The 57,080-nt window shown below is 68.1% G+C and carries 53 protein-coding genes (2 of these 53 only partly in view); 21 read left to right on the forward strand and 32 right to left on the reverse strand.

The annotated features are described in order from the left end of the window. Window positions 1-334, reverse strand: the 5' portion of a protein-coding gene (locus tag ACWEOI_RS05540; protein ID WP_433669497.1) for a hypothetical protein. Its footprint begins 179 nt before the window's first position; the window shows 334 of its 513 coding nt (coding positions 1-334); it begins with the start codon at window positions 332-334; its stop codon lies off the left edge, out of view. A 90-nt stretch (window positions 335-424) separates the two neighbouring features. Between ACWEOI_RS05540 and ACWEOI_RS05545 the strand changes: the two genes are divergently transcribed. From ACWEOI_RS05545 to ACWEOI_RS05555, 3 genes are all read left to right on the forward strand, one after another. Further along, complete coding sequence (locus ACWEOI_RS05545; RefSeq protein WP_379271834.1) at window positions 425-1,276, forward strand: Scr1 family TA system antitoxin-like transcriptional regulator; 852 nt, start codon at window positions 425-427, stop codon at window positions 1,274-1,276. 31 nt (window positions 1,277-1,307) lie between these two features. After that, a complete protein-coding gene (locus ACWEOI_RS05550; RefSeq protein WP_452359018.1) occupies window positions 1,308-1,688 on the forward strand; it encodes a DUF397 domain-containing protein in 381 nt (126 codons plus the stop codon). 87 nt (window positions 1,689-1,775) lie between these two features. Continuing rightward, window positions 1,776-3,758 (forward strand): M13 family metallopeptidase, encoded by a 1,983-nt coding sequence (locus tag ACWEOI_RS05555; protein WP_452359019.1) that lies wholly within the window; start codon window positions 1,776-1,778, stop codon window positions 3,756-3,758. Between the two features lie 66 nt (window positions 3,759-3,824). On the opposite strand, the gene ACWEOI_RS05560 is transcribed toward ACWEOI_RS05555, so the two are convergent. The 6 genes from ACWEOI_RS05560 to ACWEOI_RS05585 form a co-directional block, all read right to left on the reverse strand. Next, window positions 3,825-4,904: an ABC transporter ATP-binding protein gene (locus ACWEOI_RS05560; protein WP_452359020.1), complete on the reverse strand. Its 1,080-nt coding sequence runs from the start codon at window positions 4,902-4,904 to the stop codon at window positions 3,825-3,827. A 119-nt stretch (window positions 4,905-5,023) separates the two neighbouring features. Then, window positions 5,024-6,352, reverse strand: coding sequence for an ABC transporter substrate-binding protein (locus ACWEOI_RS05565; protein WP_452359021.1), 1,329 nt, complete (start codon window positions 6,350-6,352; stop codon window positions 5,024-5,026). Between the two features lie 19 nt (window positions 6,353-6,371). Then, window positions 6,372-7,163, reverse strand: a complete 792-nt coding sequence (locus tag ACWEOI_RS05570; RefSeq protein WP_433673529.1) for an ABC transporter permease subunit — start codon at window positions 7,161-7,163, stop codon at window positions 6,372-6,374. Between the two features lie 68 nt (window positions 7,164-7,231). After that, the gene (locus ACWEOI_RS05575) at window positions 7,232-8,161 is read right to left on the reverse strand and encodes an ABC transporter permease subunit (RefSeq protein ID WP_433669488.1); all 930 of its coding nucleotides are present in this window, start codon (window positions 8,159-8,161) and stop codon (window positions 7,232-7,234) included. A 252-nt stretch (window positions 8,162-8,413) separates the two neighbouring features. Beyond that, complete coding sequence (locus ACWEOI_RS05580; RefSeq protein WP_452359022.1) at window positions 8,414-9,319, reverse strand: Ig-like domain-containing protein; 906 nt, start codon at window positions 9,317-9,319, stop codon at window positions 8,414-8,416. Window positions 9,320-9,614: 295 nt separating this feature from the next. Continuing rightward, on the reverse strand, window positions 9,615-10,913 hold the full coding sequence (locus ACWEOI_RS05585) for a cytochrome P450 (protein ID WP_452359023.1): 1,299 nt from the start codon (window positions 10,911-10,913) through the stop codon (window positions 9,615-9,617). A gap of 125 nt (window positions 10,914-11,038) precedes the next feature. Between ACWEOI_RS05585 and lppU the strand changes: the two genes are divergently transcribed. Continuing rightward, window positions 11,039-11,665: an LppU family putative lipoprotein gene (lppU, locus tag ACWEOI_RS05590; RefSeq protein WP_433594799.1), complete on the forward strand. Its 627-nt coding sequence runs from the start codon at window positions 11,039-11,041 to the stop codon at window positions 11,663-11,665. Window positions 11,666-11,768: 103 nt separating this feature from the next. Here lppU and ACWEOI_RS05595 read toward each other — a convergent pair whose 3' ends face one another. Beyond that, complete coding sequence (locus tag ACWEOI_RS05595; RefSeq protein WP_433669482.1) at window positions 11,769-12,431, reverse strand: serine protease; 663 nt, start codon at window positions 12,429-12,431, stop codon at window positions 11,769-11,771. Window positions 12,432-12,930: 499 nt separating this feature from the next. On the opposite strand from ACWEOI_RS05595, the gene ACWEOI_RS05600 reads away from it, so the two are divergent. Genes ACWEOI_RS05600 through ACWEOI_RS05640 form a run of 9 tightly spaced genes read left to right on the forward strand, consistent with a single transcriptional unit; the run spans window position 12,931 to window position 22,436 of the window. Then, window positions 12,931-13,749, forward strand: a complete 819-nt coding sequence (locus ACWEOI_RS05600; protein WP_357088587.1) for an MlaE family ABC transporter permease — start codon at window positions 12,931-12,933, stop codon at window positions 13,747-13,749. Between the two features lie 3 nt (window positions 13,750-13,752). Then, window positions 13,753-14,616, forward strand: coding sequence for an ABC transporter permease (locus ACWEOI_RS05605; RefSeq protein WP_433669480.1), 864 nt, complete (start codon window positions 13,753-13,755; stop codon window positions 14,614-14,616). Window positions 14,617-14,628: 12 nt separating this feature from the next. Continuing rightward, on the forward strand, window positions 14,629-16,086 hold the full coding sequence (locus ACWEOI_RS05610) for an MCE family protein (RefSeq protein WP_433669478.1): 1,458 nt from the start codon (window positions 14,629-14,631) through the stop codon (window positions 16,084-16,086). Next, window positions 16,083-17,126, forward strand: a complete 1,044-nt coding sequence (locus tag ACWEOI_RS05615; protein WP_433669477.1) for an MCE family protein — start codon at window positions 16,083-16,085, stop codon at window positions 17,124-17,126. The genes ACWEOI_RS05610 and ACWEOI_RS05615 overlap by 4 nt, the downstream gene beginning before the upstream one ends. After that, window positions 17,126-18,121 (forward strand): MCE family protein, encoded by a 996-nt coding sequence (locus ACWEOI_RS05620; RefSeq protein ID WP_452359199.1) that lies wholly within the window; start codon window positions 17,126-17,128, stop codon window positions 18,119-18,121. The genes ACWEOI_RS05615 and ACWEOI_RS05620 overlap by 1 nt, the downstream gene beginning before the upstream one ends. Beyond that, entirely contained in the window at window positions 18,118-19,209 is a 1,092-nt protein-coding gene (locus ACWEOI_RS05625) for an MCE family protein (protein ID WP_452359024.1), read from the forward strand. The genes ACWEOI_RS05620 and ACWEOI_RS05625 overlap by 4 nt, the downstream gene beginning before the upstream one ends. Beyond that, window positions 19,206-20,327, forward strand: coding sequence for an MCE family protein (locus ACWEOI_RS05630; RefSeq protein WP_452359025.1), 1,122 nt, complete (start codon window positions 19,206-19,208; stop codon window positions 20,325-20,327). Before ACWEOI_RS05625 ends, ACWEOI_RS05630 begins: the two co-directional genes overlap by 4 nt. Next, window positions 20,324-21,496: an MlaD family protein gene (locus tag ACWEOI_RS05635; RefSeq protein ID WP_452359026.1), complete on the forward strand. Its 1,173-nt coding sequence runs from the start codon at window positions 20,324-20,326 to the stop codon at window positions 21,494-21,496. Before ACWEOI_RS05630 ends, ACWEOI_RS05635 begins: the two co-directional genes overlap by 4 nt. 52 nt (window positions 21,497-21,548) lie before the next feature. After that, on the forward strand, window positions 21,549-22,436 hold the full coding sequence (locus tag ACWEOI_RS05640) for a hypothetical protein (protein WP_433669471.1): 888 nt from the start codon (window positions 21,549-21,551) through the stop codon (window positions 22,434-22,436). A 123-nt stretch (window positions 22,437-22,559) separates the two neighbouring features. Here the strand turns inward: ACWEOI_RS05640 and ACWEOI_RS05645 are convergent, their stop codons facing one another. From ACWEOI_RS05645 to ACWEOI_RS05670, 6 genes are all read right to left on the reverse strand, one after another. Next, a complete protein-coding gene (locus ACWEOI_RS05645; protein ID WP_433669470.1) occupies window positions 22,560-23,210 on the reverse strand; it encodes an RNase H family protein in 651 nt (216 codons plus the stop codon). A 10-nt stretch (window positions 23,211-23,220) separates the two neighbouring features. Further along, window positions 23,221-23,721 carry an SRPBCC family protein gene (locus ACWEOI_RS05650; RefSeq protein ID WP_433669469.1) on the reverse strand — a complete coding sequence of 167 codons (501 nt, stop codon included), beginning with the start codon at window positions 23,719-23,721 and terminating at the stop codon, window positions 23,221-23,223. Window positions 23,722-23,772: 51 nt separating this feature from the next. Further along, the gene (gene lhgO, locus ACWEOI_RS05655) at window positions 23,773-24,966 is read right to left on the reverse strand and encodes an L-2-hydroxyglutarate oxidase (protein ID WP_452359027.1); all 1,194 of its coding nucleotides are present in this window, start codon (window positions 24,964-24,966) and stop codon (window positions 23,773-23,775) included. Window positions 24,967-24,976: 10 nt separating this feature from the next. Beyond that, window positions 24,977-25,678 (reverse strand): hypothetical protein, encoded by a 702-nt coding sequence (locus tag ACWEOI_RS05660; protein WP_452359028.1) that lies wholly within the window; start codon window positions 25,676-25,678, stop codon window positions 24,977-24,979. A 381-nt stretch (window positions 25,679-26,059) separates the two neighbouring features. Further along, window positions 26,060-26,851 (reverse strand): TIGR03084 family metal-binding protein, encoded by a 792-nt coding sequence (locus ACWEOI_RS05665; protein WP_452359029.1) that lies wholly within the window; start codon window positions 26,849-26,851, stop codon window positions 26,060-26,062. A gap of 88 nt (window positions 26,852-26,939) precedes the next feature. Further along, on the reverse strand, window positions 26,940-28,295 hold the full coding sequence (locus ACWEOI_RS05670; protein WP_433669462.1) for a hypothetical protein: 1,356 nt from the start codon (window positions 28,293-28,295) through the stop codon (window positions 26,940-26,942). A gap of 227 nt (window positions 28,296-28,522) precedes the next feature. Between ACWEOI_RS05670 and ACWEOI_RS05675 the strand changes: the two genes are divergently transcribed. After that, window positions 28,523-29,599, forward strand: coding sequence for a metallophosphoesterase (locus tag ACWEOI_RS05675; protein ID WP_452359030.1), 1,077 nt, complete (start codon window positions 28,523-28,525; stop codon window positions 29,597-29,599). A 22-nt stretch (window positions 29,600-29,621) separates the two neighbouring features. Here ACWEOI_RS05675 and ACWEOI_RS05680 read toward each other — a convergent pair whose 3' ends face one another. From ACWEOI_RS05680 to ACWEOI_RS05720, 9 genes are all read right to left on the reverse strand, one after another. Continuing rightward, window positions 29,622-30,629 (reverse strand): zinc-binding dehydrogenase, encoded by a 1,008-nt coding sequence (locus tag ACWEOI_RS05680; protein ID WP_433669458.1) that lies wholly within the window; start codon window positions 30,627-30,629, stop codon window positions 29,622-29,624. 4 nt (window positions 30,630-30,633) lie between these two features. After that, window positions 30,634-31,206, reverse strand: a complete 573-nt coding sequence (locus ACWEOI_RS05685) for a WHG domain-containing protein (RefSeq protein ID WP_433669456.1) — start codon at window positions 31,204-31,206, stop codon at window positions 30,634-30,636. Continuing rightward, window positions 31,199-32,050 carry an alpha/beta fold hydrolase gene (locus ACWEOI_RS05690; protein WP_433669454.1) on the reverse strand — a complete coding sequence of 284 codons (852 nt, stop codon included), beginning with the start codon at window positions 32,048-32,050 and terminating at the stop codon, window positions 31,199-31,201. Before ACWEOI_RS05690 ends, ACWEOI_RS05685 begins: the two co-directional genes overlap by 8 nt. Window positions 32,051-32,117: 67 nt before the next feature. After that, window positions 32,118-33,836 carry a fatty acid--CoA ligase FadD11 gene (gene fadD11, locus ACWEOI_RS05695; protein ID WP_452359031.1) on the reverse strand — a complete coding sequence of 573 codons (1,719 nt, stop codon included), beginning with the start codon at window positions 33,834-33,836 and terminating at the stop codon, window positions 32,118-32,120. Then, the gene (locus ACWEOI_RS05700; RefSeq protein WP_452359032.1) at window positions 33,833-34,666 is read right to left on the reverse strand and encodes a short-chain dehydrogenase/reductase; all 834 of its coding nucleotides are present in this window, start codon (window positions 34,664-34,666) and stop codon (window positions 33,833-33,835) included. The genes fadD11 and ACWEOI_RS05700 overlap by 4 nt, the downstream gene beginning before the upstream one ends. Continuing rightward, the gene (locus ACWEOI_RS05705) at window positions 34,666-36,129 is read right to left on the reverse strand and encodes a flavin-containing monooxygenase (RefSeq protein WP_452359033.1); all 1,464 of its coding nucleotides are present in this window, start codon (window positions 36,127-36,129) and stop codon (window positions 34,666-34,668) included. Before ACWEOI_RS05705 ends, ACWEOI_RS05700 begins: the two co-directional genes overlap by 1 nt. Beyond that, window positions 36,126-36,635, reverse strand: coding sequence for an SRPBCC family protein (locus ACWEOI_RS05710; protein WP_452359034.1), 510 nt, complete (start codon window positions 36,633-36,635; stop codon window positions 36,126-36,128). Before ACWEOI_RS05710 ends, ACWEOI_RS05705 begins: the two co-directional genes overlap by 4 nt. Window positions 36,636-36,658: 23 nt before the next feature. Next, window positions 36,659-37,681: a PDR/VanB family oxidoreductase gene (locus ACWEOI_RS05715; RefSeq protein ID WP_452359035.1), complete on the reverse strand. Its 1,023-nt coding sequence runs from the start codon at window positions 37,679-37,681 to the stop codon at window positions 36,659-36,661. Continuing rightward, window positions 37,678-38,559, reverse strand: a complete 882-nt coding sequence (locus ACWEOI_RS05720; protein WP_404204928.1) for a metal-dependent hydrolase — start codon at window positions 38,557-38,559, stop codon at window positions 37,678-37,680. Before ACWEOI_RS05720 ends, ACWEOI_RS05715 begins: the two co-directional genes overlap by 4 nt. 98 nt (window positions 38,560-38,657) lie before the next feature. On the opposite strand from ACWEOI_RS05720, the gene ACWEOI_RS05725 reads away from it, so the two are divergent. From ACWEOI_RS05725 to ACWEOI_RS05740, 4 genes are all read left to right on the forward strand, one after another. After that, window positions 38,658-39,269 carry a TetR family transcriptional regulator gene (locus ACWEOI_RS05725; protein WP_433669442.1) on the forward strand — a complete coding sequence of 204 codons (612 nt, stop codon included), beginning with the start codon at window positions 38,658-38,660 and terminating at the stop codon, window positions 39,267-39,269. A gap of 159 nt (window positions 39,270-39,428) precedes the next feature. Further along, complete coding sequence (lon, locus tag ACWEOI_RS05730; protein ID WP_433673527.1) at window positions 39,429-41,810, forward strand: endopeptidase La; 2,382 nt, start codon at window positions 39,429-39,431, stop codon at window positions 41,808-41,810. A 128-nt stretch (window positions 41,811-41,938) separates the two neighbouring features. Then, window positions 41,939-42,745, forward strand: a complete 807-nt coding sequence (locus ACWEOI_RS05735) for a heavy metal-binding domain-containing protein (protein ID WP_433669440.1) — start codon at window positions 41,939-41,941, stop codon at window positions 42,743-42,745. Further along, window positions 42,742-43,110 carry a DUF5073 family protein gene (locus ACWEOI_RS05740; RefSeq protein WP_404204702.1) on the forward strand — a complete coding sequence of 123 codons (369 nt, stop codon included), beginning with the start codon at window positions 42,742-42,744 and terminating at the stop codon, window positions 43,108-43,110. Before ACWEOI_RS05735 ends, ACWEOI_RS05740 begins: the two co-directional genes overlap by 4 nt. A gap of 55 nt (window positions 43,111-43,165) precedes the next feature. Here the strand turns inward: ACWEOI_RS05740 and ACWEOI_RS05745 are convergent, their stop codons facing one another. From ACWEOI_RS05745 to ACWEOI_RS05770, 6 genes are all read right to left on the reverse strand, one after another. Continuing rightward, a complete protein-coding gene (locus ACWEOI_RS05745; RefSeq protein WP_452359036.1) occupies window positions 43,166-44,158 on the reverse strand; it encodes an oxidoreductase in 993 nt (330 codons plus the stop codon). A 69-nt stretch (window positions 44,159-44,227) separates the two neighbouring features. Then, entirely contained in the window at window positions 44,228-45,013 is a 786-nt protein-coding gene (locus tag ACWEOI_RS05750) for an enoyl-CoA hydratase/isomerase family protein (protein WP_357088656.1), read from the reverse strand. 30 nt (window positions 45,014-45,043) lie between these two features. After that, entirely contained in the window at window positions 45,044-46,120 is a 1,077-nt protein-coding gene (locus ACWEOI_RS05755; RefSeq protein ID WP_452359037.1) for a DNA polymerase IV, read from the reverse strand. Window positions 46,121-46,250: 130 nt separating this feature from the next. Further along, window positions 46,251-46,721 (reverse strand): hypothetical protein, encoded by a 471-nt coding sequence (locus tag ACWEOI_RS05760; RefSeq protein WP_357088661.1) that lies wholly within the window; start codon window positions 46,719-46,721, stop codon window positions 46,251-46,253. Between the two features lie 190 nt (window positions 46,722-46,911). After that, entirely contained in the window at window positions 46,912-47,859 is a 948-nt protein-coding gene (locus ACWEOI_RS05765; RefSeq protein ID WP_452359038.1) for a class I SAM-dependent methyltransferase, read from the reverse strand. Window positions 47,860-47,954: 95 nt separating this feature from the next. Then, complete coding sequence (locus ACWEOI_RS05770) at window positions 47,955-49,835, reverse strand: ABC transporter transmembrane domain-containing protein (protein WP_433669430.1); 1,881 nt, start codon at window positions 49,833-49,835, stop codon at window positions 47,955-47,957. 132 nt (window positions 49,836-49,967) lie between these two features. Here ACWEOI_RS05770 and ACWEOI_RS05775 point away from each other — a divergent pair, with 132 nt between their 5' ends. Both ACWEOI_RS05775 and ACWEOI_RS05780 read left to right on the forward strand, forming a co-directional pair. Continuing rightward, window positions 49,968-52,745: an FAD-binding and (Fe-S)-binding domain-containing protein gene (locus ACWEOI_RS05775; protein ID WP_452359039.1), complete on the forward strand. Its 2,778-nt coding sequence runs from the start codon at window positions 49,968-49,970 to the stop codon at window positions 52,743-52,745. Window positions 52,746-52,804: 59 nt separating this feature from the next. Further along, the gene (locus ACWEOI_RS05780) at window positions 52,805-53,728 is read left to right on the forward strand and encodes a DNA-3-methyladenine glycosylase family protein (RefSeq protein ID WP_433673526.1); all 924 of its coding nucleotides are present in this window, start codon (window positions 52,805-52,807) and stop codon (window positions 53,726-53,728) included. On the opposite strand, the gene ACWEOI_RS05785 is transcribed toward ACWEOI_RS05780, so the two are convergent. The 3 genes from ACWEOI_RS05785 to ACWEOI_RS05795 are packed head-to-tail and all read right to left on the reverse strand — an operon-like array spanning window position 53,729 to window position 56,722. After that, on the reverse strand, window positions 53,729-55,003 hold the full coding sequence (locus tag ACWEOI_RS05785; RefSeq protein ID WP_452359040.1) for an ABC transporter substrate-binding protein: 1,275 nt from the start codon (window positions 55,001-55,003) through the stop codon (window positions 53,729-53,731). It lies immediately after the preceding gene. 11 nt (window positions 55,004-55,014) lie between these two features. After that, a complete protein-coding gene (locus ACWEOI_RS05790) occupies window positions 55,015-55,845 on the reverse strand; it encodes a carbohydrate ABC transporter permease (RefSeq protein WP_452359041.1) in 831 nt (276 codons plus the stop codon). Beyond that, window positions 55,835-56,722 carry a carbohydrate ABC transporter permease gene (locus ACWEOI_RS05795; RefSeq protein ID WP_452359042.1) on the reverse strand — a complete coding sequence of 296 codons (888 nt, stop codon included), beginning with the start codon at window positions 56,720-56,722 and terminating at the stop codon, window positions 55,835-55,837. Before ACWEOI_RS05795 ends, ACWEOI_RS05790 begins: the two co-directional genes overlap by 11 nt. Before the next feature lie 212 nt (window positions 56,723-56,934). On the opposite strand from ACWEOI_RS05795, the gene ACWEOI_RS05800 reads away from it, so the two are divergent. After that, window positions 56,935-57,080, forward strand: partial view of an SCO2524 family protein gene (locus ACWEOI_RS05800; protein WP_433669423.1) — the beginning only. It continues 1,735 nt past the right edge of the window; 146 of the gene's 1,881 nt are visible here — the first part of the coding sequence; its start codon is at window positions 56,935-56,937; its stop codon lies off the right edge, out of view.

The following is a 57,080-nucleotide window of genomic DNA, read 5'->3' on the forward strand; positions in this document are numbered from 1 at the left end:
CGGGCTGCGCAACGGATGCGCAATCGCGGAAAAGATCCGAGAACAGCGTGATGTCGAGATATGAGTCGTCGCTGGGTCCGGTGAGGAAGGTCCAGCGGCCGGAGCGCGGATGGGCGATGACCGGACCGCGCCGCTCGCGCGCGGTGAGCTGGTCGCGGACCCTGCGGCCCAGCTCGGCGGGCATGGTCACGGCGCCGACGGCCCCGACCTCCAACATGATTCGGCCCAGCGTCGAATCCACCACGCCGTACAGCCCGTGGTCCTTGCGGTAGCGTCTGCACCGGGCCAGCGCTTCCTGGGTGGCGGTGTACGACGACGGGTCCAGCGCGCTCATGGCGAACCTCCTGCTACCGACAGTAAGCCCGCGCAATCACTATGACAATAGTCACACGCCAGCGAGTTTCGCGGCGTAGCATCGGTCGCCATGGCACCCGTCTCGCCTACCGTCGCCCGGTGGGAGCTGGTCCTGCGGCTGCGTGAATTACGCGAGCAGTGCGGCTTCGATTCGGCGACGTTCGCCAAGCGCGTCGGCTTCACCCCGGCCAATTGGTCGCATGTGGAGAAGGGCCGCCGCGTCCTCACCGCGACCACCATCGGCCCGGTGCTGGAGCTGCTGGAGGTGGAGGGCGAGGAGCGCGACGAACTGCTGGAGCTGCTGCTGCTCAGCAAGGAGCGCGGCTGGTGGGCCAAGTCCTCGGCGCTGATCGGGCCTGAGCTGCAACGGTATTACGGCATGGAGCTGGGCGCGGAGAGCATCCTCAGCTACGACAGCCTGGTCGTGCCGGGCCTGCTGCAGACCGAGGAATACGCGCGGGCGCTGATCAGCGCCGACGTCATGATCCGTCCGGTGCAGGTGGAACAGCTGGTGGCGGTGCGGCTGAAGCGGCAGGAACGGCTGCGCGGCGACGACCGGGTGGAGCTCACCGCGGTGATCGGCGAGGCCACCTTGTTGCAGCAGATCGGCGGCCCGAAAGTATTGCGCGGCCAACTCGAACATCTGGCGACACTGCTCGACGAACTGGATTCCATTTCGGTGCGGGTGATTCCATTCACCGCGACACGCGGCGCGATGCTGGGTGGTTCGAGTTTCCATCTGCTGGATTTCGCTTCCGAAAGTCTTCCCACCTTCACCTGGGTGGAGAGCGCGGTTTTCGGTGGGGCCGTGGAGGATCCGGATCAGATTCGCGATCTGCGGTTCGCATTTGTGCGCGCACTCGACCAATCACTCGGTCGCGCAGAATCTTTGGAGCTCATCAAACGCTATTCGCAAGGGTAGGAGACGCATGCGTAACGGTAAAATGCTGCACATGCTTACCACCGCGAAGTATCAGCCGGAATCCAGCGGCTGGTTCACGTCGACTCGTACCAATAACGGAAATCAGTGCGTGGAGGTTCGATTCGACGGTGATGCGGTGCTCATCCGCGACAGCAAGTACCGGCGCAATCCGGAACATCGCCCTGACGACGAGCCCATCATCACCGTCACCGCGGCCGAATGGATGACATTCCTGGCCGTCGTGCTGGGCCGCCATATCCACCGCACCGCGCTCATGGCGGAGACCGGTGCGGACGGCCACACCTCACTCCGGCACGGACCGATCACCCTGGTGTACACCCCCGGCGAATGGCGCGCTTTCGTCGACGGCGCCCGGGACGGGGAATTCGACCGGGTGCCGGTCGGCGCCTGAATCGGTGCGTTCACCCATCGTGAACGCAATGGGTGCGAAGTTCACACACCCCGGCCGGATGCCCTCGCAGTGGGCATACTGGGGATCGTGACTTCGCAGCTGACGCCTCCCTCCGGTATCGACCTGTCCTTCCGTGACGCGGACGTTCGGGTGCAGGACGACCTGTTCGCGCACGTCAACGGCAAATGGCTGGACACCTATGAAATACCGGCCGACCGGGCGGTCGACGGTGCCTTCCGCACGCTCTACGACCAGGCCGAACTGGATGTGCAGAGGATCATCCAAGACGCCTCGGCCGCCGAGGCCGCGCCCGGATCCGAAGAACGCAAGATCGGCGATCTGTACAACAGCTTCATGGCCGCCGAGGTCATCGAGGCCGCGGGGCTGACCCCGATCACCGAGGAGCTGGCCGCCGTCGCCGCGGTCGCCGACCGCGCGGAGTTCGCCGCCCTCATCGGCCGCCTGCAGCGCACCGGCGTCGGCGGCGCGCTGGCCTTCTACGTCGACACCGACGACAAGAACTCCACCCGCTACCTGGTGCACGCCACCCAGTCCGGCATCGGCCTGCCCGACGAGTCGTACTACCACAAGGACGAATACGCGGAGATCCGCGCGAAGTACGTCGCCCACATGCGCCGCATGTTCGAGCTGGCGGGCCTGGACTACGACGCGCAGCGGGTCTTCGACCTGGAAGCCAAGCTGGCCGCGGGCCATTGGGACGTGGTGCGCCGTCGCGACGCCGAATTGAGCTACAACCTGGTGACTTTCGCGGACCTGGCCGCAGAGAACCCGGAATTCGACTGGACCGCCTGGACTTCCGCGCTGGCCGCCGGCCTGGACCGCTCGGGCGCGGAGCTGTTCGCGGAACTGGTGGTGCGCCAGCCCGATTACGTTCGCACCTTCGCCCAGACCTGGGCGTCGGAGTCGCTGGAGGACTGGAAGGGCTGGGCCGCCTGGCGAGTCGTGAAGGCCCGCGCCCCGTATCTCACCGAGGCCCTGGTCGAGGAGAGCTTCGACTTCTACGGCCGCACCCTGACCGGCGCGCAGGAGAACCGGGAGCGCTGGAAGCGCGGCGTCTCCCTGGTGCAGGACCTGCTCGGCGAGGCGGTCGGCAAACTCTATGTGGCCCGGCACTTCCCGCCCGCGGCCAAGGCCCGCATGGTCGAGCTGGTGGAGAACCTGCAGGAGGCCTACCGCCGCAATATCTCCCAGCTGGAGTGGATGGGCCCGGACACCCGGAAGGCCGCGCTGGCCAAGCTGGAGAAGTTCACCCCCAAGATCGGCTACCCGGAGGAGTGGCGCGACTACGCCGCCGTCACCGTGGATCCCGCCGACGTGGTGGGCAACTACCGCAGCGGGTACGCCGCCGAGCACGACCGGGATCTGAACAAGCTGGGCGGCCCGGTGGACCGCGGTGAGTGGTTCATGACCCCGCAGACGGTGAACGCGTACTACAACCCGGGCATGAACGAGATCGTCTTCCCGGCAGCGATCCTGCAGCCCCCGTTCTTCGATATGAACGCCGACGACGCCGCCAACTACGGCGGGATCGGCGCGGTCATCGGCCACGAGATCGGCCACGGCTTCGACGATCAGGGTTCGAAGTACGACGGCGACGGCAACATGATCGACTGGTGGACCGAGTCGGACCGCACCGAGTTCGGCAAGCGCACCAAGGCGCTGATCGCCCAGTACAGCACCTTCTCGCCCAAGGACCTGTCCGACGACCACACGGTCAACGGCGAGTTCACCATCGGTGAGAACATCGGCGATCTGGGTGGTCTCTCGATCGCGCTGGAGGCGTACAAGATCGCCATCGAAGGTCAGGACTCCCCCGTCCTCGACCAGCTGACCGGCTTGCAGCGCGTGTTCTTCGGCTGGGCGCAGGTGTGGCGCACCAAGGCTCGCTCGGAGGAGGCGATTCGCCGTCTCGCGGTCGATCCGCACTCCCCGCCGGAGTTCCGTTGCAATGGCGTCGTCCGCAACCTCGACAGCTTCCACGAAGCCTTCGAGGTCACTCCCGGCGATGCTCTCTACCTGGATCCCGCGGAGCGCGTGAAGATCTGGTGATCACTCACGGCTGAAGACCTCGAGCCCCGTCCCGACGGGTGGGGCTCGAGGCCGGGGAGCGGTGGATCAGCGTAGGCGCTCTTCGGTTTCGGCGTCGAAGAAGAACAGTTCGTCCTGCTTGGGCGTCAGGTAGAGCCGGTCGCCGAGCGCGACCTGGAAGCGCCGGTCGACGCGCGCCACCACCCGGCCCGAACGGCTGGACCATTCGTCGGCCACGCCGTGCGAGTAGACGAACGACTCCGAGCCCAGCTCCTCGAGCAGCTCCACCTCGACCGCGAGCGCATCGCTCGCGTCGGTGGTGACCTCCCACGATTCCGGCCGGATGCCGATGATGACGCTCGCGCCGTCGACGCTGTGCGGCAGCGGGATTCGCAGCTCGTTCAGCACGGCCGCGCCCTCGCGCACGGGCGCGGTGAGCAGATTCATGCCGGGCGATCCGATGAATCCGGCGACGAAGGTGTTGACCGGGTTGTCGTAGAGCTCCCGTGGCGCGGCGACCTGCTGCAGCTTCCCGTCCTTCATCACCGCCACCCGGTGTCCCATGGTCATGGCCTCGACCTGGTCGTGGGTGACGTAGACGGTGGTGGTGCCGAGCCGCTTCTGCAGTGCGGCGATCTGCGAGCGGGTCGAGACCCGCAGTTTCGCATCGAGATTCGACAGCGGTTCGTCCATGCAGAACACCTGCGGCCGCCGCACGATGGCCCGGCCCATGGCGACGCGCTGCCGCTGGCCGCCGGACAGCCGCGCGGGTTTGCGGTCCAGCAGGTCCTCGAGCTCCAGCATGGCCGCGGCCTCCTTGACCCGAACCAGGGTGTCGGCCTTGCTCATTCCGGCATTGCGCAGCGCGAATCCCATATTGTCCGCCACGGTCATGTTCGGGTAGAGCGCGTAGCTCTGGAACACCATGGCCACGTCGCGCGAGCGCGGCGGCAGGCCGGTGACGTCCAGGCCGCCGATGCGCAGCCGCCCGGCGGTCACCGCTTCGAGACCCGCCAGCATGCGCAGACTGGTGGACTTGCCGCAGCCCGAAGGCCCGACCAGCACCAGGAATTCGCCGTCGGCGATCTCCAGGTTCAGGTCGTCGACCGCGGGGCCGGGCGCACCCGGATAGGTGAGGGAAACACCCTCGAACTGCACAGTCGCCATGTCGGGCGGGTCTCCTTGTTCAATACTCACGCTGCCGGGGGGCCTACGTGGTTACGCGGGCAAGCACGGGGAGGCGGAGCGACGCCTCCGGCCCCTGACGGCAGCGTGAGGGCTAGTTCTTACTTGGGCAGCTTGGGTGTGATCTGCCGGTCGATGATGGTCTGCAGCTGGTTGCCGATGTCGCCGAAAGCGCCTGCGACATCCCGGTTCTGCAGGCCGATCTGCTCGAGCCCGGTGCCGATGATCTGGTCGCCGCCGGGCACGAACACGCGCGCGTAGTTCTGCGGCTTGGTCAGCGGCAGCTGCTCGATGGCGGTCTTGAAGTTCGGGTTCTTGGACAGGAAGTCCGCCATGCTCGGATCCTGCTGCGCCGACTTGCGTACCGGAATGTAGCCGGTGGCCTGCGAGAAGTAGGAGGTGTTGGCCGCGTTGGTGATGAAGTCGATGAACTTCAGCGCGTTCTCCTTGCGGGCGTCGCTGATGCGCGACGGAATCGCCAGGCCCGCACCACCGGTGGTGGCGCCCGCCCCGTTCGGGTGCGGCAGGAAGCCGGTGCCGAATTCGGTCTTGCCCGCGGAGTTGGTCTTGATGCTCTTGAGGTCACCGGTGGAGCCGATGGCGGAGGCGATGATGCCGTTGCCGAAGTCGACCGCGTAGGTGGGCCGGATGCTGGCGTACTTCTTGGTGTTGATGGAGTCGCGCAGGTACTGGCCGGCCTTGACGGTGGCCGGGTCGGTGAACTTGAGCTTCCACTCGTCGGAGTACGCGCCACCGAAGGTCCAGCACGGGCCCTGGAAGGTCCAGGCCAGGTAGTTCTTCGCGTCGCCCCAGCCGTGCGCCCACTTGTCGCCGCCGAGCACGCCCTGGATCTTGGGGCCCCACTCGTCGAATTCGTCCCAGCTGTTCGGGGTGCGGTCGGGCAGCCCGGCCTTCGCCCAGACGTCCTTGTTGTAGTAGAAGATCTGCGTCGAGCGCGAGTACGGCAGCGCCCAGGTCTTGCCGTTGAACTTGTAGTCGCCGATGAAGGTGTCCACGTAATCGGACACGTTCACCCCGGCGCTGGCGAAGTGGCTGTCCAGCGGCTCGATGGTGCCGTTGAGCGCGTAGTTGAACCACCACACGTCGGACAGGATGACCACGTCGGGCAGTTCGCCGCCGGAGAGCGCGGCATTGAACTTGGTCGCGACCTCCTCGTAGTTCTTGCCGGCGTCGACCAGGTTGACCTTCAGGTCCGGGTACTTGGCCTGGAACCGGTTGATCAGCTCGGTTTCCTGGTCCTTGGAGGTGCCCGGGTGGTTGGACCAGAAGGTGATGGTCTTCGAGTCGCCGCCCTGGGTGCCGCCGCCACCGGAACCGGCGCACGCGGTCAGGGCCGCGGCGCCGGCGGCCGCACCGGCCAGGCCGAGGAAGCCGCGACGCGAGAGCGCGGGAAATCGTGATTCGGACACAGGGATCTCCTTCTGGGACTTAACCCTTGACCGCACCGGAGGTGAGGCCCTTGATCATCTGGCGCTGGAGCACCAGGAAGACGACGAGGATGGGAAGCATGGTCAGGATGACCCCGGCCATGACCGGTCCCCAGTTGGTGACGCTGGGGTTCTCGGTGTTCTGGAGCAGGGTCAGGCCGACCGGCAGGGTGGCGACCCGCGCGTCGTCGGCCATCAGGAACGGCCACAGGTATTCGTTCCACTCGTTCACCAGGGTGACCACCGCGAACGCCACCATGGTGGGCCCGGACATGGGCAGCACCACCCGGGTGAGCAGCCGCCACCAGCCCGCGCCGTCCATCCGCGCCGCCTCGATCACCTCGGAGGGCAGCGACAGGAAGTGGTTGCGCATGAGGAAGGTGCCGAAGGCGACGCCGCAGAGCGGAACGATGATGCCCTGGAAGGTGTTCCGCCAGCCCAGCTGCGCGATGAGCGCGTAGTTGGAGATGATGGTGATCTGGTTGGGCACCATGAGCGCCGCGATGATCACCAGGAACACGATGTTCTTGCCGGGGAAGCGCAGGAACACCAGTCCGTAGGCGCTGAGCACGCCGAGCACGAACTTCACCGCGGACACGATGCTGGTCACGATGATGGAGTTACGCAGGAACTGCCAGAACGGCAGCGTGGTGGTGGCGTCGTGATAGTTGGAGGCCAGCCACTGTTTCGGCCAGTAGCTGACCGGCTGGGAGTAGACCTCCGCGTGCGCCATGAACGAGCGCGTGAGGATGTAGTACAGCGGGACGCCGATGATGATCAGCACGCACACCATGGCGGCGTAGCCGAACACCTTGGCCCACAACTCCCGATCGTTGAACGCGCGCAGTAGGTTCAGCCGCTTCACTTCTCGTCCCCTCGGTCCATGACGCGCACCTGGATCAATGTCACGATCAGCAGCACCAGGAACATGATGGTGGCCACGGCCGCGCCGTAGCCCGCCCGCTGGTTCACCCAGGATTCGCGATAGACCTGGTAGATCATGGTGGTGGTGCCGGTGCCGATGGGCCCGCCGCGCGTCATCACATTGATGAGGTCGAAGACCTGCAGCGAGTTGAGCAGCACCGTGATCGACAGGAAGTAGGTGGTGGGCCGCAGCTGCGGCAGCAACACCCGGGTGAAAGTGGTCCAGCGGCTCGCGCCGTCGATCTCGGCGGCCTCCATCAGGTCGGCCCGAACGCCTTGCAGCGCCGCCAGATAGATGACGAAGCTGTAGCCCAGGTTCTTCCAGATGTAGGTGACCGTGATCATGAACAGCGCCCAGTGCGGGTCCTGCGCGAAGTCGGGTGAGTGGATTCCCATCCGCTGCAGCAGGTCCGGGATCAGGCCGAAGCCGGGGTCGAAGATGAACTGGAAGCCCACGCCGATGGCAGCGCCGGAGATCACGTACGGCGCGAAGATGGCGGATCGAACCACATTGCGCCCGACCAGTTTGCGGTCCAGTAGCAGCGCGAGGGCCAGGCCCAGGATCATGCTGCCGAGCACCGCGGCGACGGTGAACACGACGGTATTGCCGACGATCTGCCAGGTGTCGTCGCGCCCGAACCATTCGGTGTAGTTGTCGAATCCGACCCAATTCAGGGTGGTCGCGGAGATGTTCCAGTCGGTGAAGGACAGACGCACGTTGTCGATCAGCGGCCGATAGACGAACAGCCCCAACAGGATCAGGTTGGGCGCGACCAGGACGGTGAAGAGCGCGTAGTCCCGCCAGGGTCTGCTTCGCCACCCGCGCCCGGGGGGCGTCGGGAGTACTCGTTCGGGCCAAGATCGCACCCGCGCAGCTTTACGGCCTATGGCAACTGTCTGGTTAATTCCGGATGGTAGCTCGCTGAACTGTCGGTCGTTCTCCGCCACCGACTGTTCACCGCTCACACCATCTAGGGGCGCGGACATGGGGCGAATCGTACGACCGCCCAAGATGTTTCGAGACCAAAACCGAATGAACGGTTAGCCAACAGAAAACAAGCGAGGGTCCCGCTCCGATCGAGCGGGACCCTCGCTGCGAGTTGGCGGCTCAGTGCCGCATCAGTTCCAATCGCCCCAGCCGTCGCCCGTGTTCAGGGTGCCGCCGGCGGTGTTCTGCACGATGACCGGGTCGCCCTTCTGCACGTTCTCCTGGAACCACTTGGCGTCCTCGGTGGAGACGTTCAGGCAGCCGTGCGAGGCGTTGGAGACGCCCTGCTGCGCCACGCTCCACGGGGCGGCATGCACGAAGATGCCGCTGTTGGACATGCGGGTCGCGTATTCGACCTCGAGCTTGTAGCCCTCGGCCGCGGTGGTCGGCACGCCGTAGGTGGACGAGTCCATGATCATCTTGCGGTTCTTCTCGCTGACGATGTAGGTCCCGTTCGGGGTCTCGTGACCCTTCTTACCCATGGAGGTCGGCATGGTCTTCACGACCTCGCCATTGCGGGTCACGGTGATCATGTGGGTGGTGTCGTCGGCGGTGGTGATGAACTCGTCGCCGACCGTGTAGGCCACGTCGGTGCCGCCGGCCTGCACGGTCACCTTGGAGCCGGAGGGCCAGAAGTTCTCGGGCCGCCAGCGGACCTGCTTGTCGCCCATCCAGTAGAAGTGGCCGTTCACCTTGTTGGTGGAGGTGATGCGGATCGACTTCTCGGCGGCGGTGTGGTCGCCGACCGGGTCCTTGAAGTTGATGATGATCGGCATGGCCACGCCGACCACGTCACCGTCGCCGGGGCTGACGTTCGGGGCCGCGAAGTTGGCGGGCGGAATCGGCGCCTTGGCGTTCGGGTCGGTCGGCAGCGAGCCCGGCTCGGGCTGCGGCATGACCGCGGAGGGGGTGCCCGGAACGTCCGGACCGCCCGGCCATAGCGGAGTCGCTGAGGCGGGTGCTGCCACCACTGCTCCGGTTGCCGCGATGGCGGCAAGGGCGATCAGTCCCGTCTTTCGATACCGGGTATGGCGCACAGCTTGGTCCTCTCAGATCTTTGTTCTTCACGCAGAACGCGGGCGCACTTCACCCGCAGTAGTCCCAACCCCGCGTCCATTACTACAGCGATCTTTCGAGTGCGCCAACCGCGTTCTGCTAGTTATCCGTACCGACTGCTAGGTGTGTGCCCGATCACAACACTGTGGGTCGGTTCCTCGGTGGGCGTGTATGCGCCGATGGCGGCGGCGATTCACCGAAAGTGACACCGGTACGGCCGCTTTCGGAGTGATCGCTTCCCAAAACCTACTTGTGATCGAGATCACCGACGTCGCTTCACGACTCGACGATGTCGAACGTGATGGCGCGCCGCGGTCCGACCGTGATGGTGTGCGGCACCGACATCGGCGCACCCCCGCGCGCGAACCGTGGTGAGAGCCGCATCCGGACCCCGCTCAGCACGGTTGCCAGCACGATGCGCAGCTCGTAATCGGCCAGGGTGGCGCCGATACAGCGCCGGTGACCGCCCCCGAACGGCGCGTATTCGAACGGGCCGTATTTGCGCTCGAGGAACCGTTCGGGCCGAAAACGCCGCGGTTCCGGCCACACCGCGGGATCGGTGTGCAGCAGGTGCACCGACACCCCCATGGTGTCCCCCGCCACCAGCGGCTTGCCGAGCAGCGTGAAATCGCCGGTGAGCCTGCGCAATACGATCGGCACCGGTGGATGCAGCCGCAGCGTCTCCTGGCAGACCGCGTCCAGGTAGGGCAGCTTCATCAGCTCGGCCGGATCGGGATCGGTTCCGGCAGCGGACAATTCGGCGCGCAGCCGGGCCAGCGTGTCCGGTTCCCGGTGCAGCCGGTACAGCGCCCACACCAGTGCGGTGGCGGTGGTTTCGTGCCCGGCGACCAGCAGCGTGCGCAACTGCTCGCGCAGGTCGGCGTCGGTGATGGCGTCGCCGTCCTCGTAGCGCGTATCCAGCAGCAGTGCCAGCAGATCCGTGCCGCCGCCGCCGTGCGCGCGCCGCCGCGTCACCTCGGCGTCGATGAGTTCGTCGATCCGGTCCCGCGCGGCGGCGAACCGCTCCCAGCCGGTCAGCCCGAACATGTGGCGCCGCAAGCCGGGAACCAGGAACAGCGTGCTGCCGAAGGATTCCAGGAAGGCGGTGGTGGCGGCGGTGTACTCGGCGCGCCGTGCGGGCTCGTCGATGCCGAACACGGCCGCCAGGATCACCCGCAGCGTGAGCGCCCGGGCCGCCGCGCGGGCGTCGACGCGGGTGCCCGGCCGCCACGGCGCCCCGGTGCGTTCGCCGTCCAGTTCGGCGCGGGTGGCGTCGCGAATGGCGTTGCCGTAGGCGCTGATTCGATTGCGGTGGAAGGCGGGCGCGAGCAGGGCGCGCTCGCGCCGGTGCCGCTCGGCGCGGGCCAGGATGAGCGAGGCCGCGCCGACCATCGGCTCGATCGGATTGGGCAGCGGCGGTTCCAGCAGATCCGTGGGCGCGCGGAACAGTTCCCGCGCACCCGCGGCGGTGCCGGTGAAGAGCACCGAACCGAGCGTGGGCATGCGCACCCGGAAGGGATCGCCGTCGCGGGCCCGCCGCCAGGTGACGTACCGCTCCAGGATGTCGGCGCTCATGGCTTCCTATACGGGTGCCCGGATGAAATGGTTCGCGGCCTTGATTCGATCTTCTGGGTGCCCGTGGTGTACTCATGGGCGCACAACTCAAACCTGTTTGTTTCGAAATATAGGACTCGCCCGTGTTGCGTCAGCAGCTTTCCGTCCGGATCGTCGTGCCCGCGATCTCCGCCGTCGCCGCCCTGCTGCTCGCCGGCTGTGGGAGCACCGTCACCGGCCATCCGACGGCCGCCCCCGGCGATATCGTGCTCCCGACCACGACCAAGACCCCGGGGAACACCCCCACCAAGCCCGGTAAGCCCGGTGCGCCCACCACCACGCCGCGCGCGGATCGCGGTGGCAAGACCGACTTCCACGCCTCGATCGGCGACTGCGTGAAGCTGGGCGGCACCACCGAGAACGCCACCATCGACAAGGCGGTGTGCGGCAGCCAGGACTCCAATTACAAGGTGACCGGCAAGGCTCCGAAGAATGCCCAGTGCGGCAAGGACTCCGACCAGGTCTACTACGAGACCCTCAACGGTTCCGAGACCGGCGCGCTCTGCCTGACCATCGACTGGGTGGTGGGCGACTGCATGGAGGTCGGCGGCGACACCGCGCACCGCATCCCGTGCACCAGCAAGACGGCCACCGAGGGCGTCAAGGTGGTGTCGATCGTGCAGCACAGCACCAGCGTCGACGACTGCCCGGACGGCGATCAGGGCTACGTCTACGACGATCGCAACTTCGTCGTCTGCGTCAACACGCTCTAGGACCGGGCCGGAACGCTCCGGGACCGGTACGACGGAAAGCGGCGGTGATTCTCGAATCACCGCCGCTTTCGGCATTTCTCGGCTCGGATGACCGAGGGCCGGGTCAGACGGGCCGGTAGCCCGCGCCGACGCCGCCCCGTCCGTTGACGTCATCCATGATCGCGCTCATGTTGGTGCCGACCTCCGGGCCGAAGCAGGCCACCGCCAGGTAGGCGTTGACCATGCCGACCAGGGTGGTGCCGACGACGACCGGCGCGCCGGAATCGCCCTCGACGACGCACATCTGGCTCCAGGTCTCGACATTGGTGTCGAAGACGTCGCCCCACGCCACGCCGCAGGTGTTGCCGGTGGTCCGGCCCTCCTTGCAGACGATGGCGGGGAAGGTCGCCGGGCCGCCCATGCCGGTGATGGTGACGCCGCCGATCCGGTTGACCGGGATGACCCGGTTCGGATCGAACTGGATGACGGCGTAGTCCAGATCGTGGTTGGAGTACACGAACTGGCCGATCTGCCCTGCGGCCCGGTCCTTCTCGGCCCAGACCTTGGAGCCCGCGTCGCCACAGTGACCGGCGGTGAGGCCGACCAGGCGACCTGCTCCGTCGTAACCGATCGTGGTGACGGTGCATTCGTATTGATCGTCGATGATGATCCCGGAGCCGCCGCCGATGACGGCGCCTCCATCGGCGTGAGCGGCTCCGGCGCCGGTGAGCACGGTGCCGATAGCGACGGCGAACACGCCGGTCGCCCCGGCCAGTTTGTTGATCATGTCCCTCCAGGTGTCGGAAGCCGCACGAATCGCAACCTGCGGTTACACATCCTGTCAGTATTCGGGCCCGGTTGGCGGTTGTACCGCCTTGTGTTGCCGAGCCGTGTCCTGCTGGGCTTCGCGGCACTTACCTAGTTGGATGGGGATATCGGCCCAATGCACAATGGCTATCGAATTCCGATAAATTTGGTCCTACAAATTGATACCGATAGGTGTTCACATCTTCCGGCAGTTAGTCGAAAACTAGAACAAGTTCTAGATATCTGCCAGGTTCTTTTGCATGAAAACCAACTCTGATGTGGCTGTTCACAGCCATAGCGTGAATGTGATCCGGCTCTATGATCGGAACCACAATCGGTGGTGTGTTTTTCCTAACTCCGTAGTAGGGTGCGTCAAGCAAACAGTCGCCGGAGGCGGGTAACTCCGGCGTCGAGAGGGGTAGTCAGTGCAGTCGACCACGATCCCGGGGGGACCGGGGAGTCCACCGCCGGCGTCACGGATGAATACGGCAGTGGATTGGGCCAAGGGGTACTGGCGGGACCATCCGAAACGGTCGCTGGAAACCGGCGGCCGCATGATGGTGATGGGTGTCGCGGCGGTCACCGAGCTCTTCGTGGCCATCTTCCGCCGACGTTTCCCCTACGGTGAGTTCGTCCGGCAGTGCGCCTTCATGGCCAATGTCGCCGCCGCTCCCACCCTGTTGGTCGCCATTCCGATCGGCGTCATCGTCTCGATCCAGGTGGGTTCGGTTGCCGGACAGGTCGGTGCGACCTCGTTCATCGGTGCGGCCAACGGACTGGGCATCATTCAGCAGGGCGCGCCGCTGGTCACCTCGCTCATGATCGCCGGCGCGGTCGGTTCGGCCATCTGCGCCGACCTCGGCTCGCGGACCATCCGCGAGGAGATCGACGCCATGAAGGTGATGGGCGTCGACCCCATGCGGCGGCTGGTGGCCCCCCGCCTCGGCGCGGCCATGCTGGTCTCCGTACTGCTCTGCGGCTTCGTGGTTTTCGTCGGCTTCCTGACCGGCTACGTCTTCAATATCTTCGCGCAGAACGGCACGCCGGGCTCCTACATCGGCACCTTCTCGTCCTTCGCCGTCACGGCCGATCTGATTGCCGCCCTGCTGAAGTCGCTCATCTTCGGCCTGCTCGCCGCGATCATCGCCTGCGACTCCGGGCTCAATGCCAAGGGCGGCCCGGGCGGTGTCGCCAACGCGGTGAACACCGCCGTGGTCATGTCGGCGGTCATGCTCTTCGGCGTCAATCTGATCATCACGCAGCTGTACAACTCCTTCTTCCCCCCAGCGATGGTCTGAGCCGTGTCAGCTACTTACGTACCGCCGCTGCTGCGGCCGTTCCAACGGATCAAGGGCGCGGCCGGATGGCCGCGCGACTGGCTGGCCCGCATCGGCCACCAGGTCTTCTTCTTCCTACGCTCGATCGGCTCCATGCCGATGGCGTTCAAGCAGTACCCCAAAGAGGTGTGGCGGCTGCTGTCCGACGTCACCTGGGGCAACGGCAATCTCGTGGTCGGTGGCGGCACCATCGGCGTGGTGCTGATCCTGTCGGCGTTCGGCGGTATGACCGTCGCCATCCAGGGCTACACCTCGCTGAACCTGCTCGGGTTGAGCCCGCTGACCGGCGCCATCTCCGCCTTCGCCACCACGCGTGAGCTCGGACCCATGCTCGCCACGGTCGCTTTCGCGGCGCAGGCGGGCTGCCGGTTCACCGCGCAGCTGGGCGCCATGCGCATCTCCGAGGAGATCGACGCGCTGGAATCGGTTGCCATCCGGCCGCTTCCGTACCTGGTCAGCACTCGCATGATCGCGGCCATGATCGCCATCGTGCCGCTGTACTGCCTGGCGCTGCCGCTGGCCTACATCTCCTGTTCGCTGACCGTGTCCCTGGTGGGCGGTACCGCGACAGGCACTTTCCAGCACTACTTCTATCAGTTCCTGATCCCCCACGATGTGCTGTACTCACTGCTGAAGGCGATCATCTTCGTCGCGATCACCACCTTCATCCAGTGCTACTACGGGTATTTCGCCTCCGGCGGCCCGGAGGGCGTGGGTGTGGCCGCTGGTCGCGCGATCAAGTACTGCATCATCGCGGTCGTCTTCGCCGACCTGTTCATGACCTTGGCGATCTGGGGGGTCAACCCCGGTATCCGGATCTCGGGATAGGGGGCGCACACGATGATCATCGATCCGAGCGGGCGCGGACCGACGATGCGGCAGCTGCTCATCGCCGGAGTCTGCGGCCTCACCGTCATGGCCGTCATCCTGGGATTCCTGATGGCGCGGTACAAGGGCTACTTCGTCGAAAAGGTCAATGTCACCGCGAATCTCACCACCACCGGTGACGGCCTGCCGGCCAACGCGGACGTGAAGTTCCGCGGTGTGCTGGTGGGCGCGGTCAAGGATGTGTCGGTGGCCGCCAAGGGCGAGCTGCAGCAGGTGCACATCGAGATGAAGCCCGAGTACACCTCGGGCATCCCGGCCAATGTCACCGCGCGTGTGGTGCCGTCCAACCTGTTCGCCGTCACCTCGGTCGAACTGGTCTACAACGGAACCGATTCCGCGCACATCAAAGAGGGTTCGCAGATCGCGGAGGACACCTCCAAGGGCACCATCGCCCTGCAGGACACCCTCACCACGGTCCGCAACATCCTCGGCAAGCTGGATCCGGTGCAGCTGGGCCGGGTGCTGGGCACCCTGTCCTACGCCCTCGACGGCAGCGGCCGGATGCCCGGCTCCACCATCGAGCGCGTCGACACCTGGCTCGCCGGGGTGCGCGGGGCGGTCCCGGATGTGGGCGGCTTCCTCGACGACTTCTCCACCTCCTTCCGCGCGCTCAACCAGTCCGCGCCGGAACTGATGGGGGTGCTGCAGGATTCGGTCAAGACCGCGCAGACCATCTCCGACCGCCGGGCCGAGCTGACCGCGCTGCTGGCCGGGACGTCCAACACCATCGACAAGGTGAACGGCCTCTTCGCCCGCAACCCCAATGTCGGTAAGGACGTCACCACCGGCACCAGCGCCCTGTTCGGCGCGCTGTCGGACAACCCGGACGCGATTCCGCAGGCCATCGCGAACCTCAACGACTCGATCCGCAAGCTGAGTTCGAGTTTCCACTGGGGTCCGCAGAACCAGATGATCTGGAACGTGGGCATCACGTTCACGCCCTACAAGCCCTACACCCGCGAGGACTGCCCGCGGTACGGCGAGCTGGCCGCGCCCAGCTGTGGTACCGCGCCGCTCACCTCGGACCCGGGCACGCTGCCGGAATCCATGCGGCCCAGGGCCATCGACGCCGCGGCGGGTCTGCCGATCACCGCGCCGCCGCCGGGCTTCCCGCTGATCCCGGGCGTCACCGTCACCGGTGTGCCCTCGACCCAGCCGGGCGACGCTCCGAAGCCGGGCAACGACCCGCTCGCGGGCACCCCGTTGCAGGGCATGTTCCCGAACCTGGTCCCCGCGGCTCCGGCGAGCCGGCCGGACGCGCCGGCGACCGGCAAGGACATCTCCCTCGCCGGTGACGACGCCATCACCGCGATGCTCGGCCGGCGTCCCACCGCGGCGGAATACCTGCTGCTGAGCCCGATTCTGAAGGATGCGACCGTGCACCTGACGCAGAGCGAGGCCGGCCGATGAGCATTCGCAAACCGCTGATCGGCTTCGGCATCTTCGCGATCGTGTCCGTCCTGGTGACCGCGGTCATCTGGAACACGCTGGCCCGCACGGTGCAGGGTTCCACCAACACCTACTCCGCGACCTTCACCGATGTGCTGGGTCTGCGTCCGGGCGATGACGTCCGGATGGCGGGCGTGCGCGTCGGCAAGGTGAACAAGATCGAACTGGACAGCAAGAACCAGGCCAAGGTGACCTTCATCGTGCAGCGTGATCAGACGCTGTTCGGCGACACCAAGGCGCTGGTCCGCTACCAGAACCTGATCGGTCAGCGGTATGTCGCGCTGACCCCGCCGGTCGCGGGCAAGCCCAAGACCGGTGATCATGTGGCGCTGAAGAACAATGGCGTGATCCCGATCGAGCGCACCGAGCCGTCCTTCGACGTCTCGGGTCTGCTCAACGGTTTCCAGCCGCTGTTCCAGGTGCTGCAGCCGGAGCAGGTGAACAACCTGTCCAACACCTTCATCCTGGCGTTGCAGGGCGACAATGTGTCGCTGAGCGCGTTCATCACCCAGGCCGCCGCGGTGGCCTCGGACTTCGAACGCCGCGACGGGATCCTCTCCGACGTGATCACCAACCTGTCCAGCGTCATGTCCGGCCTGGCCAAGCGCGGCGACGAACTGGAGACGCTGGTCACCCAGACCCGCGCCCTGATCGGCGGCCTGTACGCCCAGGGCCAGTCGCTGCAGGCGTCCACGGTCCAGATCGCCGACGCCACACTGGGTCTGGTCGACATGTTCGGCAAGATCCAGCCCAAGCTGGTGGCGGCGCAGGCCTCCAGCAACGACGCGCTCGCGCTGCTGCTGGCCAACGGTTCCAAGCTGGACCAGGCCGCGGTGGATCTGCCCGGCATCCTCTCCGACGTCGGCAAGTTCACCCAGAACGGCGCCTACGCCAATGCCTATCTCTGCAGCCTCGACGTGTCGCTGTACGGTGTCCTCTTCCCGCGCGGTCTGTTCTCGCAGATCGGCGGCAACTCCCACTCGGCGGTGTGCCGGCCATGATGTCGAAACTCAAGTCCCGCTTCAATTCCAACCGCAATTTCTGGCTCGGCGTGCTCGGCGCCGCGGTGATCGTCGGCTTGCTGATGGGCTCCTCCATCTACAAGTCGGTCGGCATCGGCACCAAGAGCGTCAAGGCGGAGTTCGTGCAGACCGCCGGCATCAAGGTCGGTGACAAGGTGGACGTCTCCGGCGTCCCGGTCGGCACCGTCTCGGCCGCCGAGCTCGAGGGCGACCACGTGCTGATCACCCTGAGCGTCAACGACGATGTGAAGCTCGGCCAGGACGCCAAGGCGTCGATCAAGATGGCGACCCTGCTGGGCGCGCGCTACGTCGACCTCGTCCCGGGTGACGGCAAGGGCCTGAAGGGCAACCGGATCCCCAAGTCCAACACCGTGGTTCCCTACAACCTGGCCGACGTGGTCCAGGAGGGCACGCCGAAGTTCGAGGAGCTCGACACCAAGAAGCTGGCGGACTCGCTCAATCTGATCAATCAGCAGATGGGCGACACCCCCCAGATGACGGTGCAGGCCCTCGACGCCATCGGCGCGCTGGCCAAGACCATGAACAACCGCAAGGACCAGGTCGACCAGCTGCTCAAGGACCTGGACAAGGTCACCAAGATCCTCGGCGACAACCGCAACAGCGTGCTGCTGGTCATCACCCAGGGCGAGGCCATCGCCAACCGGGTGATGGAGCGGCAGGGCCTGCTCAAGAGCCTGCTGGACAATATCGCCACGCTCAGCAAGCAGTTGCAGCAGATCGGCGCGCAGAACGACAACCGGTTCGGTCCGACGCTGACGCAGCTCAACACCATGGCCGAGGGTCTGCAGAAGAACAAGGACAACCTGGACCGGCTGCTGTCGATCATGCCGCCGGCCATCCGGCAGTTCAACAATGCCTTCGGTAACGGCAACTACGGCGAGGTCGCGCTGCCCTGGCTGTTCCCGGACAACTGGTTGTGCTTCGCGCAGGTGAACGAGGGGTGCCACCAATGATGCTGAAACGAATCGCCCAGGCGGCCATGATCGGTGTGGCGGCCGCCGCCGTCGGCTCGTGCTCGCTGGTTCCGCTCGGAGTGAAGGACGCCGCTGGCCAGACCCAGCACTTCACCGCCGACTTCCTCAATATCGCGGGCATGTTCGAGGGCAACCCGATCACCGTGCTCGGCCTCGAGGTGGGCCGGGTCGACAAGATCGTGCCCAAGGGCCAGTACGTCGAGGTCCACATGACCGTGGACAAGGGCGTCGACATCCCGAAGAACGTTCAGGCCGCGCTGGTTTCGCCGTCCATCGTGACCGACCGGCACATCGAGCTCACCCCGCGCTACACCGGCGGTGACAAGCTGCGCGACGGCGCGCACCTGACCACCCAGCAGACCAAGACCCCGGTCGAGCTGGACACCATGATCAAGACCATCGACTCGTTCGCCGCCGCGCTGAAACCCCAAGAGGGACAGGACGGCATCGGCCCGCTCTCGGGCCGGGTGCTCTACCCGATGATGAACGGCAACGGCGAGAAGATGCGCGATGTGCTCAACTCGCTGTCCGGGGCGTTGAAGACAGGCCTGGACAACAAGGACGCCATCTCCACCATCATCATCAAGCTGAACGAGCTGACCACCATGCTCGCCGAGAACGACGATTCGGTGCGCGGGTTCAGCAACAAGATCACCCAGATGACCGGGCTGCTGTCCGAACAGGCCCCCGGCCTGCAGGCCACCCTCGATCAGCTGAACGGCTTCCTGGCCAACACCAGTGGCGCGTTCTCGCAGTACTCCGATCAGCTCAACGGCACCCTCACCGGGCTCACCGCGGTCACCAAGCAGCTGCGCGACAACGCGGCCGGCGTGACCGAGGTGGTCGATGTGACGCCGCTGCTCATGCAGAACCTGGACCGCTCGGTCAACCGGCGGGACAACTTCCTTCGCCTGCACGGCCTGATCGGCACCGCGCTCTCGGGTGAGATCGTCAGCCTGTTCTGCGAGCGTGTGCAGATGAAGGCGGACGGCTGCCGGACGGGCAAGATGGAGGATTTCGGACCCGACTTCGGTCTGATGGCGGCGGCGCTGGGGATGACCAAATGAGCAATCGAATGTCGGCCCTCCGGGGTGAGCGCACCGGCTACCGGGCGCGGCGCGCGATCGTGGCGGTCGCGGTCACCGCGACGGCCGTGGTGGCGTCGGGCTGCGGTATCACGGTGGAGAGCCTGCCGTTGCCCAAACCCGGTCCGGGCAGCGATACCTACACGATTCACGCGGCCTTCGACAATGCCCTGAACCTTCCGGATCAGGCCAAGGTCAAGATCGGTGGTTCCGACGTCGGGGTGGTCACCAAGATCACCACGAAGGACTTCAAGGCCAATGTGGACCTGGCCATCCGCAAGGACATCGAATTGCCCCAGGGCAGCACGGCGGAACTGCGGCAGGCCACCCCGCTCGGCGACGTCTTCGTGGCGGTGTCCAAGCCGAAGACCCAGCCCGGCGCGGAGATGCTGAAGGACGGCGCCCGGATCGAGAACACCTCGGCCGGCGCCACCGTCGAAGAGCTGCTGATCTCGGTCTCGTTGCTGTTCAACGGCGGCGGCATCGCCAGCCTGTCCAAGCTGACCTCCGAGATGGACTCCATCGTCGGCGGCCGCGGCGAACAGCTCGGCCATGTGCTGACCCAGATGACCAGTGTGATGGCCAGTCTCAACAAGAACAGCGCGCGCGTCGACAATGTGCTGTCCGGCTTCAGCGCGCTGGCCAACACCATCGAGGCCAACCACCAGCAGCTCGGCCAGGTGGCCGACAGCCTGCCCGGCATGATCGGCGCCATCGCCGAGAACAACCAGGCCATCGGCGATCTGCTCAACAAGATCTCGACGACCAGTGCGGCCCTGGGCGATTACGCCAACACCACCTCGGATTCGCTGGGCAGCCTGCTCGACAACCTGAACCAACTGATGTCGGCTCTGGCCCGGACCGATCAGACGCTAGGCCCGGCGCTGGACGCTCTACACGACATCCGGCCCAAAGTGGACGCCTCGTTCAAGGGAGATACCTTGGCGGTCGCGGGTGTCCTCACCATGCTCGATGTGGGCCTGCTCACCGACCCGGCCAACAGCAAGTTCCCGGACCTGAAGGACCTCAACGATTTCGGTGGCAGCCTGATCCAGGTCCTGCAGATCATCTACGGCCGGATCAACGGGGGACACCGATGAACTGGGTATCGCGACACAAGAACCTGGTATCCAATGCCGCGCTGGTACTGATCCTGCTGGTGGGCGCGTCCTACCTGGCGATCAGCGTGATGCGGGTGAACCCGTTGCGCGAAACCTACACGGTGACGGTCAATCTGGATCGTTCCGGCGGGTTGCAGGCAGGCAATGACGTGACCCTGCGCGGCTTCCGGGTCGGCAAGGTCAACGACATCAAGCTGATCGACAACGGCGCGGCCATCGCGGCCACCGCCGAGATCGACAAGAAGTACTCCATCCCAGCGGACACTGTGGTCGCGGTCGGCGCGCTCTCCGGCGCGGGCGAGCAGTACATCGACTTCCGCCCGAATACCGAGAGCGGCCCCTTCCTGCATAATGGTTCGCTGGTGCAGTTCGATCCGGCCAAGGTCAAGACGCCCACCCCGGTGTGGTCGGTGCTCGACAATGCCAGCGCCCTGATCGCGCAGGTGGATCCGGACAAGTTCAGCGTCATCCTGACCGAGCTGGACACCGCGCTGTCCGGCGGCCCGGACCAGCTGCGCTCGCTGATCAACGCGGTCAGCATCGCCACCAAGGGCCTGGACGATCTGCTCCCGCAGACCACCAACCTGCTCAAGAATTTGCAGGTTATTTCCGGTACCACGGCGCTTGCGCAACCGGACCTGGGTACGCTGACCCGTAATTCGAGTGTGTTGTTCAACCAGTTCAATGACGCGAATGCCGAGCTCCAGAAGATCCTGGAGCAGGCCCCCGGCCAGATGCGCGACCTCGGTGCGGTACTGGACCGGACTGCGGACCCGATGACGAGTCTGGCCACCAACTTCGCCGCCATCACCAGGGCCGCGCAGCTGCGCGCGCCGGCGCTGCGGGCACTGTTCCCGTCGCTCGTGATCGGAGCCTCCGCGATTGGGGTGCCCGCGCACGATGGTGAGTTCTACACGGTCGTCGATATCTGGCCGAGGGCGTTCTGCGACTACGCCACTAAGAAGGTCCGGCCGGACGCAGCGACCGAGGGCAGCCTGCCAAGGTGGGCGGGATACTGCCAGAATGCCCCGCAGGACCAGCAGATTCGTGGATCGGGCAACGCACCACGACCGGACGTGCCCAACAACGGCGCGCTCCCGCCCGCGGGCGCGGATCCGAACGAGCGGACTCTGCCGCCGGTCAAGTAGGGCCTCAACCAACACGGTGCGTCCGCAGCGCACCGGGAAAGTGATCTATCAGATGTCGGACGACGCTGCCCAGGACAAGAAAACCGAAGACGATTCCATCGCCGAGGCCGATAGCCAGGGCAACGCTGAGCAGGTCACCGAGCCGAAGGCGAGCGAGGCCGCTGAGTCGAAGGCGGCTGAGACCGCTGAGCCGAAGGCGAGCGAAGCCGCAGAGACGGTGGCGATGAGCAAGGACGCCGAGCCGAAGGCGAGTGTGGACGCCGAGGCCGCGGCGGGCTCCGAGCCGGCCGCCGATCCGAAGGCGGGCGGCAAGTCCGGCCTGCTGTCCGCGGTGTCGCTGCCGCTGGCCGCGCTCGTCGCGCTCGGTGTGCTGCTGGTCGCGGCCATCGCGGGCGCCGCCGGATTCTGGTGGCAGTCGCATTCGCGCGCACAGCAACTCGCCGACCGCGACGACGCCACCTCGGCGGCCTGCGGTTTCGTGCGCACCCTCACCGCGTACGACGAGAAGTCGCTGCCCGACTTCGCCGCCCGGATGAAGGCGCAGATCGCCGACGGCGGCGAGTTCGCGCAGAGCTTCGAACCGGTCGCCGCCGACCTGCAGGACCTGCTGATCAAGCAGCACGCCAAGGCGACGCTGGGCATGCTGCGCTGCGCCTACGAGTCCGGCGACGCGAACAAGGCGACCATCCTGGTGGACGTGCTCCAGACCGCCAACAACGATCTGCACGCCCAGCCGGTCGTGCTGCCGCTGCCCTCCTACGTCGAGTTGGAGAAGAAGGGCGACAAGTGGCTGGTCACCAAGTACCGCACAGTCTACGGCAACGATGACAGCGCCATCCCGGGCGCGGGTGGCGACAAGCAGGGCGTCCAGCCCTCGGGCCAGGCGACTCCCCCGGCGCAGCCCGCGCCGACGCCCGCGGCTCCCAAGCCCGGCAACTGAGTAGTCCGCCACAGCGCGAAAAGGGCCCGCCCCCGGAGCTTTCCGGGGGCGGGCCCTTCTGGTTCTATCGCGGCGTCATCGTCGCAGGTAGGCGCGCCGCAGCAGGGTCCTCGGAGGCTGTTCTCAGAACAGTGTGAGTGCTTCGGTGACAGGCGCTTTGGCCGCGGCGGCCCGGCGGCGCGGGGTGGCGGGTGCGGAATGCGCGGTCGCGCCGATCTTCTCGGCCGGTTCCGCGGGCGGGGTCACCGGCAGTGGCTCGGTCTTGGGTTCCGCGATCGGGATCGGTGCGGTGGGCGGATCGAAGGGCTCCGGCTGGCCGGCATCGGAGTCGGTGGTCTGCCCGGTGGCGGCGGCCTGGCGGGCGGCCTGTCCGGCCAGCGTGTCGGCCTGCTCGTTGAAGTAGTTGCCGACGTGGCCGCGTACCCAGCGGAACCGGACCGGGCCGGGGCGGGTGGCGATCGCGCGGTCGATCTGCTGGATCAGTTCGACATTCTTGACCGCCGCGCCGGTCGAGGTCTTCCAGCCGTTGTTGCGCCAGCCGTTGATCCACTCGGAGGCGCATTTGATGGCGTAGAGCGAATCGCTCTCGATGAGTAGGGGTTCGGCGCTCGGATGGGCCCGGACCGCCTCGAGCAGCGCGCGCAGTTCCGCGATCTGATTGGTGCCCGAGGGCCCGCCGCCGCTGGCCGAGCCGCCCGCGTGATTGACCCAGGCCCAGCCGATCGCCCCGCCCGGATTGCGCAGGCATGATCCGTCGGTGCTCACGATGATCATGCGGCCTACCCTACGCGATCCGGCCGACAAGATCGGTGCCGTGGAATTCCTCTATCTCCCTGCGCAATTGCGATTCGGTCTGCCGGACCGTGGCCTGCACCAATGCGGCCAGCGCCGAGGAGAGCAACTTGCCGGTGACGCCGCGTGGCGCCCAGTACTCGGTCTCCGAGGTCAGCACCGCGCGTCCGTACCCGAGCGGGTCGAAGCGCAGGGTGATGACACAGAAGTTGGAGCACGCCGACGCCGGCTTCCCCTTCCGGCGTCGGCGCAGTGTGTACTCGATGACCGCGTTGCGGCGGTAGTCGGTGATCTCACACTCGATCGTGGGATGCCACAGGCCGACGCGCAACGTCGCTGCGAAGACCGCTCCGAGGCCATGGTCGGAATCCCCGACCGGCTCGAAGGCGGCCACGCCGAACGCCCAGTCCGGCACGAACTGATGGTTGTCCGTATATGTGAACGCGACTTCCACCGGTGCGCCGACATCACTCGCGTATTTGAAATGGCCCATAGGCTGCTCCCTGTCCCACGGCTGCCATTAAAAGTACTACAGCAATCCTATTTATTGAACGGAGTCGTCCAATCGATCCACGATGTACTCGGCGATCGGCAGCGCGGAGGTGGCCGCCGGGGACGGTGCGTTGAGCACGTGCACCGAGCGCGGCGTGCGCTCGAGCAGGAAGTCGTGAGCCAGGCTACCGTCGCGCAGCACCGCCTGAGCGCGGATTCCGGCCTCCCGTGGCAACAGGTCGGCGACCGTCAACTCCGGGCAGTACCGGCGGCATTCGGCCAGGTAGCCGCGCTTGAACAGGGAGTTGCGCAGCTCGCGCAGCCCGGTGCCGATATTGGCGGCCGCCACCTTGTGAAAACCGCGGTAGCCCAGGATCTCCCGGGCGTCGCGCAGATTCACGCTCCCCTTCCGGTACCCCTCGCGCGCCAGGCCGAGCACGGCATTGGGCCCGACGGTCAGCGCGCCGTCGATGGTGGGGCTCAGATGCACCCCCAGGAAGGGCAATTCGGGATCCGGGATCGGGTAGATGAGGGTGTTCACCAGATCTTTGCGGTGCGACGGCAGCTGGTAGTACTCGCCGCGGAACGGCACGATGCGCAGATCGATGTCGAGTCGCGCCAGTCGCGCCATCCGGTCGGCCTGCAGGCCCGCGCACACCACCAGCCGCCGGGCCTGCCAGCTGCCGGTCGGACCGGAAATTGTTACCGCTGAGTCTGTTTCGGTGATGGCGGTGATCTCCGCGTTCAGCACGATCTCGCCCCCGGCCGCGCGCACGTCCTCGGCCAGCGCCCGGGTCACCTTGCCGTAGTCGATGATGCCGGTGCTCGCCACGAACAGGGCCCCGACCCCGGTGATCCGCGGCTCCCGCCGGACCAGTTCGGCGGCGTCGAGCAATTCCACCTCGACCCCGTTGGCGACCGAACGCTCATAGAGCGCGAGCATCCGCGCGTGCTCTGCCGTATCGGTGGCCACCAGCAGTTTTCCGCATTCCTCGAACGGAATGTGGTGTGCCGCCGCGAATTCCTTGGTCAGCTCCGCGCCGCGCACGCACAGCCGCGCCTTCAGGCTGCCGGGCTCGTAGTAGATGCCGGAGTGGATGACCCCGCTGTTGTGCCCGGTCTGGTGCAGGCCCAGCTGTCCGGCCTTCTCCACCAGCAGCAGGCTCGCCCCCGGGTGACGCTCGAGAACGCGGTGCGCGGTCGCCACCCCGACGATGCCCCCGCCGATCACGCAGTAGTCGTACACACCGGAAGTCTCACACAGTGACGGTCGCCGAGTCTTCTCCGTGGACGACGTTCGCATCGGTCGCGGCGGGGACCGGATGCCGGGCGATCTGCAGGCCGTAGGTGCCCAGCGCCGGATCCGACAGGGTCAGCGTCACGTCGCCGTGGCTGTCCACATCGGTGCGCAGCCGGGTGTTGGCGGTCGGGTCGGTGGTGATCCCCAGCTGCTGCCCGAGCGGCGAGTTCAGCAGCAGGTCGGCCACGGTGGCGAAGACGTTGGTGTCGAGGGTGAGGGTCACCGTCTCGTGCTGGACCCCGGCCAGCTGCGCGCCCACATAGGTGGTGCCGAGCCGGAGCTGACCGGCCAGCGGACGCGGCGCCTCGGCCGCGGGAGCGCTGCCCGGGGTGTGGTCCGGATTCACCTGCGCCACCGCCGGATCCAGCGGATATCCACTGAAAAGCGAGGTCAGCGTGATCTTCTCGGCGATCGGCGCGCCGAGCTGGACGTCCGGCCGATCGGCGGCGGGGCCGGGCGCGGCGAGCGCCGGGCGGCCGGCCGGTGTGGTGGTCGTGAGTTTGCCGGGCCGCTGGGCCATCTCGTTGGCGATGTACGAGCCCGCCGCGACGGTCAGCCCGATGCTGGCCATGCTGGCGGTGACGATGGCGCTGTAGCGGATCACCTGGGCCGTTCGCCGGGTCGACCGGGCGGCCTGGGTCGCCAATTGATGCGACATGACTGGTGCGTCCTCTCCCTCTCCCCTGGGGCCCCCTGCGCAACGCAGACCCGCACCATTGAAAGTCGTACGCGCGTCCAGATTACGGTGGCGGCGGGTACCACATGCGGTAGGTGAGACCAGGATCACTATCGAGAAAGGTTGGGCATCATCAGGTTTTCGGCAGCGAAAGCCTGGGTAAAAACTTGTTAGCGGCGAGCGCCAACTCGACTGCCATCGAAGAGACCTCCGGCCAACGGCGTCCGGTCGGCACCAGGCACGGCGCACCCAGGCTGGCGCTCGCTCGCTCCCTCTCGGCCGGTCCGGCATCGCCCGGACCGCTGGGAGAAAAGCCCCTGTGGGAATTGGGGATTCTGGTCGGAGGCCGGGATCGACGGCGGGTCAGGCGAACTGGCCCGCCGTTCTGCCGCTTCCGGGCGGACCGGCGAAGGCCTGGGCCAGGCCCAGCCATTCCAATGCCTCCTCGCCCCGTACCTCGAGCGCGAGATCGTCGAGGTGGCGACGCTGGGTGACCGCCAGGCAGAAATCCAGGGCGGGCCCGCTGACCCGCTGCGCGGCATCCTCCGGTCCCCAGGTCCACGGCGTCCCGTCGGGAGCGGCCAGCTCGATCCGGAACTCCTCGCCGGGCGCGGCCTTGCCGTGCGTCAGGTACGCGAAGTTCCGGGTCCGGACGCCGATGTGCGCGATGTGCCGCAGCCGCGCGGTGGGCTCCCGGGTGAGGCCGAGCGTGTCGGCCACGTCCTGGCCGTGCGCCCAGGTCTCCATCAGGCGGGCGGTGACCATGGAGGCCGGGCTCATGGGCGGGCCGAACCAGGGCAGCTTGGTGCCGGCCGGGACCGTGCGCAGCGCCTCCACCAGGGCGGCACGGTCGCGACGCCAGTCGGCGAGCAGTTGCGGCGCAGGGGTTTTCGCCCCCTCCTCGGCGGCCTCGTCCACGAAGGTGAGGGCCTTCGGCAGCGCGGCCTGGACCAGCCTGTCGAATTCGGCCGCATCGGTGGCCGCGACGGCGGCGACCTGATCGGTCCAGTTCAGGTGGGCGATCTGGTGCGCGATGGTCCACCCGGCGGCGGGGGTGTCGCGCTCCCAGCCGGTCGGATCCAGGTCCGCGATCAGCCGATCGAGATCGGCGCATTCGGCGGTGAAGTCGGCGAGCAATGCCTCGAGATCGGCCACGGGGTCAGCATCCCAGCCGTCCCGGAAAAATGCAAGCATGCGTGCTTGATTTTTGAGGGCAGCCGGAGAGTTGCTCCGAAAGGGTCGTCTACCAGCCGAAAAGGATCAGATGCACGGCCCCGACCACCAGGCCCAGGGCGGCGCCGTGGAGATACAGCAGCCAGGCGTCCTGTTCGACGGAGGCGTAGAACATCTCCATGAATTCGCCGGGCGTGAGCTGCTGCAGCTTGCGGGCCGCGAACTCGTCGATCTTCTTGGCCTGCGCGGCCGCGAACTCCGGATCGTCGGCCAGGCTCGGGGCCAGCCCCACCGCGGCGGTGGTCGCGCCGATCTTCAGATTGTCGAACTGCCGCTTTCCGAACACGGTCCGCACCACCGAGTGTGTGGGCCCGAGCTGGCGGTGGATCTCCGTGGCGATGAGCCGTTCCAGCAGCTGCCGGGTCTTGTCACCGTTGGGGCCGCTGAGCAGTTCGCCCGCGAGGTTCGGCAGGGTCAGCACCTGGTAGGCCAGGATGTGGGCCAGATCGGCGGCGGCCTCGGGCTGCCGCTTGGCCAGCAGCGCCTGCTTCCACAGGTACTTGTACCAGGGCTGGGGATCGCCCGGCTCGAACACCATCTTGACGGCGATGACATTGACCAGCACGCCGATGGTCGCGGTCGCGGACAGGATGATCAGCCACGGCGGGATCCAGCCCAGCACCGGAATGCTCTGGTGCACATGCATGTACAGCGCCAGCAGCAGGCCGAACGGCGCGCCCAGCAGGCCGATGCGGACCATGAACTTGAGTTCCGGCGCGGCGATGGTGGTGGTCAGGTCCTTGAGGATCTCCGGGTTCTCCCGCAGATACCGGATGACGAAGTCCTTGATGTCGATCAGCTGGTCGACATTGTCGCCGAGCTGGTCGAAGGCGGTCCGGGCCAGCGACGGCAGTTCGCGTTCGATGCGCTGGTAGAGCACATTGCGCACGGACTTGGGCACCGCGCCCCACAGGTCCGGGTTCTCCTTGCTCATGATCTCGTCGACCATGCCCGGCACCTGTTTGCGGCCCACCTCGGCGATGTAGTCGGCGATGCCCTCGAGGTCGAGTTCGCGAATGAAGTCCTTGGGACTGCCGATCCGCATGATGGCCACGTCCACGCAGATGCTGGCCATCTTCTCGGCGCGCGCGGGGATGAATCCTTGGAAGCCGAGCTGCCTGCCGTCGCCGGAGAAGGTGGGCAGCACCTGGACGCGGCGCGGCAGGTAGGGGTAGAGGATCTCGAGGCCGGGCACCCGGAAACCCTTGAAGTAGACCGGCCAGAACAACATCAGCACGCCGGTCCAGTTGGTGAGCCAGCCGGCGATGGCGCTGAAGATGGGGAAGCTGATCAGATCGACCACGAGTTTGGACTGGCCCGTCAGTTGTTCCCAATCCAGGAACAGGCCCGAGGCCAGTGTCGTCATTGCGGGGTCCCCCTACGGCCGAGCTCGTGGTGAGAAATCAGATCCCCAACACTCTCATCGGGTCGAGTCGCTGTCAAAAGGTCCTGGCCTGGACGAACGTGTCGTGTCGCGCCGGTGTGGGCGGGGTCATGGCGACGTACTCTGCGGCGGGTCCGGGAGTTCGGAATACTGGTCAACTGACCAGGGTGGCAGCCAGGGAGTCCAGGGTGACAGGCAGGGAGCAGAGCATGACCGTCGATCGTCGGGCCTTCATCGGGGGCACCGCCGCCGCGGCAGTGGGCGGCGCCGCGGCGCTGACCGTGGGCGCGGCGCCCGCCCATGCCGAGAACGCCCCGCCCGTCGGCAAATTCGCCTTCCCCGACGCGCAGCGGCTGCGCGTGCTCGTCACCGGCGACGCGGGCACCGGCGCGCGCCCGCAGTGGCAGGTCGCCGACGCCATGCGCGAACAGCATGCGCGCGACCCGTTCTCGCTCGCCCTCGCCCTCGGCGACAATGTCTACGAGCAGGGCCCGTGGGCCGACGACGACGCCCAGTTCGCGGCCAAGTTCGAGAACCCCAACCACGACCTCGACTTCCCCTGGCTCATGGTGCAGGGCAATCACGACAACTCCTCGATCCTGCCCGGCGACGGCGGCTGGCTGCTGCGCGGCGATCACGAGGTCGCCTATCACGCCCGCTCGGCCCGCTGGTTCATGCCGTCGCGCTACTACTCGGTGCGGGTTCCGCAGGAGAACCCGGTCGTCGAGTTCTTCGTGCTCGACCTGAACCCCGTCGCCGCCTACCTGCCCCCGCTCTTCCAGCCGTACTGGGCGGCCGACGGCCAGTTCATGACCGAGCAGGCGGCCTGGCTGGACCGCGCCCTCGACGAATCCCCCGCGCCCTGGAAGATCGCCTGCACCCACCACCCGTACCGCAACAACGGGCCGCACGGGAACGCTGGTGAATACGACGGATTGACCATCGACCCGATCGACGGCCGCCACGCGCGGGAGTTCTTCGAGGCGCACGTGGTCGGCCGCTGCCAGTTCCTGCTCTCGGGTCACGACCATTCGCTGCAGGTGCTCGAACCCACCACGGCGTCGAAGGGCACCCGGCAGATCATCTCCGGCGCGGCCGCGAAATCCGTGCACGGCGAACCGTCCTCGGGCGGCAAGAGCGGCCCCAATGGCGCGCTGTACGAGAACTACAACGATCTGGGTTTCATGGTCCTGGACCTGACCCCCTCATCCGCGGACCTGGGGGTCTACACCGTCGACCTCTCGAACGGCCGGTCCGCCAACGTCTTCCAACGTCGGCTGGGTTGACGGGGAAAGACCCTCGCGCCGCCTACGGCTTCAGCACGATCCGGATCGGGTTGCCTTCCTTGGCCTCCAGGGCGTGCACGGCCTTGGGGGCGTCGGCGAGCGGCACCACGGCGCTCACCGAGCGCGCGAAGTCGATTCGTTGCAGCCCTTGGAGTTTCACCAGCTGGGTGACGTGCTCCGGCGCGGACCCGTAGTGTCCGCGCAGCTGCTGCTGGAAGAAGCTGAACGCGGTGCCGCCGGTGATGGTGATCGGCTTGTCGGTGAGCCCGACCAGCACCAGGCGGCCCTGCGGCGCGAGGCAGGTGACCGCCTGTTCGCGCACCGGCGCCACGCCCGCGAAGTCGAAGGCCGCGGCCAGACCGGTGCCGCTGGCCTGGAAGATCTTGGCGCGCAGGTCCGGATCGGCCGGATCGAAGGCGAGATCCGCGCCGAAGGACAGCGCGCGTTCGCGGGCGGCCGGCAGCGGATCGACCGCGATGATGGGTGCGGCTCCGACCAGGCGCAGCAGCTGGATCCCGTGCGCGCCGAGCCCGCCGACGCCCCAGACGCCCACGGCTTCACCGGCTTTCACCTCGGCGGTGGCGGTGATGGCCGCCCACGGTGTGGACACCGCGTCGGGGATGAAGCAGGCCTGTTCGAAGGGCAGTTCGTCGGGAATCGGGACCAGGGTGTCGACGCGGGCCAGGGTGTATTCGGCCCAGCCGCCGTCGTAGTCGACGCCGCGGGTGAAGGTGGCGCCGCCGCGCAGTTCGCCCGCCTGCAGCAGGACTCGATCGCCGACCTTGGCGGTGGTGACGCCCGGTCCGAGGGTGTGGACCGTGCCCGCGACCTCGTGGCCCAGGGTCACCACGTCGCCGCGCAGGAAAAGCGGGGTCAGGGTGCCGTCGATGAGGTGCACGTCGGACAGGCACACGCCGGCGGCCTCGACCTTGATCAGAACGTGGTCCGGGCCGGGTTCCGGGATCGGCACCCGGTCCAGTTCGAGTCGGCGTTCGGGTCCCAGATGGAGTCGTGCGGCCAGCATCGTCATCGGCTCATCGTAGGCCGATGTCGGTGAGTCCACGGTCGAGAAAACGGATCATCCAGACGAAACTCTGCTCGGCGTCGTCGCTCCACTGGAAGCCGTCGGAGGCCTGCAGGCTGGCGAAACCGTGGAAGGTGGAGCGCAGCGTGCGCAGCGCGTGCACCATCTCGTCGGCGTCGATGCCGTAGCCGCGCAGCACCGCCTCCATGGATTCCAGCAGCCGTGAACCCGATTGCAGCAGTGGGTCGTCCGGCCCGGTGAACCGCGCGCCCACGGTGGCGGCGTATCGGCCCGGATGTTCGACCACGTAGCCGCGGAAGGCGTTGGCGAAGGCGGTGAGCGCGTCGCGGCCCGCGAGTCCGTGCATGGCGTCGCGGACCCGGGTGTCGAGTTCGGCCATGGCGAGCGCGGCGATGCCGTGCTGCAGGTCGGCCAGGCTCTCGATGTGCTTGTACAGCGAGGGCGTGCGCACCCCGAGCCGCTGCGCGAGCGCGCCCAGCGCCAGGTCGCCGAAGCCGACCTCATCGGCGAGGACGGCGCCGGCGGCGATGACGTCGGTCCGGTTCAGCCCGACCCTAGGCAAGGTGTTCCTTCAGGAACGGCAGCATCAGTTCGGCAGTGCGCTCGGCGGCCTCGAACTGCGGGTAGTGGCCGGTGCCCTCGATCAGGCCCAGGCTGCCCAGTCCGGCGGGCAGGGCGGCGACGATGCGCTGGCCCTCGGCCTCGGGGCTCGGGAAGTCCGGGTCGGCGGTGCCCATCAGGATGAGCGCGGGCCGGGTCACGTTGGGCACCTGGGCTTCCGCGTCGGCCGGGGTGGACTTGCCGCACTTCATGAACTCGGCCATGCGGCCGGGCTCGTTCAGCTTGGCGGACACCTCGCCCAGGTAGGCGTCGAGGTCGGCGGGCTGGGACGGCATGGCCACCCGCAGGTACTTCAGCCACTGCCCGATGCTCTTGAACATCATGGTGCCCATCAGCGGGAGCATGCCGCGGCGGTGGTGCGCGTTGGTGAAAAGCGCTCCCACGTCGGCCTTCTGGGTGAGGGTGAAGGGGTTGATCTCCACGATGGCCCGCACCAGGTCGGGCCGCAGCGCGGCGGCGATGGTGGCCGATCCGCCCGAGAGCGAGTGGCCCACCACGATGGCGGGGCCGCCGCCCAGCTTCTCGATGACGGCCAGCAGGTCGTGGGCGACGTCGGTGCGGCTGATGGCCGCCTTCCCGGTCTCCGACGCCCAGTCCAGGCTGGATTCGCCGTGGCCGCGCATATCGGTGTTGATCACCCGGTATCCGGCCGCCGCCAGCAGCGGGGCGAGGTGCCGGTTCACGGTGCGGTCGATGCCCATGCCGTGGGACAGCACCACCAGCGGGCCGGTGCCCTGCTCGTCGTATGCGATCCGGCCGCCGTCGATGTCCACGTACTGCGTCATGGTCCTGTCGCTCTCTGGGAGTAGCTAACTGCGATAGCCATAAAGCTAATCGAGTTAGCCAACCGCGTCAACCCCTGACTTCGTAGAGTTCGTCGATCTCCTTCGCGTACTTGGCGGCGATGGCCTTGCGCTTGAGCTTCATGGTCAGCGTGATCTCGTCGCCGCCCGCCTCCCAGAAGGTCGGCAGCACCACGAACCGCTTGATCTGCTCCACCCGGGACAGGCGTTCGTTCCCGGCGGTCACCCCGGCCGAGATCGCCTCGAGCACCGCCGGGTCGGCGAATCGTTCCCCGGTCTCCTCGTCGAGCACGATCAGCGCCGTGTTGTACGGCCGCCCGTCACCGATCACCGCCATGGCCCCGATCAGCGGGGTGGCGGCCTTCACCGTGTTCTCGATGTGTGTGGGCGACATGTTCTTGCCCGCCGCGTTGATGATCAGTTCCTTCTTGCGGTCCACGACCGTCAGGAATCCGTCCGCGTCGACGGTGATGATGTCGCCGGTGGACAGCCAGCCCTCCGCGTCGATCGCCTCCGCGGTCTGCTCGGGCAGCCCTCGATACCCCTTCATCACCAGTGGTCCGCGCACCTGGAGCTCACCGTCGGCGGTGTGTCGGGCCGCCATGCCGGGCAACAGTTTTCCGACCGTGCCGAGTTTCGCGTCGTCCGGATGGGAGACGCTGCAGATGCACGACAGCTCCGACATGCCCCAGATCTCCGCGATCGGAATACCCAGTCCGGCAAAGAATCCCAGGGTCTGCGGTGGAATCGGCGCGGCTCCCGACAACGCCCAGCGCAGCCGGTCGAATCCCAGAGCGGCCCGCAGGTGCCGCAGCACCAGGTCGTCGGCACGCTTCCAGTCCGCGGCGACGTCCTCGGGCACGGCTGCGCCGGCCAGCTGGTAGCCGCTGCGGGTGGCCGCCACCGACAGCGCCCACTCCATCGCCGACCGCCGATCCACATCCGGTTCGTTGGCTACCTTGAATTCGATTGCGGCCTTCAGCTTCTCCCACACGCGGGGCACCGCACCCCACACGGTCGGCTTCAGATCGACCAGTGCGGGCGCGATCTCCTTGGCGTCGCGGACGCAGGTCACCTGGGTGCCCAGCACTTCCTGCACGTACAGCGCGGTGAGCCGGTCGGCGATGTGCGCGGTCGGCATGAACGAGGTGATGGTGTCGCCGAAGACGAACCCCAGCACCTCGGCGATCCCGCGCACCTGGAACAGCAGATTGGCGTGCGTGGTCTCCACGCCCTTGGGATTGCCGGTGGTCCCGGACGTGTAGATCAGGGTGGCGATGTCCTCCGGGCGGACGGCCCGCCATGCGGCCTCGAAGTCGAAATCCGCGGCCCCGGCGGCGATCAGCTCGGCGACCGTCATGGTCCCGTCGGGTGCGTCGTCCACGCAGATGATCCGATCGAGTGCGACCCCGCAGCTCCGCAACCGCTCCACATACTGCGACTCGCACAGCACGATTCGCGCTCCCGCGTTCCCGAGCACGTACGCCAGCTGCTCGGCGGGCAGTGTGTTGTACACCGAGAACGAGGTCGCTCCCAGATGCTGCGCACCGACTTCGAGGGGATAGAACTCGACCCGGTTGCTCATCATCAACGCCACGGTGTCCCCACGCGTGACGCCGATGGCGGCGAGTCCGGCGGCGACCTCCCGCACCTGACGGGCGTAGTCCCGCCAGGTCAGAGTCAGGGTGTCGCCGGGAGTGCGGAGGGCGATCGCGTCGGGGTCGATGGCGGCGGTGTGCTGGAAGGCCGCGGGCAGGGTGTCGGTCATCGGCGGTCCTCGATCGCGTGAATGAGCTGGTGGACAGTGGGATTCGCGGCCAGGCGGCCGTCGAGCACGACATTGATCGCGCCGCGCAGCAGGGCGTAGGGCGTCCATCCGCGTGGTGCGATGGTGCGGGCGGCACGGTGCGCGATGCCGTCGGCGATGGTGCGGGCGGCCTGGTCGGCGGTGATGCGCACGCTCAGCGGCCAGGGCAGCAGTGCGTCCAGGCGGCGGCCGAGGTCGTCGGCGTCGAGCATGTCGTGGGTCATGGCGGTCTCGACGATGCCGAAGTAGGCGACCCCGGCGGTGGCCCCGCTCGCGGCGAGCTCCACCCGCAGGGCGCGGCCCAGCTGCTCGACCCCGGCCTTGCTCATCATGTACGGCGAACCGCCCATGCCGGGGGCGAAGGCGGCGCAGGAGGACACCACGACGACGTGGCCGCGGGCGCGGACGATGTGGTCGAGGGCGGGGTGCACGGTATTGAAGACGCCGGTCAGGTTGATGCCGAGGACGCGGTCGAAGTCGCGGGGGTCCATGGTGCGCAGGGTGGCGGGCACCGGGGTCACGCCCGCGTTGGCGACGACCACGTCCAGGCCGCCGAACCGCTCGACCGCCTCCGCGACCACGGCCGCCATCCGCGCCCGATCGGTGACGTCGGCGGTGACGGCGTGGGCGCGCTCGCCGAGGTCGAGTGCGGTTCGCCGCGCGGCGGTTTCGTCGATGTCGGCGACGATCACCCGCGCCCCGCGCCGGTACAGGATGGCGGCGAGGGCCCGGCCGATGCCCTGTCCCGCGCCGGTGATCAGGACGACCTTGCCGTCGATGTCGTACTCCATCAGGCGCTCACCTCGTACGCGTCGGAATCGAACTGCTGTGTGCGCCTGCGGTACTCGAAGCTCCAGCCCGGATACAGCCCGGCATTGCCGCCGTCCGGCGTCGTGTAGTACGTCTCGCAGCCGCCGGTGAGCCACACCGTCGCCGCGCTGCGCCGATGCATCTCGGCCACGAACGCGTCCTGTTGCGTGGCCCGCACCTCCACCCGGCGGGCGCCGCGGTCGCGCACGGTGGTGAGGGCGTCGACGATGTAGGCGATCTGCGACTCGATCATGTAGACGGCCGACTGGTTGCCCGCCGCGCCGAACGGGCCGAGGGTGCAGAAGAAGTTGGGGAAGCCCGCGACCGCCGTCCCGAGGTAGGTGCGCGGCTGTTTGCGGTACAGCTCGGCGATGCTGAGGCCGTCGCGGCCGGTGATGTGTTCGAAAGCGGCGGCGAGCGGTTCGAAGCCGGTGCCGAAAACGATGGTGTCGACCGGGATTTCGACGCCGGCGCGCGTCACCACCGAGTGCGGGCGGACTTCCGCGACACCGTCGGTGACGACCTCGACATTGTCCCGCTCCAGCGCGGGCAGATAGGCGTCGGAGAAGATCGCCCGCTTACAGCCGATCATGTAGTCCGGCGTCACCTTCGCGCGTAGCTCCGGATCGCGGATCTGCCGTCGCAACTGGATCCGCCCGAGCGTCTCGAACGGGTGCCGGAACCGGTTGTCCACGAATCCGACCAGGCCGAAGCTCTCGATCAGCGCGTACCAGGTGCCGCGAACCAGCCTTTGCGTCAAGGGAATCCGGCGCAGCACGGCCCGTTCCATGCCGAGCGTGCGCCGGTCCATGCGCGGCACGATCCAGGGCGCGGAACGCTGGAACACGGTCAACCGCCCGACCTTCGGCTGGATCTCGGGAATGAACTGCACCGCCGACGCGCCGGTTCCGATCACCGCGACCCGCTCCCCGGTCAGATCGTGGGAGTGGTCCCAGTGCAGGGAGTGAAATGCCTTGCCCTCGAAGGTGTCCAGTCCCGGCAGGTCCGGATACTTCGCCTCCGCGAAGATTCCCGCCGCCGCGATGAAGTAGTCCGCCGTGATCGCCCCTCGCGAGGTCTCGATCAGCCAGTGCGAACGCTCCTCGTCCCAGCGCGCGTCCAGCACCTCGGTGTCGAGCCGAATGTGCCGCACCACATCGTGTTCGGTGGCGACAGCCCGGATGTACTCCAGAATCTCCGGCTGCCGCCCATACGTGCGCGACCAGTCGGGATTCGGCGCGAACGAGTAGCTGTACAACTGCGACGGCACATCGCACGCGCACCCGGGATAGGTATTGGCCTGCCAGGTCCCGCCTAGATCCGACGCGCGTTCCAGCAGCGCCAGATCCTCGAATCCGGCTTCCCGCAACTTTATCGCGAGCCCGATCCCGCCGAAGCCCGCGCCGAGGATGACGACGTTCCGGTGTTCGATGGTGTCGGTCATCGTCGGGCCTCCGCGGAAGTCGGCTGCGCCCGGCGGGCGATGCCCCGGGCGATCGTCCCGGTGACGTACCGCTGGAGTGGGCTCGCCGCGGTGAGCAGGGGGCGCAGGGCCGGGGTTCCTTCGAGAGCGAAGGTCCAGGTCAACCGCGTTCCCGTCGAGATGGGCTCGAGCCGAATGTCTTCGGCGAAGTGCTTCAGACCGGGGATCGACGCGGCGTCGACCGTGAAGGTCATCCGCGAACCGGGCTCCCAGCGGTAGAACCGCTCCAGCAGGCTGACGACGCCGCCGAGCGTGACCACACGGGTGGTGCCTGCCCGGAAAGGTCGGGGCGACAGCCATTCGACCGCGGTGACCGCCGCCGACCAGGAGGCCAGGGCGTCGTCGGCGATCAGCAGCTGCCAGACCGCCTGCGGGGTGCCGGGGAGATCGACCACGTGGACGTAGCGGTGCGCGGCGGTGGTGAGGAAGGTGTCGTCGGTGGGTGTGAGCGGAAAGCGAGTGAGCATGAGACCGTTCGGCCTTTCACTGGTCAGAGGTCGAGCACGAGCGGGCCGTCGACCGCGCGGGACACACACGTGAGCATGTGACCGGGTCGTTCGGCCTCGGTGAGCAGCCGGTCGCGATGGTCGACCGCGCCGGACAGCACGCGCGTCCGGCAGGTGCCGCAGAAGCCTTGGCGGCAGGAGTAGGCGACGTCGGGTCGCACCCGGCGGATGGCGTCCAGCGCGGTTTCGGCGCTGCCGACCCGCACCTGGATTCCGCTGCGCGCCAGGGTCAGATCGAACTCGCGGCCGTCGAGTACCGGGAGCGCGGAGAAGCGTTCGGTGTGCAGGGACGCCGTCGGATTCAGAGCGAACAGCGTGCACTGCGCGGCCTCCAGGACCGGCGGCGGGCCGCAGACATAGACGGCAGCGCCGGGCCGCGCGGTCCGCAGAATCGCCGCGATATCGGGCGCACCGCACTCGTCATCGGGGCGGATATCGGTGTCGCCGGGCAGTTCGTCCAGGAACGGCATGGTGTCCCGGGACCGCCCCAGATACACGAGGTGGCCGCGGTTTCCGGCCGCGTGCACCATCGGCAGGATCGGCGTGATGCCGATTCCGGCGGCGAGGAAGAGATAGGAAGGCGCGCGCTCGACGAACGTGAACGCGTTGCGGGGACCGCGAATTTGCACAAGATCGCCGGGGCGCAGCGCGTGCATCTCCAGTGATCCGCCGTCGCCGTCGGGCAGGCGGCGCACCGCGAGCCGATAACAGTGCTGGTCGACGGGATCGCCGCACAGCGAGTACTGCCGCTGCCGGCCGGACGGCAGGAACACGTCCAGATGCGATCCGGGCCGCCACGCGGGCAACCGTTCCCGGCCGGGCCGCACCAGGGTCAGGCTCACCACATCCTCGGCTTCCGCCTCGACCGTCTCGACGACGACGTCCATGTCGAAGCCGTGGTGGCGCAACGGGTGCGGTCGCGACAGCCCGGGAGTGGTGAACACCTTCTTGTACACGTCCACCGCCGCGCCCAGCGCCCGCAGGCCGAAGGTCGGCGCGGCCGTCATGCGCGGGCCGCCGGCGAGTGCGCCAGGTAGCGCAATGCGTTGTCCATCGAACCCAATTGGGAGGGATGGAATCTCCGATCCAGGTAGCGCGGCATCTCGGTGACGAAGGTGGTGAAGTTCGGAATCACCTGCCGCCGGGTCGCGCTCACGAACTGCTTCAGCCAGAAGCGCCCCTTGTCCGGGCTCGGATCGCGGCGGTACAGGTACGCGGTCGACACCACGAACAGCGGCAGCAGCAGTCCGCTGGCCAGCAGCCCGGTCCGGGCCCGCCGTCCGTATCCGCCGTCGACGTGCATGTACGCGTCGAACACCACGCTGCGGTGCTCGACCTCCTCGGCGCCGTGCCACCGGACCAGATCCAGCATGGTCGGATCCATTCCGGCGCGTTGCAGCGCGTCGGTTTCCAGCAGCCACTCGCCGATGACCGCGGTGAAATGCTCCATCCCCGCGAACAATCCGAGCCGCTCCTTGAGCCACTCCTGCTTCGCGCGCCCGGTGAGGCCGTGATCGCCGAGCACCCGATCGGTGAGCCACGCGATCTTCGAGACATAGGACTCGACGTCGAGTCCGATCTCCTGCAGGTGTTTCCGCGCCCCTTCGTGGCTGCTCGCGTGCATCGACTCCTGTCCGACGAACCCCGCGACCTCTTCCCGCAACCGCTCGTCGTCGATCAATGGCAGCGCCTCGGCCAGGCAGGCCGCCATGGCCCGCTCCCCCTCCGGCAGCACCAGGTGCATGACATTCACGACGTGCGTGGCCAGCACCTCCCCCGGGATGTAGTGCATCGGCACCGACGAGAAGTCGAAATGCACGTCCCGAGCCTGAATCGCGTGGGCTTCGTCCTGATAGGAGCGCCTCGTTGCACTGTCCTCAGCCATAGCCCGACCGTAACAAAGCAACAAACACCATGGCAATGTTGCAGCCACAAATCACCGCAAATTGTTGCATCGCCGCACCCGGCTGTTAGCCTCGAACCGTGCCCCCGACAGCCGCCACCTCGAAGAACACCCCCGGAACGGACACCATCGAGGACCGCATCCTCGACGCCGCCCTGGTGCAATTCGGCCGCGTCGGGGTCAAGAAGACGACGATCGAGGACGTGGCCCGCCAAGCCGAGGTCGACCGTGTCACCGTCTACCGCCGCATCGGCTCCCGGGACGAACTGGTCCGGGCCGTCACCGCCCGCGAGGTCCGCCGCCTCCTCGAAGACCTCGAGAGCATCCCGTCCCGCCACGACACCTTCGCCGACACGGTCGCCGCCGTCTTCTCCACCGTCGTCACCCGCTGGCGCACCCACCCCCTGGTCGAGCGCCTCATGACCCTCGAACCCGAGCGCCTCCTCCCCCAATTCACCACCGACGGCGCCGCCCCCTTCGTCCTCGCTGTCGTCTCCGCCACCGACCTCCTCCGAAAAGTCCTCAGCGACAACGACCTACCCGAACCCCCGGACCTCTCCGCCCGCACCGAGGTCGTCTGCCGGATAGTCCACTCCCTGATCCTTCAGCCGACCGGCGGCATCGACCTCGATTCGGAGGCCGCTCTCACCGCCTTCGCCAAGACCTACCTGGTCCCGATCCTCATTCCGTAGGTCACGGCCGCGTTCGCCCCCGGCGAACGGTGAGGCGGAACAATCGGTATACCTCCAGGGTTGACTGGGTAACGCTCAACCTTGGAAGGGGTCGAAGACGTGACTACACCTCAGAACCTGCCGGTCCTGTTCCTGACCGATCCGATCGTGCTGCCCGGCATGGTCGTGCCGATCGAACTGGACGAGTCGTCGCAGGCCGCCATCGATGCCGCCCGCGCGGGCAAGGTCAACCAGGTGTTGGTCGCGCCTCGCCTCGATGAGGGCTATGCCGCCTACGGCGTGGTGGCCACCATCGAACAGGTCGGCCGGATGCGCGGTGGCGCGCCCGCGGCGGTATTGAAGGCGGAGAGCCGGGCCAAGATCGGGCACGGCGTGACCGGACCCGGCGCGGCGCTCTGGGTCGAGGCCGAGCCGGTCGAGATTCCGGCAGCCGACGGACGCACCAAAGAGCTTGCGGCCGAATACAAGAAGCTGGTCGTGTCGGTCCTGCAGCGCCGTGAGGCGTGGCAGGTCATCGACGCGGTCAATCAGATGAACGATCCGTCCACGCTGGCCGACGCGGCCGGCTGGGCCTCGTACCTGAGCAACGAGCAGAAGCGCGAGATCCTCGACACCCCGGATACCCAAGCGCGACTGAACAAGCTGATCGACTGGACCACCCAGCACATCGCCGAGACCGAGATCAGCGAGAAGATCAGCGAGGACGTCCGCGAGGGGATGGAGAAGACCCAGCGCGAATTCCTGCTGCGCCAACAGCTCAACGCGATTCGCAAGGAACTGGGCGAGGACGAGCCGGACGGCGCGGAGGACTACCGCACCCGCGTCGAGAACGCCGACCTGCCCGGCGACATCCGCGAGGCCGCGCTGCGCGAGGTCGGACGGCTGGAACGCTCCAGTGATCAGAGCCCGGAGACGGGCTGGATCCGCACCTGGCTGGACACCGTGCTGGAACTGCCGTGGACGGTGAAAACCACCGACTCCGCGGATGTTTCGGCCGCCCGCGCGGTGCTGGACGCCGACCACCACGGTCTGGACGAGGTCAAGGACCGCATGGTCGAGTACCTGGCCGTGCGTTCCCGCCGGGCCGCCCGCGGCCTGGAGGTCGTCGGCGGACGCGGTTCCGGCGCGGTGCTGGTGCTGGTCGGTCCGCCCGGCGTCGGCAAGACCTCGCTGGGTGAGTCCGTGGCACGGGCATTGGGCCGCAAGTTCGTTCGCGTCGCCCTGGGCGGCGTGCGCGACGAGGCCGAGATCCGCGGTCACCGGCGCACCTACGTGGGCGCGCTGCCCGGCCGCATCGTCCGCGCCATGAAGGAGGCGGGATCGATGAATCCCGTTGTCCTGCTGGACGAGATCGACAAGGTCGGCAGCGACTTCCGCGGCGATCCCGCGGCGGCCCTGCTGGAGGTGCTGGACCCGGCGCAGAACCACACGTTCCGCGACCACTACCTGGACCTGGATCTGGACCTGTCCGACGTGCTGTTCATCGCGACCGCGAACGTCCTGGAGACGATTCCCGGCCCGCTGCTGGACCGCATGGAACTGATCAGCGTCGACGGCTACACCGAGGCCGACAAGGTGGCCATCGCCCGCGACTTCCTGATCCCGCGGCAGCTGGAGCGCAACGCCCTGACCGCCGAGGAGGTCTCGATCACGGACGAGGCGCTGCGTGAGGTCGCCGCCAACTACACCCGGGAAGCCGGTGTGCGCCAGATGGAGCGGCTGATCGCGAAGGCGCTGCGCAAGGCGGCCACCAAGCTGTCGGAGTCCGCGGACATCTCGGACACCGAAAGCCTGGTCAGCAAGGGCGAATTCGTGCCGGAGGGCCTGGGGTACGACAAGGACCTGGGCTACGACACCGACGCGGCCGCGTCCGGCAAGCTGGTGATCGGACTCGGTGACCTGAAGGACTACCTGGGCCGTCCGCGCTTCACCCCCGACGGGGTGGAACGCACCGCGGTCCCCGGTGTCGCAACGGGTTTGGCCGTGACCGGCGCGGGCGGCGACGTCCTCTACATCGAGGCCAATGCCGCCGAGGGCGACCGCTCGCTGACCCTGACCGGCCAGCTGGGCGACGTCATGAAGGAGTCCGCGCAGATCGCCCTGACCTACGTCCGCTCCCACCTGGAAGAGATCGGCATCGAGCCGAGCGTGCTGGATCGCAATATCCACATCCACTTCCCGGCGGGCGCGGTGCCGAAGGACGGACCGTCCGCGGGCGTCACCATGGTCACCGCCCTGGTGTCGCTGGCCCTGGGTCGCCAGGTCCGCGCGGATGTCGGCATGACCGGTGAGGTCACGCTGAACGGACGGGTGCTGCCGATCGGCGGCGTGAAGCAGAAGCTGCTCGCCGCCCAGCGCGCCGGCCTGAAGACCGTGTTCATCCCGGCCCGCAACGAGCCGGACCTGGACGAGGTCCCCGCCGAGGTGCTGGCCGCCCTGGACGTCCGCCCTGTCGCCGACGTGGCCGAGATCCTGGCCTACGCCATCGAGCCGGTCGCCGAACCGGCCTACGACGGGCGGCAGCTGAGCGCCACCGCGTAAGTGCTCGAGCGGGAGCCGTGGGTCTGCTGTGCGGACCCACGGCTCCGGTCGTTTCGGCAGGCCGAGGGGGTGTTCCGGTCGTACCCTCGGGGAGGGATCCAACCAGGATCCGACGGAGGGTGAACAGCATGCAACCCAACCAGCCGAGTCAGCCGCAGCAGCTCGATCAGGTCGCGGGCGAACGCCTCTCGCACGCGAACCGCATCTTCACCTCCGACCTGTCGGTCAACGAGTTCGCGCTGCTGCACGGCGCCGGCTTCGAACCCATCGACCTGGTGATGGGCGTGTCCGTCTATCACGTCGGCTTCCAGTTCACCGGCATTCGCCAGCAGCAGGAACTCCCGGTCCTGACCGAGGCCACCTACCGGGCCCGCTGGAATGCCATGTCCCGCATGCAGGCCGAAGCCGACGCCCTCCAGGCCGACGGCGTCGTGGGCGTCCGCCTGGAATGGCGCCAGCACGGCGAATCCCTGGAACACCTGGAATTCATCGCGGTCGGCACGGCCGTCCGCTACGCGAAGGCCCCCGGCAGCTACCGCCGCCCCAACGGCCAGGCCTTCACCAGCCACCTCTCCGGCCAGGACATGGTGACCCTGATGCGGACCGGCTACGCCCCCATCGCCTTCGTCATGGGCAACTGCGTCTTCCACGTGGCCGTCCAGGGCTTCCGTCAGATGCTCAGCCAGATGGGCCGCAATATGGAGATGCCCCAATGGACCCAGGGCAACTACCAGGCCCGCGAACTCGCCATGTCCCGTATGCAGGCCGAAGCGGAACGCGACGGCGCAACCGGTGTCACCGGCGTCAGCGTCGACATCTCCAATTACGCCTGGGGCTATCACACCGTCGAGTTCTACGCCTCCGGCACGGCGATCCGCCGCATCAACGAGGGCGACCCCATCACTCCCCAATTCACCCTCGGAATGAACCAGTGACCGCCGACTTCGACTCCGACGCCGCCACCCGGGCCATCGCCTCCGCCTTGGACGGCCCCGGCGGCCTGTCCATGGTCTTCACCGTCTTCACCAACGTCCCCGGCGTGACCCGAACCCCGCCCCGCAAATCCCTGTTCCGCTCCACCCCCGAACGCGTCCAGATCGGTTCCTGGCGGTACGAACTCACCCGCGACCAGCGCATCAAAGCCGACCACATAGTCGGCGGCATAGTCCTCGCCGAGGAACTCCTCCCGGCATCGGGCATCGCTCCGCATCTGGCCCGGGCGCTGGCCGAGATCGCCTCGTCCTACGGGCCCACCGCGTTGCCGCACCTGTCCGCCGCTCTCGACGTGCTGGCGGGCTGACTACGGCAACCGATGGGCAACGCTACTTGTTTCACATGAAACGGTGCGCCGCTGGTCAGAACTCCCCGGCCACGCCGAGAACCGTTCGGCCGGAGTGGGTTCCGTCGAGGATGGAGCGGAGGACGGACTCAGCTTCGGTGATGGGTGCGTAATTTTCCAGCAACGAGAGGTGCTGGGGTTTCAGGTCTTTGGCGAGGCGGGACCAGAGGTCGCGGCGGTCGGCGATGGGGAAGTGAGCGGAGTCGATACCGAGCAGGGAGACGCCGCGGAGGATGAAGGGCATGACGGTGGTGGGGAGGTCGGCGCCGCCGGTGAGACCGGAGACGGCCACCGCGCCACCGTATTTGACGGTGCTGAGGATGTGGGCGAGGGATTCGCCGCCGACACTGTCCACGGCGGCGGCCCATTGGGCCTTGCCGAGGGCCCGGGGCTTTTCGCCTTCGGCGGGCAGGCGGCCGATGACCGAGGACGCGCCGAGGGTGGAGAGCAGTTCGGTCGCACCGAGTTTGCCGGTCGAGGCGATGACCTCGAAGCCGAGGCCGGCGAGGATGTCGACGGCCACGGTGCCGACGCCGCCGGTGGCGCCGGTGACCAGGACCGGGCCGGAGTCCGGAGTCACGCCGCGGTCGAGTAGGGCCTGCACGCTCATTGCGGCGGTGTAGCCCGCGGTGCCGATGGCGGCGGCCTCGCGCGGGGTGAGGCCGTCCAGTTTCACCACCCAGCCGGCGGGTACGCGGGCGTATTCGGCGAAGCCGCCGTGGTGGGCGACGCCGATGTCGTAGCCGTGGGCGACCACCAGGTCGCCGGGCGCGAACTCCGGATCGGTGGAGCTGACCACCTCGCCGGTGAGGTCGATGCCGGGGATGAGCGGGTACTGCCGCACCACGCCGCCGCGCGGGGTGATGGCCAGTCCGTCCTTGTAGTTGGCGCTCGAGAAGTGCACCTTGATCGTCACGTCACCCGGCATGAGGAAGTCGTCGGCGACTTCCTCCCGGATGAGGGCGATCCCGTTGTCCGATTCACGTGCCACCATCGCCTGGAAACCCATGGTCCGAGCATAGGGTGCGGAGCTCCGGCCGGATCGGGGAAAACGGCCGGGCTCAGACGAATCCGGACGTCAGGCGTACTTCGGGGCGCGCTTCCCGGTGAAGGCGGCGATACCCTCCTGGCCGTCCGCCGACTCCGAGTTGCGGGTGATGAAAGCGGCCTCGGTGTTGAGCTGCTCCTCCAGATTGTGCTGCCCGGAGACCAGCAGCAGCTTCTTCACCGCCGCATTCGACGCCTTGGGGCCGGCCGCGAACTCCTGGGCCAGCGCCTCGACCGCCCCGGCCAGCTCGTCGTCGGCGACCACGCGGTGCAGCAGACCCCATTCCAGGGCCTCGGCCGCGCGCAGGGTGCGGTTGGTGAGCATGAGCTCCTGGGTCTTGCGCAGGCCGATCAGCCGCGGCAGGTAGTAGGACGCGCCGCCGTCCGGGCTCAGGCCGATCTTGGTGTACGCCATGGTGAAGGCGGCGGACTCGGCGGCCACCACCAGGTCACCGGCCACCGCGAGGCTCATGCCCGCGCCCGCGGCGGTGCCGTTCACGCCCACGATGAGCAGCGCGTCCATCCGGGCCAGCGCGGACACCGCGCGGTGCAGGGTCCCGGCCAGCTTCTCGATGAACGCGCCGGTGTCGCCGCTGGCCGCCATGGCCCGCACGTCGCCGCCCGCGGAGAAGAACCGCCCGGCGCCGGTCAGCACCACGACCTTCACCGCCGGATCCTCCGAGCAGTAGGTGGCCGCGCGCTCCAGCTCCTCGGCGAGCGCCTGATCGATGCCATTGGCGGCGTTCGGCCGGTTCAGCGTGATGCGGGCGATCGGGCCGTCATGCTCGAACAGGATGTTCTCGTAGTTGTCGCTCATCGAGAGGATGCCTTCCGTCGGTAGACCTGATCACAGCATGGCGTACTCGACCCGGACCCCGAGCAACCGGATCGGCCGATCCAACTCGAAGGCGTGCAACACCTCCAACGCGGTCTGCGCGATCTCGTCCACGTCGGTGGTCGGCGTGGGCAGTTTCCGCTGCTTGCTGCGGGTGAAGAAGGTCTTGGTCCGCACGGTCACGCTCACCCGCCCGACGGCCCGCCCGGCCGCGAAGGTCTCCTCCGCGACCTGGGTGGCCAGCCGCACCACCGCCGCGTCGATCTCGTCGCGTTCGGTGAGGTCGCGCGGGAAGGTCTCGGAGCGGCTGTGCCCCACCGGTTCTCGCGGCTCGGCGATATCGGTGTCCCCGGCCCCGTGCCCGAGTACCCACAGGTAGGGCCCGGTATTGGGACCGAACTCGGCCGCCAGTACGGCCCGGTCGGCGGCGGCCAGATCGGCCACGGTCTCGATGCCCAACCCGCTCATGCGCTTCGCGATGCGCGCGCCGACCCCCCACAGCGCGGTGGTCGGCCGGTGGGCCATCAACTCGACCCAGTTGGCGCTGGTCAGCCGGAAGACCCCGGTCCCCGCGTCCTGTTCCGGCGGCGGCTCGTCGGCCGCCGGCAGCGACTTGCCCACCGTCTTGGCGAACCCGGTGGCCAGCTTGGCCCGGGTCTTGTTGTCTCCGATGCCGACCGCGCAGGTCAGATCCAATTCCGCGATGGCCGACCGGATCTCGCGCGCCAGTTCCTCGGGGTCCTCGGTGTCGACCGCGAGGAACGCCTCGTCGAAGCCGAGCACCTCCACCCGTCCGGGGAAGGTGCGCAGCAGCGCCATGATCTCCTCGGACGCCTCGGCGTAGGTGGCCAGATCCTGCGGCAGGAAGACCCCGTCCGGGCAGACCCGCGCGGCGGTGCGCAGCGGCATGCCCGCGCGCACCCCGAACGCCCGCGCCGGATAGGAGGCGCAGGACACCACTTTGCGAGGTTCGGCGGGATCGCCGTTCCCGCCCACGATGACCGGCTGCCCGTGCAGCTCCGGGTGCCGCCGGAATTCGACCGCGGCCTGGAATTGGTCGAGGTCGACGTGCAGCAGCCAGCGCGTCATGCCGGCGGATCCTCCCGCAGTATTGAACCCGGACTCTCCGGGGCGAAACCGGCGTACTCCTCCGTCATACCGCATGGTCTTCCGAATTACCGGGATACCGGGTGCGGTCGGGCGGAGCGGCGCGCCCGGGTCAGCGGGAGCGGCGCAGCAGCCCGATGGGCGAGCGGTAGGCGTAGCGCGCCTTCACCGCACCCGAATCGGCCTCCCCGGTGACCCGGATCAGCGGGGCGCCCGGGAATCGCGGCAGTTTGACCCGATTGGCGACGGTCCCGTTGCCGGGCCGCACGCCGTCCGTGTCGACCCGCCAGCCGCGCGGCACGATCAGCACGATGGCGCCCGCACCGGCCGCGACCCGGATGTCGATCTCGCGCCGGGAGCACCGGGCCTGGGTGAAGTCCACCACCAGCTTGCCCGAAACGCATTCGGCGACCAGCTGTTTGGGGACCGTCCAGTCCTCGTCGGTGCGTTTGGTGCCGCTGGTCACCCGTAGTTCCAGGGGAGGCGCGTCCATCGAGGGCCGATATCGGCGTGCACCGAGCACGCCCTCGATATCGTCGACGCGGGTCGCGGCCGTCTGCCGCTGCTCCTTGGTACGGGTCACCGAAACTCCTCCCCCGGCATGTGAAACGATCATGTGGGTTATGCCATGGGAGCTCGAATTATGCCGCATAGCAGGGCATTTCGGGAGGTCGGAGCGGGTTCTGCGGCCACAACACGGTGTCGGTTCGGGCACGGCCAGATCACGATCGCGCCCGACCGACATGTCCCCCCGCGGCGTGGCGGGAGCCGGATCAGCGGCGGCCGACGAACACCGTGGTGGCCCCGAGAATGTAGATATCCTCGCGCGCACCGATATACGTATCGGCGTCGCGATCCAGCAGGGCCGCGATGGCGACCCGGTCCGCCGCCTCGAGGCGTTCGCCGACCCGCTCGCTCAATCCGGTCAGCCACGCCACCACGCTGTCGCGCACGGCCGGGGCGGGCGGCGCGGGGTGATCGGTGAGCACGCTGAAGGAGGTGGCCTCGGTCAGCCCGGCCCGGGTCAGCGCCACATTCCAGCCGTAGGGCATGGAGACCGCGCCGGTGATGTCGGTGCGCATCTGCGCGAAGCCCGCGTCGCGCAGGCCCAGCAGCCGATCCTGGAGGCCGGGCGCGCCGATGCCGAGTTCCCACGGCAGGCACCGCACACTCACTCCGCCCTCGGCCAGCGCCAGCCGCCCGCCCGGTCGCAGCAGTCCGGCGAAGCGTGCCACGCCCGCCTGCTGATCGGGCAGGTGATGCACCATGCGGGAGGCCCACACCAGGTCCGCCGCGGGGAGTCCCGCGCCGAAGTCCTCGGCCGCCGCGTCGGCGGTCACCGTTTCGACATGGACCCGGTCGTCGCCGTCGAGCGCGACCTTCACGGCCTGCTGGGCGACCTCGAGCAGTTCGGGCACGGCGTCGACGATCAGTAGCCGGCCGCCGCCGCGGGCGAGCAGTTCGCGCGCGAACGCCACGCTCTGACCGCCCGCGCCCGCACCGATGTCGAGGACGACCGCCTCGGTCCCGGCGGGAATCGATCCGACCAGCCGGCGCGCGATCTCGGCATTGGTGGCGGCCGACATGGCGTCGTCGCGCTGCAGGTCGGGAATCATGGTCGCCCAGTCGATTCCGTCGTGCGTGTGGCCGTGACCGTGCGCATGCCCGTGGGAATGCTGGTGTCCGTGCGTGCCTGCCTGTTCGTGGGAGTGAGCGCTCATGCCCCGACGCTATCGGGGAGTGCCCACCCGCCTCGAATCCTTTTGCCGATCCGGCAATGTGTCCGGTCCGATCAGGCCGACCCCGCCGAGCCCGATCAGGCCGTGGCGGGCACGCTCGAGTCGGCGAACTGGGTGCGGTAGAGCTCGGTGTAGCGGCCGTCCGCGGCGAGCAGTTCGGTGTGGGTGCCGCGTTCCACGATCCGGCCGTGCTCGAGCACGATGATCTGGTCGGCATTGCGGATGGTGGACAGCCGGTGGGCGATCACCAAGGCGGTGCGGCCGTCGAGTGCCTCGGCCAGCGCTTCCTGCACGGCCGCCTCCGAGGTGGAGTCCAGTGAGGCGGTGGCCTCGTCGAGGATCACCACGCGCGGCTGCTTGAGCAGCAGCCGGGCGATGGTCAGCCGCTGCCGTTCACCGCCGGAGAGGCGGTAGCCGCGCTCGCCGACCACGGTGTCCAGACCGTCGGGCAGCGATTCGATGAGGTCGCGCAGCCGGGCCCGCCGCAGCGCGTCCCAGAGGTCGTCCTCGGTGGCCTCGGGCCGCGCGAGCAGCAGGTTGGCGCGAATACTGTCGTGGAACAGGTGCCCGTCCTGGGTGACCAGACCGACGGTGTCCTGGATGGACTGCCCGGTCAGTTCCCGCACATCCTTGCCGCCCAGCAGCACCGCGCCCGAGTCCACGTCGTAGAGCCGTGAAACCAATTGCGCGATGGTCGATTTCCCGGCCCCGGAGGAGCCGACCAGCGCCACCATCTGCCCGGGCTCGGCGCGCAGCGACACCTCGTGCAGCACCTCCTCACCGCCCCGGGTGTCCAGGGTGGCCACATCCTCGAGCGAGGCCAGCGACACCTTGTCCGCCGACGGGTAGCCGAAGCTCACGCCGTCCAGCTCGACCGCCACCGGTCCCGGCGGCACCGGCCCGGCCAGCGGCGAATCCTCGATCAGCGGCTTCAGATCCAGCACCTCGAAGACCCGCTCGAAGCTCACCAGCGCCGACATCACGTCCACCCGGGCGCTGGCCAGCGCGGTGAGCGGCGAGTACAGCCGGGTCAGCAGCAGCGAGAGCGCGACCACCGAGCCGGGTTCCATCTGTCCCTTCAGCGCGAGGTAGCCGCCGAGCCCGTAGACGAGCGCCAGCGCGAGCGCCGAGACCAGGGTGAGCGCGGTGACGAAGACCGTCTGGAGCATGGCGGTGCGCACCCCGATATCGCGCACCCGCCCGGCCCGCAGCCCGAACTCCGCCGACTCCTGCCGCGGCCGCCCGAACAGTTTGACCAGGGTGGCGCCGGGCGCGGAAAAGCGTTCGGTCATCTGGGTGCTCATGGCCGCGTCGAGCCCGGCCGCCTCGCGCTGGATCCCGGCCAGCCGTTCACCCATGCGCCGCGCGGGCAGGACGAACACCGGCAGCAGCACCAGCGCGAGCAGGGTGATCTGCCAGGACAGCCGCAGCATCACGGCCAGGGTCAGCGCGAGGGTCACCACATTGGTGACGACGCCGGACAAGGTGGTGCTGAAGGCCCGTTGCGCCCCGATGACATCATTGTTCAACCGGCTCACCAGTGCGCCGGTCCGGGTACGCGTGAAGAAGGCGATCGGCATCTTCTGGACATGGTCGAAAACCGCGGTGCGCAGATCGAAGATGAGCCCCTCTCCGATGCGCGCCGACAGCCACCGGATGACCAGTCCCAGTCCGGCGTCGAGTACTGCGACGATGGCGATGATGACCGCCAGCGTGATCACCGTGCGCGGCGCGCCGTGCGAGACGATCGCGTCGACCACGCGTCCCGCCAGCACCGGCGTCGCCACCGCGAGTAGCGCGGAGACGATGCTGAAGATCAGGAACGACACCAGCTGCCGGTGATGCGGGCGCGCGAAAGCGAGGATCCGCTTCGCCGTCGCCATCCGCAGCGGCCGCTGCTCCGTAGGCGCGTGCATCTGCCGATAGAGCTGATTCCACGCCACCGATTCGATACTCATCCCCGCTCCTCACCTGTCGGGGGAAACCTAACCCCGCACCACCGACAGTAAGACCTCAACAAAGGTTGAGGGCAAATCCTTCCGGCCTGGTCAGGAGTTCGCTCGCAGCGAAACCCGCCTAGGGTTGGACCCGTGAAGCGAGGTCGGGACGTGAGCGCGGCGTGGGAGCGGGCATTGCGCGGGTCGATCACCGGCGAGGTCGACACCGGACCGCGCCGGCGGGCCGAGTACGCCTCGGACGCGTCGAACTATCGGGTGCCCCCGGCGGCTGTGGTGTTTCCGCGGGATGCCGCCGATGTGATGGCCGCCCTCGATATCGCCCGGGCGGAGGGGCTGCCGGTGACCGCGCGCGGGGCGGGTACCTCGGTCGCGGGCAATGCCATCGGACCGGGTCTGGTCCTCGACTTCAGCCGCCACCTGACCGAGATCCTCGATCTCGATCCCGAGCGGCGGATCGCGCGGGTGCAGCCGGGCGTAGTGCTGGCCGCGTTGCAGCGGCGCGCGGGTGCGCACGGGCTGCGGTTCGGCCCGGATCCGTCCACCCAGAACCGGTGCACCCTGGGCGGGATGATCGGCAACAATGCCTGCGGCCCGCACGCCGTGGCCTGGGGCAGGACCTCGGATACGGTGCGGGAGTTGCGGATTCTCGACGGGCGCGGCGTGGAGCGGACCCTCGCGGGCGACCCGGCGGTACTCGCCGGACTGCCCGAATTCACCCGGGAACACCTGGCCCTGATCCGCACCGAACTCGGCAGATTCGAGCGGCAGGCGTCCGGATACGCGCTGGAACATCTGCTGCCGGAACGCGGTTCGTCGGTGGCCAAGGCTTTCGTCGGCACCGAGGGAACCTGTGGACTGCTGCTCGACGCGACCGTCGATCTGGTCCCGGTGCCCGCGGCGACGGTGCTGGTCGTGCTCGGCTACCCGGACATGCCCACGGCCGCCGACGATATCGCCACGATCATGGCCGCCGGGCCGATCGCTGTGGAGGGAATGGACGCCCGCCTGGTCGATGTGGTGCGCGTGCACCGGGGCGCGGTGCCCGAACTGCCGCGCGGCGGGGGCTGGCTCCTCATCGAAATCGATGGTGACACACCGGAACAGGCGCGCGAGAAGGCCGAGGGATTGCGCGCGTCCGCCCACGCCCTCGACGCCCGGTTGGTGACCGACGCGGCCGAGGCTCGCGCGCTGTGGGGCATCCGCGCCGATGGCGCGGGCCTGGCCGGCCGCACGCCGGACGGTCATCCGGCCTGGCCCGGCTGGGAGGACGCCGCGGTGCCGCCCGCCCGCCTGGGCGACTACCTGCGGGACTTCGACCGGCTCACCCGTGAGCACGGCGTGGACGGCCTGCTGTACGGCCATTTCGGCGACGGCTGCGTCCATGTGCGCCTGGATCTGCCGATAGCCGAAGCGCCGCAACGCTTCCGCGCCTTCCTCGAGGACGCGGCCCGGCAGGTGGTGGGTTTCGGCGGCTCGCTGTCGGGCGAGCACGGCGACGGCCGCGCCCGCTCGGATCTGTTGCGGCTCATGTACTCCCGGGACGCGCTCGACGCCTTCGCGGGCTTCAAGGCGCTGTTCGACCCGGACGCGGTGCTGAATCCCGGTGTCCTCGTTCATCCCCGCCCGCTCGACGCCGACCTGCGCCTGGCGGGTCTGCGCCCGTTGCCCACCACGGGTGGATTCTCCTTTCCGGCCGACGGAGATCTGGCCACCGCGGTGCACCGCTGCGTCGGGATCGGCAAGTGCCGCGCGGACACCCCCGGCGGCGTCATGTGCCCGTCCTATCTGGCGACCGCCGACGAGAAGGACAGCACCCGGGGTCGCGCCCGAGTCCTCCAGGATGTCGTCAGGGGCGAGCTGGATTGGCGGTCGGAGGCCGTCGCGGAGTCCCTGGACCTGTGTTTGTCCTGCAAGGCCTGCCATTCCGAGTGTCCGGCCGGGATCGACATGGCCACCTACAAGTCGGAGACGCTGTACCGCCGCTATCAGGGCAGGCTCCGACCGATCGACCACTACACCCTCGGTCAGCTGCCGCGCTGGCTGGCAGCGGCGTCGCGAGTGCCGGGCCTGGTCAACCGGCTCAGCAGTGCCGGTCCGCTGCGCAGACTCGGATTGCGTGCGGCCGGAATGGATTCCCGCCGCGCGGTGCCGACCCTGGCGAAGCGGAGCTTCCGCCGGAGTCGGCGTCCTTCGGCGCCTGGGCAGGACGGGCCGGGCGTGCTGTTGTGGATGGATACCTTCACCGACGCCTTCGACCCCGAGATCGCCACCGCCACGGTCGAATTGATCGAATCGCTCGGCCATCACGTGCACATCCCGGACAGGCGCGTCTGCTGCGGTCTGACCTGGATCAGCACCGGCCAACTGGACGGCGCGCGACAGCGACTGCGCGCCGCCGTCGACGCGCTCGACGCCCACGTCCGATCCGGCGGCGTGGTCGTCGGCATGGAGCCGTCCTGCACCGCCGCCCTCCGCGACGACCTCCCCCGTCTGCTCCCGGACGACCCGCGCGCCGCCGCCGTCGCGGCCGCGGTGCACACTCTCGCCGAGTTCCTGGAGACCCAGCCGGGCTGGCAGCCCCCGGACCGTTCCGGCCGCACGGTGCTGGTGCAGCCGCACTGCCACCAGCATGCCGTGTTCGGTTTCGCCGCCGACCGCCGGATCCTGGACCGCACCGGCGCGCGGGTGATCGAGGTCACCGGCTGCTGTGGACTCGCGGGCAACTTCGGCATGCAGCGCGGCCACTACGACGTGTCGGTCGCGGTCGCCGAGCGCGGCCTGCTCCCGGCCCTGCGCACCGCGCCCGCCAACGCGATCCTGCTCGCCGACGGTTTCTCCTGCCGGACCCAGGCCGCGCAGCTGGCCGGGCGTTCCTCTCGCCATCTCGCCCAGTTCCTGCTGGACCGGTGAGGCGTCCCTAGAATGACGCGGTGACTTCCGCGCCGCCCGCCCAGCCCGCTCGCGGGCCGGTGGCTGTCACCGCGGACCACAGCCGGACGCTGAGCTCGGACCGGCCGCTGGATCTGGCCGCCACCATCTCCCCGCTGCGCCACGGTTTCGGCGACCCTTGCCACCGCGAGACCCCCGACGGCTCGCACTGGCACGCCTCGCGGATGCCGTCGGGCGAGGTCACCTACCGGCTGCGGCAGCGCGACCGCCACACCGTGGACGCCCGCGCCTGGGGTCCGGGCAGCGAGGAATTCCTCGAGCAGCTGCCGCGCATGCTGTGCCTGGACGAGGACGTCAGCGACTTCAGTCCCGAACATCCCAAGATCGTCGAGGCGCACCGCCGCAATCCGGGCCTGCGCATGCTCCGCACCGACCTGGTGTGGGAGGCGCTGGTTCCCGCGGTGCTGGAACAGAAGGTGCACACCAGGACGGCCCACGATTCCTGGCGGAAACTGGTGTGGCGCTACGGGACTCCCGCGCCCGGACCTGCTCCCGAAGGGCTGCGGGTGATGCCGGACGCCGAGACCTGGCGGCACATCCCGTCGTGGGTCTACCACCGCGCCAATGTCGGCCCGCAGCGTTCGAAAACCATTGTGCTGGCGGCCCGGATCGCGCCGAAACTGGAGCAGGCCGCCACCCTGAGCCACGCGGACGCCGCGCACCGGCTGCGGACCGTGCCGGGGATCGGGATCTGGACCGCCGCCGAGATCGCGCAGCGGGCCTTCGGTGATCCGGATGCCCTGTCGGTGGGCGATTTCCATCTGGCCGCCACGGTCGGCTGGACCCTGCTGGGTGAGCCGATCGACGACGACGCCATGGTCGAATACCTGGAACCGCTACGCCCGCACCGGTATCGCGCGGTGCGGCTGCTCGGGCTGGCCGGGTTCGCGCACAAGCCGAAGTTCGGTCCGCGCACGCCCTATACCGATCACAGCCGCATCTGATCACCGCTGTTCGGCCGCGGACTCCGCCGCCTGCTGCGCGCGGGTCAGGGCTTCGGGCACCGGGATACGGCCCAGGTACATCTCATCGAAGATCGGCGTGACCGCTTGCAGCGCTGCCGGGAATCCGGGCCCACCACCGGCGCTGATCGTCCGGCCGCGCAGTACGTCGAAGAACGGTGACACGTCCACGCCGTGCCGCGCCCAGTAGTCGCGATACACCTGCTGCTCCGACACCACCGCCGGAATCGTGTTCCCGTCCAGGCCGAGATAGCGGTTGCCGGCCGCGCTCCCCAGCCACGCCAGGACGCGCCGCGCCGCGTCCGGATGCGGGGTGGCGGCATTGCCCGCGACCCCGATGGCATTGTTGGCGCTGACCCGACCGGCCGGTCCCTCGGGAATCATGGCCAATCCCCACTGGAATCCGGCGTTCTGCGTGATGGTCGCCAGATTGAAGGTGCCGGACTGGAACAACGCCATGCGGCCCTGCAAGAAAGCGTTCTTGGCGAAGTCACTGCTGGTAATGGTGTCGGCGGCCGACGGTGACAGCCGGTCGGCCACCAGACCCACGGTGTATCCGTAGGCGTCGCGCCCCTGGGGTGAGTCGAACGAGAATCGCCCGTCCCGCTGGAACTGCCCGCCCGCCGAGCCCAGATACGGCAGCGAGATCGATTGAAAGTCGTTGGCGGCGTTGTACGGCCACGCCGAGACCGCGGCCAGTCGCCGCAGGACGGGACGCAAGGTGTCCCGCCCCGGATCCGGGTTCCACCGCAGCCCGGCCAGTTCACCCGGATCCACTCCGGCCTGCCCGAGCAGGTCCCGATTGACGTAGACCGCGCTACCGCCGTCCACGAATTGCGGTACCGCCCAGAGCGTCCCGTTCCGGGTGAACTGCGTGACGGCCTGGGGATCCCAGCCGTGCGCGGCCTCCGGTCCGAGCGCCGCGCCGATATCCATCAGGTGCCCGCTGTCGGCGTAGTCCTCGTAGAGGTTGGTCCAGAACAGGTCGTCGGCGATCCCGCCCGCCACGTCCAGCCGCAGCTTCTGCGCGTAGGACGCCCACGGCACCAGCGTGATTCGCACCTCGACATCCGGGTTGGCGCGCTGGAACTCGTCCAGCGAGGCCCGGTAGGCGGTGACGAAACTCTGATCCCAGATCCGCAGCCGCACCACCGTCCGCCCGCCGCTCTCCGCATCGCGCCCGAGCCACAACGCCGCGGCCACCAGCAGTACCGCGACCACGATGATCCCGAGGACCACCCGGGTCGAATCCTTCACGCGGAGGCTCCTCATTTGAGTCCCGTCACCGCGATGGATCGCAGCACCTGTCGCTGGAAGACCACGAACAGCAGCACCAGCGGCGCGATGGCCAGCGTGGTGGCGGCCATGATCAGCGTCCACTGCGCGTTGTACAGGGTCTGCATGTTGGCCGTAGCCACGGTCAGCACCTGCCACTTCGACCCGGAGGCGGCGACCAACGGCCACATGAAGCTGTTCCACTGCGAGACCACGGTGATGACGGTGAGGGTGGCCAGAATCGGCCGGCTCATCGGCACCACCACGCCGAACAGGATGTCGAGGGTGTTCGCGCCGTCGACCCGCGCCGCGTCGATGATCTCCCCCGGAATGGCCAGGAAGTACTGGCGCAGCAGGAAGATCGCGTACGGCGACCCGAACAGGAACGGCAGCACCAGCGCCCAGAAGGTGTTGAGCCACCCCAGTTTCGCGAACATGAGGTACAGCGGCACGAGGGTGACCGCACTGGGCACCATCATGGTCCCGAGGTACACCCAGAAAAGCACGTCCCGGCCGGGAAATCGGGTGCGCGCGAACGCATATGCCGCCAGGATCGACGTCACGAGTTGTCCACAGGTTATGCACACCGTCATCAGCGCGGTGACCGCGACGGCCCGGCCCAGCCCCTGATCCAGCACCGTGCGGAAGTTATCCACAGTCACTGGATCCGGTGTGGCCAGAGCGGATTCGGCCGCGAACTGCTTGGGAGTCTTGAACGCCGTCATGGCGCTCAACACGAGTGGCGCCACCGTCAGCAGCGCCCCGAGGATCAACACCCCGTACGCCACGACCGCCCGCGCCGCCGCCCGCCGGTCAGTACTCATAGCTGGTCCGATTCCGGAAGTACCGGTGCTGCGCCATCGTGATCACGAACATCACCGCGAACACCACCACCGCCATGACCGCGGCCCGCCCCGGATGCGCGGCGTCGAACGCCTCCGAATAGATCCGCATGGCAACGACATCCGTGTGATGCCCCGGCCCGCCCTTGGTCAGCGCGTACACCGCGTCGAAGGTCTGGAAAACGCTGAGCACCCCGGTGACCAGCACGAAGAACATGGTCGGCCGCAACAGCGGCAGGATCAGCCAGCGCACCCGCCGCCACCCGACGGCCCCGTCCAGGGCGCCCGCGTCGAGGATCTCGGGCGGGATGGCCCGGATCCCGGCCACGAAAAACAAAGCCACATATCCGACATTCATCCACACGATGACCGCGGCGACGGCGGGCAACGCCAGGCTGGGCGAGCTCAACCACTCCACCCGATGCCCGAGCAGAGCGTTCAGCGCCCCGCCGGTCGGCGCGAAGATCCACTGCCACACCACGCCCACCGCCACGGGCGCGCACATCCACGGCAGCGCGTAGACCACCCGCAGCACGGTCCCGGCCCGCCCGCGGCGCGCCAGCAGCGCGGCCACCGCGAATCCCAGAACCGTCTGCACCGGCATCACCAGCGCTGTCAAGGCCAGCGTCACCAGGATGGAATGTCCGAATTGCCGGTCGGTGAGCACCGATCGCCAGTTGTCCCAGCCGGTGAATCGGATGGGCCCCAGCAGATTCCAGCTGTGCAGGCTGAGCCACAGCACCACCGCGATCGGCAACAGCAGGAAGCAGCCGATCCCGAGCAGGCTGGGCAGCAGCAGCGCGTAGCCGACCGCGGCGTGCCTGGTGCCGGCTGTGGCGCGGCGGGCCGTCCGGTCCATGTCGGGCGACGCTACCGGCCCGGCGCGGGTGCGCGCGCCACCCCACGCCCGACTTGCCCGATATTGTGTGATGTCCGATATTGCGCTGTGCGCGACGCGATTTCGAGCCCGCTTTCCACCCGGTGCGCGGTGTCGGCGCATGATAGTTTGTGCCGCGCTCGTACATTGCGATGACGGCGAGGCTGGCCACGACAGGGCAGGGGACGGCGTCGATGAGAATCAAGCCACGGGAGCAGATCCTCGGAGTCTGGCGGTCGCTGCTGACCGCGTGCTACCAGGACGAGGCCTGGGTCTGGGGCGGCCGCAACGGCTCCAACTCGATCAGCGACGCCGAACAGCTGCTGTGCCTGCTGTATCC

Source organism: Nocardia sp. NPDC004340 (genome assembly GCF_053602575.1).

What these genes read in the sequence shown, in the direction of transcription:
- ACWEOI_RS05545 (WP_379271834.1), top strand. Translation starts at nt 425, where the DNA reads ATGGCACCCGTCTCGCCTACCGTCGCCCGGTGGGAGCTGGTCCTGCGG.
- ACWEOI_RS05550 (WP_452359018.1), top strand. Translation starts at nt 1,308, where the DNA reads ATGCTTACCACCGCGAAGTATCAGCCGGAATCCAGCGGCTGGTTCACG.
- ACWEOI_RS05560 (WP_452359020.1), bottom strand. Translation starts at nt 4,904, where the DNA reads ATGGCGACTGTGCAGTTCGAGGGTGTTTCCCTCACCTATCCGGGTGCG.
- ACWEOI_RS05570 (WP_433673529.1), bottom strand. Translation starts at nt 7,163, where the DNA reads ATGGTGTGCGTGCTGATCATCATCGGCGTCCCGCTGTACTACATCCTC.
- ACWEOI_RS05585 (WP_452359023.1), bottom strand. Translation starts at nt 10,913, where the DNA reads ATGAGCGCCGACATCCTGGAGCGGTACGTCACCTGGCGGCGGGCCCGC.
- ACWEOI_RS05595 (WP_433669482.1), bottom strand. Translation starts at nt 12,431, where the DNA reads ATGATCAACAAACTGGCCGGGGCGACCGGCGTGTTCGCCGTCGCTATC.
- ACWEOI_RS05600 (WP_357088587.1), top strand. Translation starts at nt 12,931, where the DNA reads ATGAATACGGCAGTGGATTGGGCCAAGGGGTACTGGCGGGACCATCCG.
- ACWEOI_RS05610 (WP_433669478.1), top strand. Translation starts at nt 14,629, where the DNA reads ATGATCATCGATCCGAGCGGGCGCGGACCGACGATGCGGCAGCTGCTC.
- ACWEOI_RS05615 (WP_433669477.1), top strand. Translation starts at nt 16,083, where the DNA reads ATGAGCATTCGCAAACCGCTGATCGGCTTCGGCATCTTCGCGATCGTG.
- ACWEOI_RS05620 (WP_452359199.1), top strand. Translation starts at nt 17,126, where the DNA reads ATGTCGAAACTCAAGTCCCGCTTCAATTCCAACCGCAATTTCTGGCTC.
- ACWEOI_RS05625 (WP_452359024.1), top strand. Translation starts at nt 18,118, where the DNA reads ATGATGCTGAAACGAATCGCCCAGGCGGCCATGATCGGTGTGGCGGCC.
- ACWEOI_RS05630 (WP_452359025.1), top strand. Translation starts at nt 19,206, where the DNA reads ATGAGCAATCGAATGTCGGCCCTCCGGGGTGAGCGCACCGGCTACCGG.
- ACWEOI_RS05635 (WP_452359026.1), top strand. Translation starts at nt 20,324, where the DNA reads ATGAACTGGGTATCGCGACACAAGAACCTGGTATCCAATGCCGCGCTG.
- ACWEOI_RS05640 (WP_433669471.1), top strand. Translation starts at nt 21,549, where the DNA reads ATGTCGGACGACGCTGCCCAGGACAAGAAAACCGAAGACGATTCCATC.
- ACWEOI_RS05645 (WP_433669470.1), bottom strand. Translation starts at nt 23,210, where the DNA reads ATGATCATCGTGAGCACCGACGGATCATGCCTGCGCAATCCGGGCGGG.
- ACWEOI_RS05650 (WP_433669469.1), bottom strand. Translation starts at nt 23,721, where the DNA reads ATGGGCCATTTCAAATACGCGAGTGATGTCGGCGCACCGGTGGAAGTC.
- ACWEOI_RS05660 (WP_452359028.1), bottom strand. Translation starts at nt 25,678, where the DNA reads ATGTCGCATCAATTGGCGACCCAGGCCGCCCGGTCGACCCGGCGAACG.
- ACWEOI_RS05670 (WP_433669462.1), bottom strand. Translation starts at nt 28,295, where the DNA reads ATGACGACACTGGCCTCGGGCCTGTTCCTGGATTGGGAACAACTGACG.
- ACWEOI_RS05675 (WP_452359030.1), top strand. Translation starts at nt 28,523, where the DNA reads ATGACCGTCGATCGTCGGGCCTTCATCGGGGGCACCGCCGCCGCGGCA.
- ACWEOI_RS05680 (WP_433669458.1), bottom strand. Translation starts at nt 30,629, where the DNA reads ATGACGATGCTGGCCGCACGACTCCATCTGGGACCCGAACGCCGACTC.
- ACWEOI_RS05690 (WP_433669454.1), bottom strand. Translation starts at nt 32,050, where the DNA reads ATGACGCAGTACGTGGACATCGACGGCGGCCGGATCGCATACGACGAG.
- fadD11 (WP_452359031.1), bottom strand. Translation starts at nt 33,836, where the DNA reads ATGACCGACACCCTGCCCGCGGCCTTCCAGCACACCGCCGCCATCGAC.
- ACWEOI_RS05700 (WP_452359032.1), bottom strand. Translation starts at nt 34,666, where the DNA reads ATGGAGTACGACATCGACGGCAAGGTCGTCCTGATCACCGGCGCGGGA.
- ACWEOI_RS05705 (WP_452359033.1), bottom strand. Translation starts at nt 36,129, where the DNA reads ATGACCGACACCATCGAACACCGGAACGTCGTCATCCTCGGCGCGGGC.
- ACWEOI_RS05710 (WP_452359034.1), bottom strand. Translation starts at nt 36,635, where the DNA reads ATGCTCACTCGCTTTCCGCTCACACCCACCGACGACACCTTCCTCACC.
- ACWEOI_RS05715 (WP_452359035.1), bottom strand. Translation starts at nt 37,681, where the DNA reads ATGACGGCCGCGCCGACCTTCGGCCTGCGGGCGCTGGGCGCGGCGGTG.
- ACWEOI_RS05720 (WP_404204928.1), bottom strand. Translation starts at nt 38,559, where the DNA reads ATGGCTGAGGACAGTGCAACGAGGCGCTCCTATCAGGACGAAGCCCAC.
- lon (WP_433673527.1), top strand. Translation starts at nt 39,429, where the DNA reads ATGGTCGTGCCGATCGAACTGGACGAGTCGTCGCAGGCCGCCATCGAT.
- ACWEOI_RS05735 (WP_433669440.1), top strand. Translation starts at nt 41,939, where the DNA reads ATGCAACCCAACCAGCCGAGTCAGCCGCAGCAGCTCGATCAGGTCGCG.
- ACWEOI_RS05745 (WP_452359036.1), bottom strand. Translation starts at nt 44,158, where the DNA reads ATGGGTTTCCAGGCGATGGTGGCACGTGAATCGGACAACGGGATCGCC.
- ACWEOI_RS05750 (WP_357088656.1), bottom strand. Translation starts at nt 45,013, where the DNA reads ATGAGCGACAACTACGAGAACATCCTGTTCGAGCATGACGGCCCGATC.
- ACWEOI_RS05755 (WP_452359037.1), bottom strand. Translation starts at nt 46,120, where the DNA reads ATGACGCGCTGGCTGCTGCACGTCGACCTCGACCAATTCCAGGCCGCG.
- ACWEOI_RS05765 (WP_452359038.1), bottom strand. Translation starts at nt 47,859, where the DNA reads ATGAGCGCTCACTCCCACGAACAGGCAGGCACGCACGGACACCAGCAT.
- ACWEOI_RS05770 (WP_433669430.1), bottom strand. Translation starts at nt 49,835, where the DNA reads ATGAGTATCGAATCGGTGGCGTGGAATCAGCTCTATCGGCAGATGCAC.
- ACWEOI_RS05790 (WP_452359041.1), bottom strand. Translation starts at nt 55,845, where the DNA reads ATGAGTACTGACCGGCGGGCGGCGGCGCGGGCGGTCGTGGCGTACGGG.
- ACWEOI_RS05795 (WP_452359042.1), bottom strand. Translation starts at nt 56,722, where the DNA reads ATGGACCGGACGGCCCGCCGCGCCACAGCCGGCACCAGGCACGCCGCG.